Here is a 50,778-nt window from a genome sequence, read left to right as displayed (position 1 = left end):
CATCGCGTGCAACCGCCTGAAAGCCATACCCGGCGTCTCTGGGCCTCTGGACCTTACGACGGCCCGTCCAACCCATGCCAACAACGTAGGACCGCCTGATCGACTCGGTGGCCGGCCTCTGGAAGACATTCCGGAGGCCGGCTACCCGCATCGGAACGCCGATTCTCTTCAGGCGGGCACTGGCTCGGCCGGGTGACGGCGGGCACTCGGAGTGTGCGGGCACTCATCAAAGTGCTCAGCCACGCACAATGGCCGTTCGAAGGATGGTGACGATGTACGCCAAGACCCCGCCGCTCCCAGGGGCGGTGGCGACAGGCCCGGGCGCCGTGGGTGGTGATGCGGCTCGCCGGGCGATGTTGCGTGGCGGGATGGTGCGTGGCGGGATGTTGCGTCGTGGGATGTTGCGTCGTGGGATGTGCTCCCGGGGCGATGTGCTCACTGGCCGGCCCGGCACCGACCGGGCCCGGCCTGGTGGTGCCGGGCCGGGCCGGGAACGGGCGGATCGCGGTGTGGTGTCAGGGTCGTGGTTCGGTCAGGAGTCGGCGCAGGCGGCCGTGACGGCGCCGGCGGCGCTGGTGATCGCCCCGATGTCGGGCTGCTTGCCGTCGGAGACCTTGTCGATGGCATCGCCGACGGCCTTGGAGAGCTTGTCGGCGGCCGAATCGAGCTTGCTCCCGCCGTCCTGTCGGATCTTCTTGGCATCGTCGATGATCTTCTTCAAGGCGTCGACGGTGTGTTTGCGGCGCTCCTTGTCGGTGATCTGGCCGACGTTGATCGCGGAGTCCGCGAGGTCCTGGACATCGCCGGTGAGACTGATCGCCTTCTTTCCGCAGTCGATGGCCTGATCGGCGTTCTTGCACGCGGTGAACAACGGGGCCGCGATGAGCACCGCGAGTGCGGTGGCGGCCAGGCGGTACGGCTTCTTTGTCATGTCACTATCCCTCCCGTCATCGACAACGCCTCTACGGTGCAAGGTGGTTCCGGTGGGACGGATGAACGGCCGGCAAATTCCCTTCCGGTGGCCGAATCTGATGCTCCGTCAGGTCATCGTGATCGGCCGATCGCCGGCGTCCGGCCCGAGGAGATCGGTGCAGGTCTGCCATGCGGCGGGCGGCAACAGGCCGTTGACCCTGGCGAACAGGCCGTACAGGCCGGGCCGGTCCCGGGCGGGAATGCCTCGGCGGTCGGAAGGCGTCACCCCGCGAGTGCTACCCCGAGGTGACGCCCCGACAACCGCAGCCGGGACTGGTGGCCGGGAACCATCAAGCGGTCGGCGGAATTCGGGTCCGAGTCCGGGTCCGGTCCGGGTCCGACTACAGGTCAGGGGCCGAGAGCTCGCTCACCAGGCGGGCGAGGGTCGGGACGGCGACCCCGTGCGCGTCGGCGGCCCGCAGCACGGCGCCGCCGATCGCGTCGAGCTCGGTCGGGCGGCCGGCTTCCACGTCGCGCTGCATCGAGGACTTCGTCGTCCCGGGGATGTGGTCGAAGAGCGCGAGCAGGGTCTGCGCGTCGGCCGGTGCGCCGACCGCCCGGGTGACGGCGGTGATCTCGTCCAGGGCGGCAATGAGTTCGGGCCGGTGCTCGGTGCGCACGGTGCCGACCCCGCTCGCGTGGCGGGTGGTGAGCAGCGCGAACGGGGCGAGGAAGGAGAGCTTGCTCCACAGCATCGCGGTCTCGTCCTCGCACAGCGCGACGTCCAGCCCGGTGTGCCGCAGCCGCTCGGCGAACTCCTCGACAGGGGCGGCGAGTTCGATGGCGGCGAACGGGCTGGTGTGCTCGATCCGACCGGGTGCCGTCCGGGTGGCCTCGATCCGGATCGTGCCGGCCGTGACCCGGGCGGCCGGGTAACGCTCGCGCAGCAGTGCCATGTGGTCCAGGCCGTTCAGCAGCGGCACCACGATCGCGGTGCCGAGGGTCTGTGCGGGCAGCCGGTCGAGCGAGGCGGCCAGCGCCGTCTCCTTGACGGTCACGAAGACGGCGTCGACCGGTTCGCGCAGCTCGGTGGCGGCCTCGACCCGCGCGGTGAACTCGCCGAACTGCGCACTGCGGACCTGCAGTCCGTCCCGGGCGATGGCGGCGGCGGTCTCCTCGCCGGCCAGGCAGACGACGCGGTGGCCGTCCCGGGCGAGCAGTCCGGCGATCAGGCCGCCGACGCCGCCCGGCCCGAGGACGGCGACGGTCAGAGGGGCAGTGCTGCTCATGGTGACTCCCTTGGGGGTGAAGAGGGTTGCGGGTGGTTACGGGGTCGCCGGTCGTGCAGTCGGCGGCGGGCGGCGCGGGCGGCTTCGGCGGCGCCGGTGGCTACGGGACTTCCCAGTAGAAGCGGCCCTCCAGGCCGTCCGGGCTGAGGAAGCCGAACCCGTCGCCGTAGCCGAAATCGAGGAAGTACGGATCGCCCTCGTCCGGGGTGTCCGTGAGGGCGAAGAGGTACCGCCACGGCGCGGGGACCAGGGCCCGGCCGCTGGGGAAGGACGGGAGGCCGCCGACGTGGTCGTGCACGTGGGGGCCGGCCGGGAAACGGACCTCGGGGCCCTCGCCGCGCAAGTACCGCTGGAAGGCGGCTCGTTCGTCCATCGACCGGTCGACGTCCGCGGGGACGGGCAGCAGGTCCAGGTGGAACTCGACCGGGGTCTCGTCGCCGTCGGACTCGCGACGCCAGAGCGACCGGCCCCGGGTGCCGGGCGGGCCGATGGTGGCGAACGGCGCTATCCGCCCGCCCGGTTGGACGAGCAGCACGGCGTCACCCGCGTCCCGGTCGGGGCCGCCCCTGATGCAGCCCTCCGCCAGGAAGAGGTAGGCCAGGCAAAGCTCCTCGCCCGGGACGGCGAAGCCCGGGACGGCGAACTGGCCGATGAACACCAGCGGTTCACCGGTCGAGGGCGAGAGCGGCCAGGCGGGCTCGGCCAGCCAGCAGGGCTCGCCGCCGAGCTTGGGGACCGGGGCGGTGATCGGCTGCTCGGCCGGGCGCGGGGAGAGGCGCAGGCGGGGGAGGAACGCGGCGTCGTGCGGGCCGGTCGCGGTGCCGGTCGGGTGCGGGTGTAGCGGGGGCGGAGGGGTCGGCGGGGTCATTCGGTGGCCTCGGAGGGGTCGGAGGGTTCGGCTCGTTCGGAAGGGTCGGAGGGGTCGGCTCGTTCGGAAAGGAACACGACGTCGAAGGTGAACGGCCCTTCGTGGCGCGGTTTGCGGCCCGGGGCCGACGGTCGGCGCGGGGCCGGGTGACGGGAGAGGTACAGCGAGCCGAGGCGGAGGGTGCCGTGGGCGGGGTCGGGCACCGGTAGGCCCTCGGCGCGCAGGGCCTCGACCAGTTCGTTCGCCGGCCAGCCGAGCAGGTCGATCCCGTGGTAGCCCACCGGGCAGGCGGGCCGGTCGTCGTTCGGGTTCCGGCCGACGCCGACTCCCCGGAAACGGTCGCGGTCGTCCGAACAGAGGGTGACGCTCACCCCGGGCAGCTGGAAGGCCAGCGCCCAACGGCAGCCGCAGACGAAGGTGTTCCGCACACCGTCGGGCAGCAGTTCGCCGTGCGGAGCCAGCAACCCGCGCACCGCGGCCTCGGTGAGACCGAAGCGCAGTTCGGGCAGCGGGGCAGGCAGGCGGACACCGTGGCCGGGCAACAGGTCGATCGTCACCCGGTCATGATTCCTCGTGGGGCCGGCAGAAGGGAGGCCGGGTCGGAAAAGCGGTGGCCCGCCCGGGCCTGGCCGGGCTACGACTTGGAGCAAACGCAGCCGGCCAAGCATCGGCCCGAGTATCAGGGCCTCAGCAGTCCACCTACCCACCAGTCGTGCGGCTTGCCGTCGTTGGCGATGCCGCGACTGCGCAGTGTCCCTTCGACGGTGAAGCCGAGTTTCTCGGCGACGGCACGCGAGCCGGTGTTCCCGGCCATGGCCCACCACTCGATGCGGTGGACGTCGAGGGTGGCCCAGCCCCAGTCGCACAGGGCCCGAGCGGCCTCCACCGAGTACCCGCGTCCGCGCTGCTCCTTGACCGCCCAGTAACCGAGCTCCCAGACGCCGCGGCTGATGAGGGTCAGGCAGTACGAGCCGACCAGGGTGCCGGTGTCCTTGCGGAACGCGCCGAGGGTGTAGTCCCTGTCCTCGGCCCACTGAGCGGGCAGCTTCTCGCCGACGAGCTTCTCCGCGTCCGTACGCCGGTACGGCACCGGCACCGGGGTGTAGAACTGGATGTCCTCGTCCTGGCAGGCTTCGTACACCGCATCCACGTCTGCAGGTGTGAAGGCCCGCAGCACCAGACGGTCGGTCTCAAGCGTCACTGGATCCATCGCGGCAGTATGACCACCATCAACATGCGGCGACCAGCGAATATCCCGACCGAGCACCGCTCATCACAACACTCCGGGCTGGTCAACGGTCGTCGCAACACCCCAGATCAGCTACCGCCGAGACGGAACTACAGCCACCATCAATCGCGGACCGAGCCGTTGGGGTGCGCCGGTCCCGGCAGCGTCCGGGGCGAGGGCGGTGGGGGGAGAAGGGGAGCGGATGGCGGCGGACGACCGGTTGCGGACGGCGGTGGGGGCGCGGGACGTCGACGCGGTGTGGGCGGCGATCGGGGAGGGGGCGGGTCCCGACGCGCGCGGTAGAGGACGGGCGGCCGCTGCTGCGGGCCGCCGTGGAGGGCGCTCGGGGGCCACCCGCTCACCTCCGGCACCAGGGCCGCGCTGCTCGGCCTGGTCCGCGACGAGGCGGCCGGCCTCCGGCTCGCCGCCGGATCCGTCCTGGCCGCCTCCGCGGACCGCACGCCCGAGGTCGCCGACGCCCTGGCGGTGCTGCTGGACGAGGAGGACCAGCAGCTGCGGCTGGAGGGTGCCTACGGCCTCCTCCTGCGGGACGACCCCCGCACGGCGGCGGGCGTCGAGCGCCTCGGGCCGCTGCCCTGGGGCGAGTACCGGTACGACCACCGGGCGGACGCGGTGCGGCGGTGGAGCCACCGCACCGGGCACGAAGGGGCGTAGCCCCCGACCTACCACCACCTGCGGGGTTCGGTTTTCCGAACCATCGATTCGGGGGCCAGCACTATCGATCTCCCGGCTCCGGATGCCCACGATGGAGGGCATGAACGGGATGACGACAGCCGCGGCCCCGGCGGCTCAGATCGGGGCGACGGGTACGGCCCTGAGCGGGGACGGGCTGTACCGCGAGTACGGGCGCGGCACGGCGGCGGTCCGGGCGCTGCGCGGGGTGTCCGTGGCCTTCGCGCCGGGGACGTTCACGGCGGTGATGGGGCCCTCGGGGTCGGGCAAGACCACCCTGCTGCACTGCCTCGCCGGGATGGACCGGCCGACCAGGGGCACCGTCCGGTGGGGCGACACGGAGGTGTCCGGGCTGCCCGAGCGGCGGCTGGCGGAGCTGCGCCGCACCCGGATGGGGTTCGTGTTCCAGGCCTTCAACCTGATGCCGGCGATGACCGTCGCACAGAACGTCGAGCTGCCCGGTCGGCTGGCCGGGCACCCGCCGGAACGGGCCCGGGTACGGGAGGCACTGGCCCGGGTGGGGCTGGCCGGACGCGAGCGGCACCGGCCCGGGCAGCTCTCGGGCGGCCAGCAGCAGCGGGTGGCGATCGCGCGGGCGCTGGTCGCCCGGCCGGAGGTGCTGTTCGCCGACGAGCCGACCGGTGCGCTCGACCGCGCCACCGGGCACGACATCCTCGACCTGCTGCGTGCGGGCGTCGACGGCGACGGGCAGACCTGCGTGATGGTCACCCACGACCCGGTGGCCGCCGGCTACGCGGACCGGGTGCTGCTGCTCGCGGACGGGCTGCTGGTGGACGAGCTGGTCAGTCCGACCGCCGCACAGGTCGGTGCGCGGCTGAGCCGGATGGGCGGGTGAGCCAGGTGAGGACGATGAGCCCGATGAGCCAGGTGAGGAAGGTGAGCCCGATGAGCCTGATGAGCAGTCCTGTCCTGGCGCTGTCCGTGGGACAGCTCCGGCGCCGCCCGGCGGCCTTCGCCGGACTGGCCGCGGCGCTGCTCCTCGCGACGGCGACGGTGACGCTGTTCGGCTCGCTGGTCGCCGCCCAGGTGACGGCGCCCAGGGCGGTGACGCGGGCACCGGTGGCCGGGCCGGGTGTGCTGGTGATCGCCGGGGCGTTCGGCGAGATCGCCGTCCTGGTCGCGCTGTTCGTCGTGGTCAACGCGCTCGGCTTCACCCTCCGTCAGCAGCACCGCGACCTCGCCCTGTTGCGCACCGTCGCGGCGACGCCCCGTCAGGTGCGGCGGGTGGTGCGCGCCCAGGTCGTGGCGACCGTCCTCCTGGCGGCCGTCCCCGGCTGCGCGGCAGGCCTGCTCGCCGCCCGTGCCTTCCTCACCGCCCTGCAGCGGCGTGGGATGGCCGCGCCAGGCCTGCACATACCCGGGACGCCGGTGCCGATGCTGGTCGCGCTCGGGGTGGCGCTGCTGGTCGGCCTGGCGGCGGCCGCCGCCTCGGCCTGGCGGGTCACCCGGCCCGCACCGGCCGTCGCCCTGGCCGAAGGAACGGCCGAGGGCACGGGCGCGGCAACGGGCGGGTCGCGGGTCGCGGCCGTGCTGCGGCCGGTGGCCGGGGTCGCGGTACTGGCGGGCGGCGTGCTGCTGCTGCGGCTGGCCGCGACCAGGCCGCCCGGGGAGCTCGACAAGGCGGGGCAGGCGGCCCTGCTCGGCTCGATGGTGCTGCTGGTGGCGCTCGCGCTGCTCGGACCGTTGGCGGCACGGGCGCTGGCCGCCCTCCTCGGCGCCCCGGTCCGGGCACTCGTCCCCCGGGCCGGCTGGCTCGCGGACGCCAACCTGCGCGGCTACGCGGCCCGGCTCTCCTCGGCCGTGGTGCCGGTCGCGCTGCTGGTCGGGCTCTCCGGCACGATGCTGATCATGACCAGCACCGCCGAGCGGGTGGCCCGGGCGACCGGAGCCGCGACCAGCGTGACCAAGGCGAGCGACATCTGGCTGCGCCAGGCGGAACTCGGCCTGCTGGTCTGCTTCGCGGCGGTCTCCACCGTCAACACCCTGGTCGCGCTGACCGCCGACCGCCGCCGGGAGTTCGCCCTGCTGCGACTGGTCGGGTCGACGCGACGGCAGCTGCTGCGGATGCTCTCCATGGAGGCGGCCCTGACCACGGCGATCGGTGTGCTGCTGGGGGCGGCGGTGGCGGCGGCCTCCTCGGGGGCGTTCAGCTGGGCGGTGCGGGGGTCGGTGGTGCCGGTGGTGCCGGGCGCGGGGTGTGCGTGGGTGGTGCTCGGGGCGGCGCTCCTGACGGTGCCGGGGATCGTGGGCACGGGGGTGTGGGCGAGTGGCGGTTCGGCGGTGGCGTCGGTGAGCGGCGAGCGGGGGTGAGGGGGGTGAGCGGCGAGTGGGGGTGACCGGCGGGGCCGAGAGCGGCCCTCGGGCGGGGCTGCGGGGGTGGGAAGGGACTGCCGGATGCGGTGGTCCGGCAATCACTGGTGGATGCTGGGGGCCGGTCGGCGGGCGAGCGGTGAGTGGACGGGGTGCGGACGGTGGTTGAGCGGTGAGGCGGACGGCAGTCGAGCGGCGGCGGCTCCCGGCGGTGCGGAGAGGCGAGACGGCGTTCGCCGTCCTCGGGCTGCCGCTGGGGGTGCTCGGCGGGGTCTACGCCGTCGCTGTCCTCTATGCGGGGGTGCTGCTCTCGCTCACCGTGCTGGGCCTGCCGTTCCTGGTGGCAGCGCTGCTCGGGGCACGGCGGATCGGCGGGCTGCACCGGTGGCTGGTCGGCCGGCTGCTCGGCGAGGCGGTGCCCGCACCGCCGCCGCTGCCCCGCCCGTCGGGGGTGCTCGCCCGCGGCCGGGTGGTGCTGACCGACCCGGTGGCCTGGCGGGTCCTGCTCTACCTCGTCCTCCGGCTGCCCCTGGGGGCGGTCGGCTTCCTGGCCGCGGTCGGGCTGCCGCTCGGCGCCCTCTGGTTGGTGGGCTTCCCGCTCTGGCTACGGCTGATGGAACCGGGCCCGCGGCCGTTCGGCTGGCTGGACCTGGGCGCGATCCCGGTCGGCGTCCTGCTGCTGGCCGCCGTCCCCGCCGTGCTGCGGGCGCTGAGCCGGGCGAACCGTGCGCTCGCCCGGACCCTGCTCGGCCCGGTGCGTTCGCAGCAGCGGGTGCGCGAGCTGGAAAGCGCCCGGGCCACCCTGCTCGCCGAGAACACCGACCGGCTGCGGCGCCTGGAACGCGACCTGCACGACGGCACCCAGGCGCAGCTGGTCGCGCTCGCCATCACCCTCTCGCTGGCCGACGACGCGCTCCTCGACCCGGGCGCTCCCGACCTCGGGCGGCTGCGCACCCTGGTCGACCGGGCCCGGGGACAGACCGACGACACCATCGCGGGCCTGCGCCGGCTCACCCGGGGCATCCACCCGGTGGCACTGGACGGCGGGTTGGCGGAGGCGCTGCCCGGGCTCACCGCCACCTCGCCGGTGCCGGTCGCCGTTCGGCTGGACCTGAGGGAGCGGCCGGACGAAGTGATCGAGCGGGCCGTCTACTTCTGTGCGGCCGAGCTGCTGACCAATGTGGCCAAGCACAGCGACGCGCGGTCGGCGGAGCTGACCGCGCGCGCCGCCGACGGGAGGGTCCGGCTGACCGTGCGCGACGACGGGCGCGGCGGCGCCGCGATCGGCGCGGGCACCGGGCTGGCGGGCCTGGCCGAACGGCTCGCGGCGGTGGACGGAGTGCTGCGGGTGGACAGCCCGACGGGCGGGCCGACGGTGGTCAGCGCCGAACTTCCCTGCAGGTTGTGACGGGCGTTCCTGGCTGGGCATGAGGAAGGCTCATGGGGGAGCGTCATGAGGAACGCTCATGTCCGGGTCATGAGCGTCGCTCATGAAACGGGGGCGTCGGCGTCATGAGCAACGCTCATGGCCCGGTGCCATGAGTGCCGTTCTCCGCGAGGTAGGCCAGTACGGCCTTGACCCGACGGTTGTCGGCGTCGGTCGCGGGCAGGTCGAACTTGGTGAACACGGCGGCCACGTGCTTCTCCACCGCGCGCTCCGACACCGTGAGCAGGGTGGCGATCGAGCGGTTGGAATGGCCTTGCGCCATCAGCTCCAGCACCTCGCGCTCACGCGGGGTGAGCGCGTCCACCCGGTTGCGTCGGCGGCCCTGCATCAGTCCGTTGACGATCTCCGGGTCGAGTGCCGTGCCGCCTGCGGCGACCCGGTGCAGGGCGTCGACGAACGCGGAGGTGCGGGCCACCCGTTCCTTGAGCAGGTAGCCGATGCCGGCGGCGCCGCCGGCCAGCAGTCGGGCGGCCCAGGCGGTCTCCACGTGCTGGGAGAACACGAGGATCCCGGTCTCGGGCCGTGCGGCCCGGATCTCGACGGCCGCCCGGATCCCCTCGTCGGTGTGGGTGGGCGGCATCCGGATGTCCACCACGGCCACGTCGGGCCGGTGCTCGGTGACGGCGGCGATCAGCTCGGGTGCCGTCCCGGCGGTGGCGACCACCGCGCAGCCGCGCGCGGTGAGGAGCTCGACCATCCCGTCCCGGAGGATCACCGAGTCCTCGGCGAGGACGACGCGGAGCTGCTTGTCGGTCATGCCGCCATTATTCCGGGGGCGTAGCGGCGCCCGTACCCCGCCCCCGGGAAATTCATGCAGTCCAGACTGGACAGTTCAGACTGATGAAATTACCGTGGAATCGTGACCGAGAAGCGAACTGCCCCCGACTCCGTCGACTCCGGATCTCCCGCCGACTCCGGATCTCCCACCGATTCCGGACGCCCCGCCGACTCTGCCGTCCTCGCGGCCCGCGAGCTGCGGGCCGTCTTCAGCCGGCTGCGCCGCACCCTGCGGGAGGCGAGCGGAACCAGCGACCTCACGCCCTCCCAGGCCGCCGTGCTCAGTCGGCTGATCAACGACGGCCCGGCCTCCGCCAGTGCGCTGGCCGCGGCCGAGCGAGTCCGCCCGCAGTCCATGGCCGCCACCCTCGCCGCGCTCGAACAGGGCGGCCTGGTGGGGCGCCGCCCCGACCCCGAGGACGGGCGCCGTCAGCTGGTCAGTCTCACCGAGACCGGGCTGTCCCGGATCGCGGACAGCCGTCAGGCGCGGGAGGAATGGCTGACCCGGGCCCTGGCGGAGCACTTCACCGAGGCCGAACGCACCACCATGCTGGAGGCGTTGGCCCTGATGGACCGGCTGAGCCGGCTGTGAGCGGCCCGGTCGCCCTGCTGGCCCGGCTCCGGTCCGGTCGCCGACGGCCCTCCCCCGAGGAGGGGTTCAATCGTCGGCTGATCGCCCCGATGGTGCTCGGCTCGGTGCTCAACCCGATCAACTCGTCGATGATCGCCGTGGCGCTGGTGCCCGTGGGCGCGGCCTTCGGCGCGCCGCCCGCCGAGACCGCCTGGCTGGTCGCCGCGCTCTACCTCGCCACCGCCGTCGGCCAGCCGGTGATCGGGCAGCTGGTGGACACCTACGGGCCGCGCCGGCTGTACCTCGCCGGGACGGCCCTGGTCGGCATCGCCGGGCTGCTCGGCGCGCTCGCCCCGTCGCTCGGGCTGCTGATCACGGCCCGGGTGCTGCTCGGGCTGGGCACCTCGGCGGCTTACCCGGCCGCGATGCACCTGACCCGCAGTGAGGCCGAGCGGACCGGCAGGTCCAGCCCCACCGGGGTGCTGACCGTGCTGGCCGTCGCCAACCAGACCGTCGCCGTGGTCGGCCCCACCCTCGGCGGCCTGCTGATCGGCGTGGGCGGCTGGCGGACCGTCTTCGCCGTCAACGTTCCGCTCGCGCTGGCCTGTCTGGCCCTCGGGGCCGCCCGCCTGCCCACCACCGCACCGCGCCCCGCCGGGACCGCCCGCCCCGCCGGGACCGCCGGGCCCGACCACCGTGACGCCCGCCCTGACCGCCTCGACCACGTCGGGATCGCCCTGTTCGCGGTGCTGCTGCTCGCGCTGATGCTGTTCCTGATGAAGCCGAGCCCGGCGCTCTGGTACCTGCCGGTCCTGGCCGTCCTCGCCGCCACCGGCTTCGCCGTCCGCGAGTCGCGCGCCCGCACCGCCTTCATCGACCTGCGGGCGCTTTCCCGGAACCGTCCGCTGGTCGCCACCTATCTGCGTCAACTCCTCGGCTACACCGCGATCTACGCCTTCCTCTACGGCTACACGCAGTGGCTGGAGGAGGGGCGCGGCCTGTCGGCCGCCTCCGCCGGGCTGGTCCTGCTGCCGCTTTCGCTCACCGCCCTCGCGGTGTCCGGCCTCACCGGCCGCAGTCCGGCCGTGCGCGCCAAGCTGCTCGTCGGGTCCACCGTGCAGATCGCGGCTTGTGGGGCGCTGCTGCTGGTGGACGGAGGCAGCCCGGTCGTGCTGCTGATCGCGGTCGGTGTGCCGGCCGGAATCTCGCAGGGGCTGATCGGGCTCGGCACCCAGACCTCCCTGTACCACCAGGCGAATCCGGCCTCGATCGCCTCCGCGGCCGGGCTGCTGCGCACGTTCATGTACCTCGGCGCGATGGCGGCCTCCGCCGCGAACGCCGCGTTCTTCCCGCACGGTGCCACCACGGCCGGGCTGCACCACCTCGCGCTGTTCATGCTCGGCGGTGCGGCCCTGCTGTTCCTCCTCACCCTGCCGGACCGCACGCTCGTGCGGATGACCGACCAGTCGCAGAAGCGTAGTTGATGATACGTCAGATCATCTGGCGCGTGGACGGCACCTTGACGGTGGCCACGTCGGGCGGCAGGAACTGGATGTGCACCGGTTCGTACGTGGTCAAGCCGGTTCGCGTGCTGATCGGAGCGTGAGGTAGTCGCCGAGGCGGGCGGCGGCGGTGAGCATGGCGAGGCCCCGGTTGGTGAGGCGTTGGTGCCAGCCGTCCAGGGCGGCGGCCAGCTCGCCGGTGCCGCCGGCCGCGCGGATCTGCCGGACCACGGTGGCGATGTGGTCCAGCAGGTAGCCGCCCCGCCGCAACAGGTGCGCGAGTTCGGCGTCGCGGACGTCGGCCGGGTGGTAGACGCGGTGGCTGGTGGCACTGTCGCGGACGGGGGTGAGGATGCCCGCGGCCTCCCAGGCGCGCAGGGTCGCGGGGGTGACGTCGAGCCGGTGCGCGATCTCGCCGATGCTGAGAGGGGCCGGTGGCCCGGTGGGCCCGGTGGGTGCGGCAAGCCCGCCGGGCGCGGCGGTGAGGTGGTCGACGGCCTCGCGGACGGAGGCCAAGGTCTCCCGGTCACGCAGCAGTTGGGCGTGACCGCGGTCGAGGGTGGTCAGTGCCTCGTCGAGTCGCCCGGCGTGGACGGTGGTCATCACCGCGCCGGCGGTCGCGTGCCCGTACGCCGGGACGAGGGCGAGGAAGGCGCGCAGTGCGGCCGCGTGCAGCTCGGTGTAGATCCGGTAGCCGGCCGGGGTGCGCGCGGCGGGCGGGAGGCAGCCGTCGCGTTCGTAGTTGCGCACCGCCTGGGTCGAGATGCCGTGTTCGCGCGCGAGGTCGGAGGGGCGCATGGGTGGTCGGTCTCCGTTCGGGCCTGTTTGAGACTTCTGGCAGCCATGGACGGTTATGGACGGGCTGGCTGGGAAAAAGTCTCAACTGTTCTTTCAAGGATACGCTTGAGGTTCATGAGCCAGGACCTTCATGACTTCGTGACCCCCTCGTGTGAGCTGCTGGGGCTCGGCGAGCCGACGCACCAGGAGCCGGCCTTCGGGTGGGTGCGCAACCGACTGTTCGCCCGGCTGGTCGACCGGGGCTTCCGGTCGATCGCGCTCGAAACGGACCGGGTGGCCGCGCTCGCCGTGGACGCCTACGTCCGGGAGGGCGTGGGCACGCTGGACGCGGCGATGGGCGAGGGCTTCTCGCACGGCTTCGGGGAACACGAAGCCAACCGCGAACTCGTCGCCTGGATGCGCGAGTTCAACCGCAACCGCCCGGCCGGGGAGCGGCTGGCCTGCCACGGTTTCGACATCCCGACCGAGAACTACAGTGCCCCGAGCCCGCGCCGCTACCTCGAACACGCCCGCGACCACCTGCGGATCGACCTCGACATCGCCGGCCCGGCGGGCGAGGACGAGCGCTGGAGCCGGGCGGAGGCGGTGCTGGACCCGGCACAGTCGCCCGGCGCCACCGCGGAGGCGACGAGGCTGCGCTGCCTCGCCGACGACCTGCTGGTCCGGCTCCACGCCCGCGCGGCGGAGTCGATCGACGCGAGCTCGCTCGCCGCGTGGCAGGAGGCCCGGACACGGCTGACCGCCGGCATCGGCCTGCTGCGCTACCACGCGCAGTCGGCGGTCCTGGGTCTGGATCCGAGCACCCGGCTGAGCGGCCTGCTCGGCATCCGGGACGCGCTCATGGCGCAGAACCTGCTCGACATCCGCGACCTGGAGGCCCGGCGCGGGCCGACGCTGGTCTTCTCGCACAACCAGCACCTGCGGCGGAGCCCGAGCGCCTGGTCACAGGGGGAGCTGGACTGCGGGTGGAGCGGTGCGGGGCGCATCGTCGGAGCCCTGTTGGGCGAGCGGTACGCCTTCGTCGCGGGGAGCCTCGGACGCAGCGCGGCGATCGGGCTGGCCGAACCCGCGCCGGACACCTACGAGGCGGCCCTGCAACGGCGCGGCTCGGTCTGGGAGTTGACCGGCGCAGTGCTGCCGGCCGGCAGCCGTACCCGCACCGACACCACGCCGCGGCAAGGCTACTTCCCGCTCGACCGGGAGGTCCTCGACGGCGCGGCCGCGCTGCTGCACATCGCCGACGGCGCGGCCGCGACCGTGGCGGCGGCCGGGTCGAAAGCCGCAGCCGGGCCGAAAGCCGCAGCTGGTTCGGCAGTGACAGCAGCCGACGCGGCGACGGGGGGCTGAGGGGCGGCCGGGCCCGGGTAGGCCGTCCGCAGGTGGGACACCAGGGCGGCGGTCGGCGGCGAGGCGGGCCGTCCGGCCGGCCAGGCCAGAGCGATCCGTACCATCGGGACGGGGTCGGCCAGCGGGCGGATCCGGAGCCCGGGGACGACGCCGGGGTCCGGCAGGACGGCCACGCCCAGTCCGTGCGCGGCGAGTTCGGCCAACTGCGGCGGCGCGGCCGCCTCGACGCCGATGGCCGGGTGCGCCCCGGCCTCGGCGAGGGCGCGCTCCAGCGCGGTGCGCATGCCGGTGCCGCGCGGGGTGCTCACCAGGGCGTGCCCGTCCAGCGCGGCGACCGGGAGGGCGGTAGCCGGGAGGCCGCGCCCGTCCAGAACGGCGACCGGGAGCGCCGCGACCGGGAGTGCGGCAATCGAGGCTGTGTCACCCGGCGCAGGGCCGCTCGGGTCCGCGCCGCCGGGGGCGGCCGCGAGCGGGTGCCGTTCGGGGCAGGCCGCGACCAGCGGGACCTCCAGCACGGTGTGCACGGTGAGTCCGGCCAGCGTCGTCCAGCCGTTGTCGTCCTCGCGTCCGCTCGCCTCGGTGGGCAGGCCGATCACCGCGAGGTCCAGGTGTCCGTCGCGCAGGGCCGCGAGCATCCGGGCGGTGGTGTCCTCGGTCAGGGAGAAGTCGATGCCGGGGTGTTCCTGTCGGAACGCGGCGAGCGTGGTGGCGAGCCCGGGGAAGGTGCCCAGTTCGGACGGCGGGGTCAGTGCCGCACCGGCGACCATGCCCAGCCGCACGTGCCCGCGCTGCAGCCCGCCGAACTCCTGGGCCGTCCTGCGGGCCGCCTCGGCGGAGGCGAGTGCGGCCCGGGCGTGCGGCAGGACGGCTTCTCCGGCCGGGGTCAGCCGCACGGTTCGGCCGGAGCGGTCGAGCAGTTGGTGCCCCAGCTCCCGTTCCAGCTGCCGGATCTGGGAGCTCACCCCGGGTTGGGTCAGGTGCAGCAGCTGGGCGGCCCGGGTGAAGCTGCCGTGCTGGGCGACGGTGGCGAAGTACTGGAGCTGCCGCAGTTCCATAACTGTCGATTATAGGCGGCAGAAATTCCCGGTCTTGGACGGGTGAACGGTTCCGGCGGCAGGCTGGAGACATGGAAACCGTGTCAGAGAAGCAGGACACCGGGCAGGTCGGCTGGATTCGCGAACAGATCGCGGCCGAGCGTCGCGAACTCGCCGAGGTGTTCTCCGCGTTCACCCCGGAGCAGTGGAACTCACCGACGCTGTGCGAGGGTTGGCGGGTGCGGGAGGTGGCGGCTCACATGGGCAGCGGGTTCCGGCGTTCCACGGCGGCCATGGTGCTCGAACTCGCCCGCTCGGGCGGCCACGTCCACCGGATGGCCGACCGGCTCGCCCGCCGCGATGCCGCCGCCCTCACCGAGCGTGAACTCGCCGCGGCCCTCGCCGACCACGCCGACCACCCGTGGCGACCGCCGGTCGGCGGCCGGATCGCCGCCCTCGCCCACGACGTGGTCCACGGCCTCGACATCACCGTCCCGCTCGGTCTGCCCCTGCGGCTGCCGACCGCCCGGACCGCGGCCCTGCTGGCCGGCGTGTCCGCCCCCACGCTGCGGTTCTTCGGGGCGCGGATCGACGGCGTCCGCCTGCGGGCGACCGACACCGCGTGGTCGTACGGGAAGGGCCCGCTCCTCGTCGAGGGCCGGGCGGAGCACCTGCTGCTGGTCGCCTACGGCCGCCGGGTGCCCGCCGGACTGCTGGCGGGGCCGGGCGCGGAGCGCTTCACCCTGGGCGGGTAGCGGGTAGCGGGTAGCGGGTAGCGGGTAGCGGGTAGCGGGTTGCGGGTTGCGGGTTGCGGGTTGCGGGTAGCGGGACGCGGGAGGAAGCAGGAACAGGGGAAGGGGCGGTGCTCCGCACGGAACACCGCCCCTCCTCACGCCCCAGGGTGGGTCACTTCGTCTCGTAGAAGCCGAGCAGGTCGACCATGAGGTCGATGTCCTGCCAGCCCTGGTTCCAGAGGTCGACGATGCCGCCCTTGCCGCCGGAGGCCTGCGCGACGTTCGGGACGGTGGCGCCCGCCGTCCAGTTCAGCGTCGAGGAGACCGGCCGCTGCGGCGTGCCCGCGGTGCCGTTCTTGTAGGCGGACCAGAGGTTCGGGTCCGGGTCGACCGACAGGAAGCCCGGCCCGCTGGTGTTGGTGACGGTGGTGTTCAGCACCCAGCCGTCGACCTCCGGGGTGGTGACGTCGCCTTCGAGGCTCAGCGCGAGGAAGCCGCGGGCCGGGATCGGGCCAGCCTTGCGGCCCCAGCTGTCCTTGCGGCTGTCGATGATCCGGAACGGCACCCGGGCCGTCACGAGGGCGGATCGGCTGTCGGGGGTGTAGTAGCCGACGACGTCGACGATCACGTCCGTCGGACGCCAACTCCCGTTGCGCACGGTGATCTTGCCGTCCGGGCCGACCGGCACGATCACCGCGTTGGCGACCGTCTGGCCGGCGGTGAAGTTCAGGTTGGACGTGGTCGGCGCCGCCTGCCCGCTGGGGTAGGCGGTCAGGTGGCCGTCCTGCTGCGGGTTGGTGGCCGTCAGGTTGAGCGCCACGGCGGTGATGCCCTGCGGCACCCGGTTGGTGCCGGCGATCTGGACGTCGAAGCTCGCCTGCCCGTCGAGCTGGCCCTGGGGAACCCCGAGGCCCTCGCGGGTGTCGACGGCACGCCTCTGGGGCAGCGTCTGGTAGCCGCTCGCGGGCGAGGGCGTGAAGTAGCCGGTGACGTCCGCGATCAAATCGACCGGCTGCCAGCCCGCGTTGTTCAGGTACACGTACCCGTCGGCGCCGACCGCGGCGACCACCAGGTTCGGGACGGTCTGGCCGGCCACGTAGTTGAGGTTCGAGGTCTCGGCGGTCTCGGCCAGCTGCTTCTCGGGCTGCACGGAGACGTGGCCGGCGTCCGTGGTGTTGGTGACGGTGACGTTCAGGACCACCGCGGAGGCCCCGGCGGGGACCTGGGCGGCACCCGCGACCTTCAGGGCCACCGTGCCGCGCCCGGCGACCTGGCCCTGGGCGGCGCCGATGCCCGCGCGGGTGTCCAGCAGCCGGGTGGGCGCGTGCGGGGTGAACTCGCCGCCCTCGGTGACGACCTTGACCTGGTTCACGGCCTCGACGGCGTTCGCGGCGTCCTTCGCCGTGACCTTGACGTCGTAGGAGCCGAGCGCGGCGTAGGTGTGCTTGGTGTTGCGCAGGTCGGAGGCGAAGCCGTTGAGGGTGGCGGAGAACGTGTCCGTGGTCCCGTCGCCCCAGGAGATGGTGACGTCGAGCGTGGAGTTGATGCTGGGGATGACGATGGTCTGCAGGTCGACCGCGTGCGCGGTGACCGTCGTGGCGGTCAGGCCGATCGTGATCGAGTTGGCAGCGCTCGGCGCAGCCTGGGCCTCCTGCGCACCCTGGGCGCTCTGCGCACCCTGGGCCGGCGCCGCCAGAGCGGTGCGCTCGCCGGACTTCGGCGCGAGCACCGTACGGTCGGCGGGGCTCGTGAAGGTCTTGCCCGGAAGCTTTCGGGCCGCGTCCGTCCCGGCCGCGGTCCCGGCCACCCCCTGGCCGGCGGGCGCCGCGGGCGCCGGGGCCGGACCGGCCGCCTGGGCCAGCCCGGGCGTGAGAACAACACCGGCCGCCACGAGGGCAGCAGGAATCACAAGTCGGCGATTACGCACCGATCCCCCCACTTTTCTGTCAAAGGTCGAACAGGTTCCACACAGTTCGAATGCTGGAGCAGCGTACATGGTCGTGCAAGGAGAGGTTGTGGATTATTTGTGGGCCGTGTGGTGCGCGGGTGTCGCGGAATCCGTGGCCGATCCCTGAGCGGTCCTGGGTTGCTTTTGGGTGGCCTGTGGGCGGCTCCTGGATGGCTGCCACATGCGGGTTGCTCGTGCCCGTGGCTACGATCGGAGGAAGCCCTTCCGGATGCGTCGCGAGACGGAAGCCAGGTCGCCGATGGCCCCGAGGTCCGTGCAGTGGCCGCCGTACGTGCGGGCCGCGCCGTGGTTGCTGATCGTCGCCGGGCTGGTGTGGAACTCGCTGGATCCGACCGACTACTGGGGCGATCCGCTGCTGGCGGCCGCCGCCGTACTGGCCGGGGCACTGCTGCGACTGCGGGACACCGTCGCCGTGGGGGCGGCCAATGTGAGCGGGATCCTGGTGCTGTCCGCCCGGGACGGGTCGATCGGGACCGGCGACGGCTACCTGGAACTGGTCAACACGGCGTTCGCGGCGCTGCTCGGGGTCGGGGTGAACCGGGTGGTGACCCGGCACGGGCGGCGGTTGGAGCGGGTGCGGTCGGTGGCGGAGGCGGCGCAGCGCGCGGTGCTGCCGGAGCCGCCGGGGCGGGTGGGGAGGCTGTCGGTCGCAGCCTGCTACCGGGCCGCCCAGGACGAGGCGCTGATCGGCGGGGACGCGTACGCGCTGCAGATCACCCCGTACGGCGTGCGCGGGCTGATCGCGGACGTGCGGGGCAAGGGGCTGCAGGCGGTGGGGGCGGTCTCGGTGCTGCTGGGGGCCTTCCGGGAGGCCTCCCACCGGGCTCCGGACCTGGTCGCGCTCGCGGACGGGCTGGAGGCCTCGCTGCTCCGGGAGGTCGACCGGCTGAGCGAGGAGCTGCGGCTGGAGGGGTTCATCACCGCGCTGCTGGTGGAGTTCCCGCCGGGGGAGGAGGCGGTGCGCACGCTGGACTGCGGGCACCCCGGCCCGTACCTGCTGAGCGGCAGCGGACCGCAGGTGCGACGGCTGGACGCGGCGGACCCGGGGCTGCCGCTCGGGATGGGGGTGCTGGGGGTGGCGCGGCCCGTGCCGGAGAGCCGGCCGTTCCCGCCCGGGTCCACGCTGCTGCTGGTGACCGACGGGGTGACCGAGGCCCGGGACGCCGCGGGGGAGTTCTACGACCCGGTGCCGGGGCTGGCCCCGCTGGGCCCGTTCGGCGGGCCGCAGCAGGTGGTGGACGCGTTGGTGGCGGACGTCGAGCGGTGGACGGGAGGGCCGCGGGACGACGACATGGCGGTGCTGGCGATCACTCGTAGGGCGGGCGATTGAAGGTGAGGGCGCGTGGGGGCGTGCGATTGAGGGGGTGGCGCGGGCCGTCGAGGTCCTATTCGACGGTTGCCGTCGGTCGCGGCGGTATCACGACAGGGTGACGGCCCGGCGGCGCTTCACGGTATCCGGCCAAGTTGAGTGCCGTCGTCCGGTGGCCGGAAAGGCGGCGTCCGGATATCGGACGGCGAAATGGACGGACCGCTCCGGCGGCGCCCCGGGGGCCCGCCCGGCCGCGCCGCCTCGGCCGACGGGTCGTGCGGGTGCCGCGAGCGGCCCATAAGGGGCCGTAAGAGACGCGCAAGAGCCGGTCGGGGGAGTGGCGGGATCCGGCCGACCGACGGTTCGTCCGGAAACGGACCCGGTGCTTGCCCCGTGTCGAAGAGGTGACCGAGAGTCGCACCGATGAACGAATCGCCTCTCCCTCCTCAGGCCCGTCTGCTCGGCCACCGCGACTTCCGGCTCCTGCTGACCGGCGCCGCGGCGGCCCAGACGGGCAGTCAGATCACCTTGGTCGCACTGCCATTGGTGGCCGTGCTGGTACTGGACGCCACGCCGTTCGAGGTCGGTCTGCTGACCGCCGCCGAGACCGCCGCCTTCCTGCTGGTCGGCCTGCCGGCCGGCGCCTGGCTGGACCGGATGCGCAAGCTGCCGGTGCTGATCCGCGCCGACGTGGTGCGCTGCCTGGCCGTCGGGTCGATCCCCCCGGCGGCGGCGCTCGGAGTGCTGACCATGCCGCAGCTCTACCTGGTGGCGCTGGTCACCGGGGTGGCGACGGTGTTCTTCGACGTCGCCCACCAGTCCTTCCTGCCCGCCGTCCTGCCGCGCGAGCAACTGGTCGGCGGCAACGGGGCGCTGGAGACGGTCCGCTCCTCCGCGCAGATCGCCGGCCCTGGCCTCGGCGGCGGGCTGGTCCAGTTGCTCGGGGCGCCGCTCGCCATCGTGGCCGACGCCTGCGGGTACCTGGCGTCCGCGCTGCTGCTCGCCCGGATCCGGGTCGAGGAGCCGCGACCGGAACCGGAGCCCGGGCGCTCGCTGCGCGCCGAGGTGGGGGCGGGCGTGCGCTTCGTCCTGGGGCACCCGCTGCTGCGGGCGATCGCGACGGCCACCGCCGTCTCCAACCTGTTCGCCGCCGTCCTGATGGCCGTGCAGACGGTGTTCTGGGTCCGGGTCCTCGACCTGGCGCCGGGCGCCATCGGCGTGCTGCTGTCGGCGTCCGCCGTCGGAGGGCTGGCCGGCGCGCTGTGCGCCGGGTACCTGGCGCGGTGGGTCGGGCAGGCCCGGCTGATCTGGCTCTCCACGGTGGTGACGGCGCCGTTTGCGGTGCTGTGGCCGCTGTCCGGCGGCGGCGCGGGCGTGGTGCTGTTCGGCGTCGCCTCCGGGGTGGTGCTGTTCGGCGCGGTGGCCTACAACGTCGCCCAGGTGAGCTTCCGGCAGAGCGTCTGCCCGCCGGAGCTGCTCGGCCGGATGAACGCCACCATGCGCTTCCTGGTGTGGGGCACCATGCCGCTCGGCGCGCTGGGCGGCGGGCTCGTCGCCGACGCCGCCGGGCCGCGCGCCGCGCTCTGGCTCTGCGCGGCCGGGTTCCTGCTGGTACCGGTACCGCTGCTGCTGTCGCCGCTGCGACGGATGCGCGACCTGCCGCTCGGTGACCTGCCGCTCGGCGGTACGCCGGGCAGCGGTACGCAGGGCGGCGGCACGCCGGATGCCGGGGACGCCGTCGCGGAGGAGGGAGCCGCCAGCACCGAGCCCGCCGCGAGCCCCATCACGCCCTGACCGACCCGCCCCTGACCGACCCGCCCCTCACCGATCCAGACCTCACCGACCCACACCTGCCGAGCTGCGACCGGAAACCGGAGACCGTTCCCGTGCACGCCAGCATCACCGCCGCCTACCTCACCCGGTACCGCTCCGCCGCCGCCGACTCCCCGGTGGAGCTGCTCCCGCTCACCGGCGCCCAGCGGCGCTTCCTGATCACCCGCCGGCTCACGCCGCAGAGCCGCTCCGACGTCGTCCCGCTGCTGTTCGCCTTCCCGCGCGGCACCCTCGAACCGGACCGGCTGGCCCGCGCCGCGGCCACCGTCGCCGCCCGCCACCCGGCGCTGTGCGGGGGCTTCGCGACCGTACGCGGCACACCGGTCCTGCGGGTCGGCGGCCCCTCAGCCGAGGCCGCCCGGATCGCCGTAGCCCCCGGCGGCACGGCCCGCGAGGCGCTGCGCGAAGCCCTGCTCGACTGGCCCCTCGACGGGCCCGCGTTACGCCTGCTGGTGGCCCAGGACCCGGACGGCGACGAGGAGTTGCTCGCCGTCGCGCTGGACCACGCGGCCTGCGACGAGCAGTCGATCGGGGTGCTCACCGCCGAACTGAGCGAGGCGTACCGGAAGGACGAGACGCCACCGTCGGCGGCCGGGCCCGATCCGCAGGCCCTGGCCGACTACCGGCAGGCCGTCGAACTCCAGCTCGCCGCCGAGGACGCCGCCGGCGGACCCGCCGCGCAGGCCCACTGGGGGCGCCGGCTCGGCGGACTGACCGGGGCGGGCGGCGGCGCGGCCGCGTCCACCGGAATGCTCGCCGAGCGGCTGCCGGCCGTCGGGTCCGCCGCTCGCAACGCCGTCTTCCCGGCCCTGCTGGACGCCGTCGGAGCCGCCGCGCACCGGCTGTACCGGGCATCGGCGTTCCCCGGGCCCGAGGCCGGGGGAGGGGCGCTTGCACTCGGCTACCCGTGGGGCGGCCGCCCGCCCGGGGCACCCGCCGCGCTCGGCTGCTTCCTCAACACCCTGGTCCACCCCGCCGTTTCGACCACCGCCACCGACCTGGACGCCCTCGCCGACGCCTGGTGGGACGACCTCGACCAGGCCGGCACGCCGTTCGACGAGGTCGTCCGGGCCGCCCGCACCGCCGGGGCGCCGTGGACGGGCGCCCTGGACGCCATGCTCACCCTGGAGGACCTGCACCGCCGCCCGCCACTGGTGCTCGGCGGCGTCCCCGGCGGGGAGACCCACCTGGCCGGGCGGCCGCTCGCCGCACCCGTCGCCGTCTCCGCCTCGCACGGCGACGACCTGCTGGTCCGGCTCGCCTGGGACAGCGACCGCTTCCCCGAGGCGGACGCCCGCGCGGCCTTCGGTGACCTCCTCGCCGTACTGCGGCACCACCTGGACAGCGGGCCGCGGCCGGACGCCCACGCCTGAACACGCCTGCCCTGACCGGGGTTTGCGGCGCCTGAGTGCCCGCGCCTGAGCGCCTGCGCCTGTGCGCCCGAACCCTCCTGCGCCTGAACGCCCACACCGGACCCGCCCTTCCGGGTCCAGCACACCGGACCCGCCCTTCCGGGTCCACCTGCCCGACCGCACGTGCCCGACGGGCGCGCCCGGCCGGGTGCCCGGATTCCGGGCCGCACCCTCACCCCGGGTGCGGTCCGGCCCACCGGACGGAGCGGGACCACCCCACGCCCGCCGCCGGCCACCGCAGTGCTGACAAGCCCACCACACAAGGGAGCCGTCCATGTTCGCACTCTCTCCGTCGCAGGAGATCGTCTGGCTGCACGAACAGATGCTGCCGGGCAGCCGCGCCTACAACTTCACCGCCGTCCTCGACCTGTGGGGCACCCTCGACCGCGCGGCGCTGCACGCCGGACTGGCCGCCGTCCTGGGCCACCACCCGGGCCTGCGACTGGAGTTGGTGCCCAACGCGGAGGGGCTGCCCGGTCAGCGGGTCGTCGAGGGCTGTCAACCGGAGCTGCGCCACAGCGACTTCGGCGCCGAGGCCGACCCGGAGGCCGCCTTCCGCCGGCTGCTGGCCGCCGAGGCCGAGGAGCCGGTGGACACCGAGCGGGCGCCGCTGCTGCGCTGGCACCTGGTCCGGATCGCCGAGGACCACCACCGGTTGATCCACGTCGAGCACCACCTCGTCCACGACGGCCACTCCTTCGCGATCCTGCTGCGCGACCTCTTCACCGTCTACCGCGCCCACGTCCTCGGCGAGTCGTACGCGCTGCCCGCCGCCCCCTCGTACGAGGAGCACGCGCGCGCCGCCGCCGACGCCCCCCGGGACCGCGGACTCGACTTCTGGACCGAGCAGTTGGCCGACGCGCCGCGTGAAGTCACGCTGCCCGGGCTGGCCCGGCCCGGCACCGAGCGCCGCCACCGGGGCGGGCAGCTGCGCCAGGCGATCGGCGCCGACCTGGCCGCACGGCTGCGCGAACGCAGCACCGCGGACGGCCACACCCCGTTCAGCACGCTGCTCGCCCTGCTCGCCGAACTGCTGCGCCGGCACAGCGGGCACCGCGAGCTGGTGATCGGCACCGCCGTCGGCAACCGCCCGGAGGGCTTCGAAGGCACCGTCGGCATGTTCGTGAACACCGTGCCGCTGCGCCTGCGGCTCGACCCGGCGGCCCCCGGGACCGAGGCCGTGGACGAGGCGACCGACGTCCTGCTGAGCGCGCTGCCGTACCAGGACCTGCCCGTGCAGGAGCTGACCCGCTGCCTGGGACTGCACACCAGCGGCGCCGACAACCCGCTGTTCAACGTCATGTTCAGCGCGCACGACGCGGCCCTGCCGGACGTCCAGGCGCCCGGGCTGGAGGTCTCGCTGTACGAGGGCTTCAACACGGGCACCACCCGTTTCGACCTCGACCTGGTGCTGCTGCCCGACGACCGCCGGGTGGTCGGCGAGAAGCACGGCGCGGCCGGGATGACCCTGGTCTGGGACTACGACGCCGACCTCTTCCGCGAGTCCGAGGCGGTGCTGCTGTCCGAGCGGCTGCTGGAGCTGCTGCGCTGCTATCTGGACCGCCCGCAGGCGCCGATCGCCGAGCTGGCCCCCGCGCCCGAGGAACCGCCGGCGGTCACCGGGGCGCCCGCTGCCGACACGCCCGGCACCATACTGTCGGCCACCGCGAGGCCCGGCACCGCGACGCCCGGCACCGCGAGGCCCGGCACCGCGAGGCCCGGCACCGCGAGGCCCGGCACCGCGACGCCCGCCACCGCGACGCCCGCCCTGCTCGACCCGGCCGCCGCCCACGACCCCACCGCGCTCGCCCTGCTGACCGGCACCGAGCGGATCAGCTACGGCGAACTCGACCGCCGCGTCACCGAGTTGGCCGAACGCCTGCGCGCCGCCGGGGTCGCGCCCGGCCAGCCGGTGGCCACCCTGCTGCCGCGCGGCGCGGACAGCGTGGTCGCCCTGCTCGCCTGCCTGCGCCACGGCGCCGTCCACGCACCGCTGTCCACCGAGGACCCGGCCGCCCGGCTCGGACTGCTGCTGGAGCGCCTGAGCCCGGCCCTGGTGCTGGCCACCCGGCAGAGCGCCCTCGCACTGCCCGCCGAGGGCGTCACCCCGGCGCTGCTGGACGGCCCCGCCTTCCCGAAGGCCGCGCCCGCCGCCACCCTGGACGGCGCCGCCTACCTGATCCACACCTCCGGCTCCACCGGCGTGCCCAAGCCCGTCCTGGTCGGCCGCCAGGCCCTCGCCGGGTACGTCGCCGCGATCGCCGCCCGCTACGGACTCACCCCCGCCGACCGGGTGCTGCTGTTCGCCCGGCCCTCCTTCGACGTGGCGCTGGAGGAGGTGCTGCCCGCCCTCGCCGCCGGTGCCTCCCTCGTCGTCCCGCAGCGCGAAGTGCCCACCGGGCCCGAGCTGGTGGCCGTCCTGGCCGCCCGCGGCGTCACCGTCGCCAACCTGCCGACCAGCTACCTGCTTGCTGTCCGCGAAGACCTGCGCGAGGCGCTGCGCGACGGCCGCTGGACGCCCCGGCTGCTCGTCCTCGGCGGCGAGCGCCTGCCCGCCCGGGCGCTCGCCGGGCTGGCCGAGGCCACCACCGTGCTGAACGCCTACGGCGTCACCGAGGCCACCGTCACCTCCACCGTGTACGAGGTGACCGCCACCGACGTCGCCGAGGACGGCGAGATCCCGCTCGGCACCGAACTGGACGGCGTGCGCATGCACGTCCTCGACGAGACGCTGCGCCTGCTCCCGGCCGGCTGCGTCGGCGAACTCGTCGTCGGCGGAACGATGCTGGCCGAGGGCTACCTCGGCCTGCCGGACCCGACCGCCACCCGCTTCGTCACCGTTCCCGCCCTCGGCGGCGCCCGCGTCTACCGCACCGGCGACCGCGGCTACCGCGACCTGCGCGGGCGGCTGCGCTTCCTCGGCCGCGCCGACAACCAGGTCAAACTGCGCGGCCACCGGATCGAGCTGGAGGAGATCGAGGCCGCGGCCTCCGCCGAACTCGGCGGCCGCTCCTGCGCCGTGGTGCTGCACACCGACCCGCGGACCGGCCCGCGCCTGCTCGGCTTCCTGGAGGGCGCCGAGCGCCCCGACCAGGCCGCCCTGCACAAGGCGCTCGCCCGCCGGCTGCCCGGCGGACTCGTCCCGGCGAGCTGGACGGCCGTCGCGGCGATGCCCACCCTGCCCGGCGGCAAGCCCGACCGTGCCGCGCTCACCCGACTGGCGGACGAGGCCGCCGAGGAGGCCGCCGAGGAGGCCGCCGAGGAGGCCGCCGAGGAGCCAAGCGCACCGAGCACCTTCACGGACCCCGCCCAGGAACTGCTCGCCACCGCCTGGCGCGAGGTGCTCGGCCACGACCGCTTCACCGCGGACTCGCACTTCTTCGAGGTCGGCGGCCACTCACTGCTCGCCGCCCAGCTCGCCGCCCTCCTGGAGCCGCACCTCGGCAGCCGCCCGCCGCTGCGCACCCTGTTCCGCCACGCCGTGCTGGCCGACCAGGCCCGCGCCCTGATCGGAGGCGCGCGGTAGCTGACCGCGCCCTCCGCCGTCCTGGGGGACGGTCACCGCGAAGCCGCCAAGGCCTGTTCCACGGCGATGAACTGACGGTACGTCACAACTTTTTGGAGACCATGATGGAAAACCGGAGCACGGATGTCCGGAGCACGGATGTCCGGAGCGTCGGGTACGGCCGTCCGCACCAGGACGGCGCGGTCCTCGACCTCTTCACCACCTGGGTGCACCGCACCCCCGACGCCCCCGCCCTGATCGACGGCGAGCGCGTCCACAGCTACGCCGAGCTCGACCGCCTCGCCGACAGAGTCGCCGGGGCCCTGCGCGGGAAGGTCGGCCCCGGCGACCTGCTCGGCGTCTGCCTCGGCCACTCGGTGTCACTGGTGGCCGTCACCCTGGCCGCCGCCAAGCTCGGCGCCGTCCACCTGCCGCTCGGCCCGCGCCCCGGCGAACGCCGACTGCGGGCCGTCGCCGAGCAGCTGCGCCCGGCCTGCCTGGTCGGCGAGCCGGACCTGCTGCCGCCCGGCGGCGAGCGGCTGCCGCTGGACCTGCCCACCGAGGGCGTGGTGGCCGCCCTGACCCCGGGCGAGCAGGTGCGCGTCCCGGTCGGCACCCACTACGCGGTGCTCACCTCCGGCTCCACCGGCACCCCGAAGGCCGTCGCCGTCACCGAACCCGCGCTCGGCGCGCTGCTGCACTGGTACCGCGAGCTGACCGGCCTCGGCCCCGGCGGGCGGCACAGCCTGCTGATCGGGGTCGCCTTCGACCCGCACCTCCAGGAGCTGTGGGCCGGCCTCACCTCCGGCGCCGCCCTGGTCGTCGCCCCCGAGGCCGTCCGCTGGGACTCCGGCGCGCTCACCGACTGGTGGCGCGAGGCCGGCATCACCGTCTCCGTGCTGCCCACCCCGCTGGCCGAGCCCGTCCTGGGCAGGCCCTGGCCGACCGGGCTGGCACTGCGCCACCTCACGATCGGCGGCGACCGGCTGCGCCGCGCCCCCGGGCCGGATGTCACCGCGACCGTCCACAACGCCTACGGCCCCGCCGAGGCCACCGTCGCCACCACCGTGCACACCATGGCCCCCGGAGGCGACCACGGCGCCGGTGCCCCGCCGATCGGGCTGCCCATCCCGGGCGCGGTCGTGCTGGTCACCGACGAGGACGGCCGGCCGGTGCGGCGCGGTGTCGCCGGCGAGCTGCGGATCGGCGGCCGGGGCCTGGCCGCCGGGTACCTCGACCCCGAGCTGACCGCCCGCCGCTTCGTCGGCGCGCCCGAGGGCGTCGACGGCACCGACCGGGTCTACCGCACCGGCGACCGGGTCGTCATGCGCGCCGACGGGGTGCTGGAGTTCCACGGCCGCCTGGACGACCAGGTCAAGGTCAGCGGCGTGCGGATCGAACCCGCCGAGGTCGAGGCCGCGTTCGAGCGCGACCCGCGGGTGCGCCGGGCGGTGGTCGCCGCCGAGCAGGCGCCGACGGGTGGCGTCCGGCTGCTCGCCTTCGTCCAGCTGGAGACCGCTGCCGGGACGGGCGCGGAGGCCGGTGGCGGGGCCGGCGCGGAGTCCGGTGCCGGGATCGCGGTCAGGGAGGGCGTCGGCACCGGTGCCGACCCGGCGCGGCTGCTCGACGCCGTCCGGCCCTGGCTGCCCGAGCAGGCGGTGCCCTCGGCCGTCCGGCTGGTGGACCGCTACCCGCTGGACGCCAACGGCAAGGTGGACCGCGCCGCACTGCTGGCCGCCGAGCCCGCGCAACCCCTGGGGGAGGAGGGCGACACCCCGGCCGAGCGCACCGTACTCAAGCTCTGCCGCGAGCTGATCGGCCGCGCCGACCTCGGCCTGGCGGACAACTTCCTGGCCTCGGGCGGAAATTCGCTCGCCGCCGCACGGCTGCTGGAAGCACTGCAGAGCGAGTACGGGATCCGGCTGCGCGCGCCCCTCGTGCTGCGCCAGCCGGACCTGCGGGCCGTCGCCCGACTGGTCGAGGAGCGGGTGACCGCCCTGACCGCGACCGCCTGACCCAGCCCGAACCTCCTCAACAGGGCGCCCCGGCCGTACCGCCGGGGCGCCCGGAAGGGAACGCCATGACCTCCGCGACCCTGCCCGTCGCGCCCCAGCCCGCCACGACCCTGCCCGCGCTGATCGCCCGGCAGGCCGAACGGCAGCCCGACGCACTCGCCGTGACCGACGGTTCCACCGCCCTTACCTACCGCGAACTCGTTGACGCCGCCGGCCGGTTGGCCGCCGTCCTGACCGCCCGGGGGATCGGCCCCGGCAGCGCCGTCGGCCTGCTCTGCGCCCGCTCCACCCGCCTGGTCGTCGCCCAGCTCGCGATCTGGCGGGCCGGCGGCCACCTCCTCCCGCTGGACCCGGCCTACCCGCGCCCGCGCATCGCCGAGATGACCTCGGACGCCGGAGCCCGGCTCGTCCTCGGCGACAAGGCGCTGCTCGCCGAGGCCGGACTGGCCGAGGACCAGACCCTCGTCCTGACCGAACACGGCACCGACGGGACCGGCCCGGTGGCACCCGACGCCGCCGACCCGGCCGCGACCGCCGTGCTCTTCTACACCTCCGGCTCCACCGGCCGGGCCAAGGGCGTGCTCGTCCCGCACCGCGCCGTCACCGACCTGGTCACCGCCCCGGACGCCATCGCGGTCGGCCCGCGCGACCGGGTGCTGTTCCACTCCGCCGTCACCTTCGACGCCTCCACCTTCGAGCTGTGGGCCCCGCTGGCCCGCGGCGCCGCCGTCGCCGTCTCCCCGGCCGACCGGCCCACCGCCGAGGAACTCGGCCGCGACGTCGAGCGGTTCGGCGTCACCACCCTGCTGCTCACCAGTGCCCTCTTCCACCACCTGGCCGCCAGGCAGTCCCGGATCTTCGGGGTGCTGCGCACCGTGGCCGTCGGCGGCGAGGTGCTCGCGCCCGAGCACGCGGGCGCGGTTCTGCGGGCCTTCCCCTGGCTCGAACTGGTCAACGTCTACGGGCCGACCGAGGCCGCCACCTTCACCACCCTGCACCGGGTCACCCAGGCCGACTGCGCCGGCCCGATCCCGATCGGCCGGCCCTTCGGCGGCGCCCGCGTCCTGGTCCTGGACGAGCAGCTCGCGCCGGTGCCGGCGGGCACGGTCGGCGAGCTGTGGATCGGCGGCGACCGCCTCGCCCAGGGCTACCTCAACCGGCCGGAACTGACCGCCGAACGCTTCCGCGAGCTGCCGGGCATCGGCCGGGCCTACCGCAGCGGCGACCTGGTCCGCCAACTGCCGGACGGCACGCTGGAGTTCCACGGACGCACGGACGAGCAGGTCAAACTGCGCGGCTTCCGGATCGAACCGGGCGAGGTCGAGCACGCGCTGCTGCGGCTCCCCGAGGTCGCCGAGGCGGCGGTCGTGGTCCGTCGGGCCGGGCAGGCCGACGCCGCCCTCACCGCCTGCCTCGTCCTCGCCGAGGGCGCCGCCCCGGCCGTCGAGACGCTGCGCGCCCGGCTCGCCGAGCGGCTGCCCGCCCACCTGGTGCCCACCGCCTGGACAATCCTCGACGCGCTGCCGCTGACCGCCAGCGGCAAGGCGGACCGACGGGCACTGGCCGCAGGCGACGCGCCCGCCCGGCGCCCCTCCGCGGCCGGCACGCTCAGCCCGATCCAGCAGGCCGTCGCCGAGGCCTGGAGCCGGGCCCTGGAACGCCCGATCACCGACCCGGCCGCCGACTTCCTCGCCGAGGGCGGGCATTCGCTGCTCGCCATGTGGGTCGTCGACGACCTGCGCGAGGACCTCGGAGTCGAGCTGTCGCTCGCCGACTTCCTCGCCCACCCGACCGTCGCCGGGCAGGCCGAGCTGCTGGAACGGGCCCTGCGTGACGCCGACGGTCCGGATGGTACGGGTGATCCGGGTAGCCCCGGCAGTCCGGACGGTTCCGAAGGTTCGGACGGTTCCGAGGCCCCGGGAGGCGCCCGATGACCGCCGTCGACCAGGCCGACCTGCTGCGCCGCGCCCGCAGCCGTCGGGGCGCCGCCGTCACCGCGCCCGAGCGCGCGACCGTACCCGACGGCCCGGCCCCGCTCTCGCACGCCCAGCAGCGGATGTGGCTGATGGACCACCTCGGCCAGGGCGGCGCCCTCTACAACGTCCCGATCGCCACCCGGCTGCGCGGCCCGCTCGACCGGGTCGCCCTCGCGGTCGCGATCACCGCGCTCACCGAGCGGCACGCCGTCCTGCGCACCCGCTACCCGCGCTGCGGCGGACAGCCGTACCAGCACACCGCCCCGGCCGCCCCGGTACCGCTGCCGGTCGTGGACGCCAAGACGGCTTCGGCGGCCTCCGAACAGCTCGCCGCCGAAGCCGCCCGCCCGTTCGACCTCGCCGCCGGGCCGGTGCTGCGCGCCCTGCTGCTGCGGCACGGGCCGGAGGACCACACGCTGGTACTGACGATCCATCACATTGCCGTCGACGGCGGCTCACTGCCCGTCCTGGCCGCCGACCTCGCCGCGCTCTACGCCGCCGCGCGCGACGGCGTGGCGCCGGAACTCCCGCCGCCCGGGCCGCCGTACACCGAGTACGCCCGCCAGGAACGCGCCCGCGACACCGAACTCACGGCCGCCGCCGACACCCTCGCCGCCCGGCTGGCCGGCGCCCGCCCGCCGGCGCTGCTGCGCCCCGTCCCGCCCGGCCCCCGCGAACGCCGGGCAGCGCTGCACGCCGCCCCGCTGGACCGGGCCGTCGTGGACGGCCTGCGCAGGCTCGGCGCCCGGCACGGCGCCACGCTGTTCACCGTCGTCCTGGCCGCCGCGTTCGCCACCCTGCGGACGGCCTGCGGGCAGGGCGACCTCGTCCTCGGCTGTGCCAGCGGCCACCGGGCCCGGCCGGAGCTGCGGCGTACCGTCGGCCTCGCCGTCAACACCCTCGCGGTACGGGTCGATCAGGCCGGGGACGCGTCGTTCGCCGAGCTGCTGACGGCCGTGCGCGGCAGGCTGCTCGACGCGCAGCAGCACCACGAGGTGCCGTTCGACCTGGTGGTCGAGCGGCTCGGCGCGGCCGCACGCGGCGCGGACGGCACCCCGCTGCTGTCGGTCACCTGTGACCTCGTCCGGCCCGTCGCGCCGCTGACGCTGCCCGGCCTCGACTCCGAGGACGTGGAACTCGACCTGGGGCTGGCCAAGTTCGGGCTCGCACTGCTCCTGGAGGACGGGCCGGCGCCGCGCTGCCTGGTCCAGCACGACCGGGACGCGCTGGACGAGGCCACCGCCGGGCAGCTGCTCGACGCCTTCGCCGCCCTGCTCACGGCGGTGGCCCGCAACGCGGAGCAGCGCCTCTCGGAGCTGCCCGGCAGCCTGCTGGTCGCCGCCGAACACCCGGTGGTGGAAGGCCTGTCGGCCGATCCGGGCGTGGTCGAAGCGGCTGTGGTCGAGACCGTCGACGGCCCGCCGCTCGCCTACGCGGTGGTGCACGGGCCCGTCGCCCCGAACGGCGCCCAGCTGCGGGCCGCTCTGCGCCGCCGCCTCCCGGCCGCCGAACTCCCGCTCGCGGTCACGTTGTTGGACCGGATCCCGCGCCACCCCGACGGCACCCCCGACCGCGGCCGACTGCCGGGCGCTGCCGAGCCTCTCCACACGAGCCCGCACCCGGACGGGCCGGTGGATACCGTTCGGGAGGCTTTCGGCGAACTGCTGGGCGCCACACCGCCCGCCGACGGCGACTTCTTCGCCCTCGGCGGCCACTCCCTGATCGCCGTCCAGCTCGCCGAACGCCTGCGCACCCGCACCAAACTGCCGCTCACCGGCCTCGACATCCTGGAGCGGCGCACCCCGCGCGGCCTCGCCGCCCTGCTCGCCACCCGCGAGCACGAGCGCCGCGCCGCCCTCGCCCAGACCGCCGCCCTCGCCCGCACCGCCGACCGCCCGCGCACCCGCGCCCACACCGGCACCGTGCTGCTCACCGGAGCCACCGGCGGAGTCGGCGCGGCCGTGCTGCAGGAGCTGATGGCCCAGGGCCGGCCCGTCCGCGTCCTGGTCCGGCCCGAGTCGGCGCACCTGCCGGCCCTGAACGGCGCCGAGGTGGCGGAGGGCGACCTCGCCGACGCGGACAGCCTGCGGCGCGCCGTCGAGGGCGTGGACGCCGTCATCCACTCCGCCTGCACCTTCACCGACCACGCCACCGACCTCGCCGCGATGCGCGTCCTGCTGGACGGCTGGCGGGGCGGGCCGTTCGTCTTCGTCAGCAGCATCGACGCGTACGGCCGCCCGGCGGGCACCGCGGTCCCCGAGGGCAGCCGGAGCGGTGCGGCCGTCACCCCGTACGGGCAGGCCAAGCTGGACTGCGAGCGGATGCTGTTCGAGGCCGCGGGCCCCGGCCGAGGGCCGGTCACCGCCGTCCGCGCCCCGATCGTCTGGGGCCCGCACCACCGGCTGCGCGACCAGCTCCGCTGGGGCGCCACCGGTGACCTCTACCAGGCCGCGCTGGCCGGGCGACCGATCGGCCTGCCGGAGGTCTCCGACGGATCCTGGTACGGCGCCTCCTGGGTCCATGCCGCGGCCCTGGCCCGCGCGCTCGCGGCCTGCGCCGCACCGGACCACCCGGCGGCCGGCCGGGTCGTCAACGCGGTGAGCGGGCACGTCTCCTGGGCGGACTTCACCGCCGAACTCGTCCGGTTGCTCGGCTCCGCCAGCCCGCTCACCGTCGGCCCCGACGCCGACGAGGAACTGCGCCGCCCCTGGCACTACCGGGCCGAGATCCTGGCCGGCCCGCTCGCCCCCGAACCGGGCGAGGACTGGCGCACCGTACTGGCGGCCATGGTCGGCTGAACCGACCCGGGACGGGCGGAAGGGGTCCGTCGGGCACCGGCCCCCTCCGCCCGGCTACCACTGCTGCGGCAGCTTACGTAGCTACCGCAGCTGCGGCGGGTTCCGCAGCTGCCGCAGCCGGTCCGCGGCGATGTTGCGGATGCGCCGGGTGCGCCCGCCCTCGGCCAGGACGGCCAGTGCGCTCCGGGCCGACGACGTCTCGGCGGCCCGGAGCTGCAGCCGGCTCGACGCCCCGAGCAACTGCCCGGCCTCCCAGGGCTCGTCCAGCTCCACCGTCCGCAGCAGCGCCCAGTCACCGAGGCGCCGCACGGCGAACCCGTCCGTTGCCACGGCGGCGGCCATCTCCCGGTACCACGACGGAAAGCCCGGCCCCGCCAGCAGCTCCGCCGCCCGCCGGTCCAGGTACTCGCACACCGCGCTGCCCGCCATCGCCGGATCGGGATCGGCCAGCACCCGCCGCACGAGCCCGACCGCACCCTCCGGAGCCACCTCGGCGAACGCCCGCCGGTAGCGCGCGAACCGTACGTGCTCGTCCGGGTCGGCATCAGGGGCGACGGACGCCACCCTCCCGCCCGGGGAATCGGCCGCTCCCACTCCCGCTCCAGCGGTCATTCGACCCCCTCCGCCGGCACCCACCCCGGTCGCGCTCGGATCCCTGTGGAACGCCGACGCATCACGCCCGACCGGCCGGTGGCGAGCCCGCCCCGGCGACGACCCGGATCTCGTGGACGGCGTTCCGGTCGCCGGTGAGCGGCTGGACGCGCCCGGCGGAGTCGGTGGCCCGGCAGCGGATGCGGTGGGGGCCCGGGGCGAGGTCGTACCGGAGGCGGAAGCGCTGCCAGGCCGGGTCCGGGCCGCGCCGGTCCAGCGCGGCGGGCTGCCAGTCGGCGTCGTCCACGGCGATCTCGACGGACGTCACCTCGGTCGAACTCCAGGCGTAGCCGGCCAGTGCGCAGCTCCCGGCCGGGACGGAGCTCCCGTCGCCCGGGGTGAGCAGCTTGCTGCTGACGTCCTTCTCGCGGACCGGCACGGCCTCGCGCCCGCCGGGTGGGACGCGGGTGTAGAGGCGGGTGGTGAAGAGGTGGTCGGGGCGGTCGGCGGCCAGCACGATCCGGCTCAGCCACTTGACCGAGTTGGTGCCGAACATCAGGGGCGCCACGGCCCGCAGCGGGTAGCCGTGGTCGGGGCGCAGCGGTTCGCCGTTCATGGTGTGCGCCAGGACGACCTCGGCGCTCGCCTGGTCGAGTGGCAGGTCCTTGAGGTAGCTCAGGCCGCTCTCGCCCGCGAAGTCGCCCGTGTCGGCGCCCTCCAGCCAGACGTGCCGGGCCTCCGGCCGTGGGCCGGCGAGCTCCAGTACGGCGGCGAGCGGGACGCCGGCCCACTCCAGGTTGGTCACGGCGCGGGTCGGCACATCGGGGCGCAGCGGGTTGCCGAAGCACTCGTGGACGGCGGTGAGGCGGGTCTGCGGCAGGCCCTGGATGTCCGGGAAATCCAGCCGGAGCGGCCGCTCCACCAGGCCCTCGACGGTCAGCGACCAGGTCGCGCGGTCGAGCCGTGGCAGCGGTCCGAGGTGGTTGCGGATGAAGACCTCGTCGACCGGGGTGATGAAGAGGTCGGGTGTCTCCGGATCGGTCCTGAACATGTGTCACGCCCCCGTGTCGAACTCGTCGTTCTTTTCGCTCTTGCTGCTTCTGCTGCTCTTGCTGATGTTGCCGCTCATGCCGTTCACACTGCTCACGCCGTCACGTGCGATCGACAGTACAAGGAGGGACTGACAACGCCCGGAGGAGGGCCCTGGACGGGAAGTCCCCGCTCACCCGATGGTGACCACCCGGGCCCACTCCGGCGGCGTCTCCGGCTGGTAGTCCGGGTCGTCCTCGTCGTAGCCGCTGGGGCGGGGGAAGAGGCCGACGACCGTGCGGCAGGGCGGCGGGGCGGACGGCCACGGGGTCTGGCCGTCGGTCAGGACCACCACGACGTCGGGCCGGGGGGTGGAGCGCAGGGCGGCGCGGAAGCCCGTGCGCAGGTCCGTTCCGCCGCCGCCGAGCAGGGGGATGCCCTCCGTCCGGCACAGGGAGTGGACGGTCCGGGCGGCCGCGTCGCAGGGGACCACGCTGACCTGGTCCCGGCGGCCGCCGACCGCCCGGGCGATGGCCGCGACCTCCAGCAGCGCGCTGCCCAGCTCGTCGTCCGAGACCGACGCGGACGTGTCGATCACCACCGCGACCCGGGGCGGCCGCCGGCGCAGGCTCGGCAGCAGCACGCCGGGGACTCCGGCCGAGCGGCGGGCGGGCCGGCCGTAGGAGTAGTCCTCGCCCGCGCCGGGGCCGGAGACCGCCGAGCGCATCGCGGCACCCAGCAACTGCCGCCAGGGCTGCGGCGGGTGGAACGCCTCCTCCGCCCACCGCCGCCAGCCCGCCGGGGTGCTGCCGGGACGGCCCCGGATCCCCTCGGCGACCCGGAAGCGGACGGCGTCGCGCTCCTGCGCGGTCAGCCCGTGGGCGCCGTCGGGGCCCAGCTCCCAGGGGCGGTCCCCGTCGTCGGCGCCGCTGCCGCAGTCCAGCCAGGCCGCGTCGAGGTGGCGCGGATGGAACCGGTACTCGCGCAGGTACTCCTCCATCAACAGCCCCTCCGGGAGCAGGAGATGGGCCGGGCGGATGGCACCCTCCGGGCGGACCAGCCCGTCGCCGTAGATGTCGTCGTTGATCTCGCAGTCGGCGGCGATGTTCGTCCGCAGCTGCGCGGCCGGGCCCTCCAGGCCGAGTTCGCGGGCGATCCGGTTGCTGCGCCCGTGGTGGTCGCGCAGCAGGTGCGAGACCTCGTGGACCCAGACGCCGGCGAGCTCCTCCACCGGGGTACGGTCGACGAAGACCGGCGAGGCGTAGCAGCGCCAGTACCGGTCCACCGCCATGGTCGGCACCTGCCGCGACTCCACCACATGGAGGGCGAACAGGGCGGTCGCCAGGTACGGCCGGGCGCGGGCGGCCTGCAGCCGGGCGGCGTACAGCTTCTCGACGTCCAGCTTCTCGACGTTCAGCTTCTCGGCTTCCGGCTTCTCGACGTCCGACGCGGCAGCGGTGCTCATCGGGCTCGGCCCGGCTGCGGGTGCCCCGCCTTCTCCGCCACCCGGGCGGCGGCGCGGTCGGCACGGCGGGAGAGGGCGAGCGCCGGGGCGAGCCGTTCGATCGACTCCGGGACGATCCAGTCGTCCCGGCGCAGCGAGGCCAGCGTGGTGGCCGGGACGACCAGCAGATCCGGGGCGCCGGTCTCCAGCGCCCGGGCCAGCAACGCCCAGGCCGATTCCCAGCGTTGACGGTCCGGCCGGTTGCGCACCGCCGCGACCACCCCGTCCAGTACCGCCTGCCGCAGGTCCCCGCGTTCGGGCAGCTCCGCGCCCGCGGGGTCGGCGAGCAGGGCCTCCGGGTCGGGCAGGTCCATCCGGTCCATGCTCGCCATCAGTTCCAGCCCCGGGCCGTCCCCGACGGTGCCGCGGACCAGCAGCGACAGCACCTCCCGGGCGGAGCCGGCGGCGGTCGCGAAGGCGACCAGCCGCAGCGTCATGTCCCAGCTGCGCGGGGACGGCCAGGCGCCGCCGCGCCGGGTCTCGGTGGTGGGCAGCCGGTGGACCAGCTCCGGGCGGGCGGACAACAGCCCGCACACCGCCCGCCGGGCCAGCGCCACGGCCTCCGGCAGCGCCTGCGGATCGAGCCGGGGCAGGGTGGCCACCGGCCAGACGCCGCCGAGGCCGCGCACCACCACCTCGTGGTCGTGCACCCACTGGAGGTGGACGAAGCGGTTGGCCAGTGGCGGGCTCAGCTCCCAGCCGTCGGCGGCCGAGGAGCGCGGATTGGCGGCGGCCACGATCCGTACCCCGGGCGGCAGTTGCAGGGTGCCGATACGGCGTTCCAGGACCAGCCGGAGCAGCGCGGCCTGGACGGCGGGCGGCGCGGTGGACAGCTCGTCCAGGAAGAGCAGCCCGCGCCCGGCGCGCACCAGCCGCACCGCCCAGTCCGGCGGCGCCATCGGGACGCCCTGCTGCGCCGGGTCGTCGCCGACGATGGGCAGTCCGGAGAAGTCGGAGGGCTCGTGGACGCTGGCGATCACCGTGGTCAGCGGCAGTTCCAGGGCCTCGGCGAGCTGGTTGAGCGCGGCGGTCTTGCCGATCCCGGGCTCGCCCCAGAGCAGGACGGGCAGGTCGGCGGCGACGGCCAGGGTGAGGGCCTCCAGCTGGGTGTCGACGCGGGGCTCGGTCCTGGTGTCGCCGAGCAGGTCGAGCAGCCGGCGGGCGACGTCGAGTCGGGCGGCTTCGGGGACGCGGCCGGTTTCGGGGACGCGCGTGGCTTCGGGTCCGCGGGTGGTTCCGGGTCCGCGGGTGGTTTCGGGTCCGCGCGTGGTTTCGGGAACAGGGGCGGTCATGGGCATGGAAACAGGCATGGGTGATCACCTCAAGGAGTCTGGTACGGACGGGATTTCAGCGCTCGGTGGCCGGTATCCGTCGCGGCATCAGTGGTGGACGACGCGGTGGGCGCGCGCGTACGGCGTGCGGGGGAGCTTGCGGAACGGGTGGCCGGGCGTGCGGGGGCCGGTCAGGCCGGCCCGGTAGAGGCCGTACGCGATCCGCCGCTGCGCAGCCGCCGCCAGCTCGTCCCGCAGCGGGCCGTCGCGCAGCACCGCCTCAGGGCCGAGCAGGCTCTCGACCACGGCCAGCGCCCCGGCGGTGTCGCCGTGGTCCAACCGCTCGCGGACACCGGCCAGTTCGTGCGGACGGCGGTGCGCCTGGTCGACGGCCCGCAGGCAGGGCAGCGGGGTGCCGGAGAGGGCGGCCAGCAGCTCCTCGCGGCGCAGTTCGGCCGGATCGTGGTCGAGCGGGGTGAGCACCCCGTCGACCAGGCCGATCCGGTGGCGCGACCCTCGGCAGTCCACCAGCCGTTGGGTCGACAGCCGCACGGGCGGGCCCGCGGACGGCCGCGCCCGCCTGCCGGGCGCCAATGCGGCGGCCACCAGCGGGTGCAGCCGGTCCGGCTCGATCGCGCCACTGCGCAGCAGGTCGAGGTCGGGTGGTGCCCAGGTCGCGGCGTCGGGCAGCAGGGGGAGCGCCGAGGTGTCCCCGGTCGTCTCCTGCGTCGACCCGTCCGGCGCGAGGAGCAGCCGCCGTCGACGCCCGAGCCGCACGACGACGGGCCCCTCGGGGCGCCCGTCGGCACGCAGCAGCAGCGCGGCCTCGGCGGCCCACCGGTCGACGGCGCGGCGCCGCACGGGATCACCGACGTCCGTGTCGCCGACGTCCGTATCGCCGATATCCGTGTCGCCAACGTCCCGGTCGGACAAGGCGTTCGGCGTGCCGGCCCCGGCGCGTACGGCCAGCTCCCCGCTGCGCCCGGCGTCCCAGAGGTGCCGGTGCAGGTCGTAGCGGAACCGCCGGCTCGGGCGCGGATGCGGGTGCGGCGAGCGATCGTCGTTCCCGGGCCCGTCCCAGAGCGCCAGGGAGATCCGCTGCCCGTACTCCGCCCAGGCGGGCGGCGTGCGGACCACCAGGAACACCGGCCGGTCGCCCGGGTGCCAGGCGATCGGGTACCGGGCCAGGGCCATGGTGAGCCCGGGCCGCAGCAGCCCGTCGGGCGCGGATCGCGGCAGGTGCCAGCGGAGCAAGTCCGGCGCGAGGCGCCGGAGATCGGCGCGCAGCCGGTCGGCGAGACCCCGGCCGTGGGTGCGGGCGACGTCCCCGAGGCGGAACTCCACCTCGACGTTGGCGGCGGCGCAGGCCCCGGCCCAGTCGCCGGCGAGGCGGCGGGCGGTGGCGGTCTCGATCATGGAGGGCGGCACGGCGTACTCGCGTACGCGCCGCCAGAGGAGAAGGCGGGAGTCGTTCCCGTTCGCGGTGGAAGTGAGCATCAGCACTCACTCTTCGCGGACGGGACCCCCAATCTGTGAACAGCGTGAGTGGTCATCGCCGGGGAGCATAGCCTGCGTCAGCGCCTGCCCGCCACACCGTTTCCGCCCCGCCGTGGGGGACTCGGCGACAAGCACCCGACGCCCGGAGCCGCCGCCGCTACGTGATGTCCGTCAACCCGCCGGGTGGCTGGCCGATTCGGCCCGCCTCCGCCTCCCGGTGGGTCGCGGGCGGGCATGCCATCGGAGCAGACTGGCCGGTGCACCGCAGTCCAGACCCGCGAGGGGGCAGGCATGTCCGTACGAACCGGCAGGCGCAGCGCAGTTGGAGGACTCCGGACGACGATCGGCGCGCTCGCCGTCGCCCTGGCGGCGGGCGCGGCGGTCTCGCTGCCCGCGGCACCGGCGGAGGCGGCCGGCGGGGCGGGTGGAAAGGTCGTCTACCTCACCTTCGACGACGGCCCGAGTCCCGCCTACACGCCCAGGATCCTTGCGACGCTCGCCCGTTACGGGGTGCGCGCGACCTTCTTCGAGATCGGGCAGAACGTCGACGCCCATCCCGCGCTCACCACGCAGGTCGCCCAGCAGGGCCACAGCGTGCAGAACCACTCCTGGTCGCACCCCGACCTGCGCAAGCTCTCCGGCTCCGCCCTGGACGCCGAGGTGGTGAACACGGACCGGGCGATCCGCGCCCGCACCGGCCGTACCCCGAGCTGCCTGCGCCCGCCGTACGGCGCGGTCAACGGCACGGTGCGCTCGCACGCGGCGGCGCTCGGCAAGCAGGTGGTGCTCTGGTCGGTGGATCCGGCGGACTGGTCCCGGCCGGGAACGGCGGCCATCCGGTCACGGGTGCTGAACACCGTCCGTCCGGGGTCCGTGATCCTGCTGCACGACGGCGGTGGCGACCGCAGCCAGACGGTGGCGGCGCTGCCGTCGATCATCTCCACCCTCAAGGCGCGCGGGTACGGCTTCGCCACCCTGTGCCGCTGAGGCCGCTTCGGCGGCTGAGGCCGCTGATCTCGGCGGGCTGAGCCTGAGGGGTGAAGTCTTACCCGTGTAGTGCTTTCCCGTTTGCCTAAACCATTTAGGTAATCCCATACTGGCTGTAGTGCACCGCCGCACCGGCGCGGCAGCACGGTGCGACAGCATGGGAGGAAGCACATGGCACGGGCAGGTCTGACCGTCGAACGCGTGGTCGTCGCGGGCGCCGAGCTCGCCGACGAGGTCGGATTCGAGCAGGTCACCGCCGCCGCACTGGCCCGGCGCCTCGGCGTCCAGACCGCCAGCCTCTACTCCCACGTCAAGAGCTCCCCGGACCTCAGGACCCGGATCGCCCTGTACGCCCTGGAGGAACTGGCCGACCTCGTCGCCGACGCCCTCGCCGGACGCGCCGGCCGCGACGCGCTCGGCGCCTTCGCGGACGCTTACCGCGACTACGCGGCCCGCCACCCCGGCCGCTACGACGCCACCCGCCTGCGCCTCGACGCCGAGACCGCCGCCGCCAGCGCGGGCGTCCGGCACGCCCAGATGACCAGGGCGATCCTGCGCGGCTACGACCTCACCGAACCCGAACAGACCCACGCGGTCCGCATGCTCGGCAGCGTCTTCCACGGCTACATCAGCCTGGAAGCGGCTGGCGGGTTCAGCCACACCGCCGTCGACCCGCGGCAGTCCTGGGACTGGATCATCGACTCCCTGGACACCCTGCTGCGCGCGGGCGGAGCCCGCACCGCCACCTGAACTCCCGTACGGTCCCGGCGAATCCGCGACCCTGGCCCCGTGCGACGACCCTGACCCCGTACGACGACCCGAAGAAGCGCCATGACCACGATCACCACCCCCGTCACCGAAGACCTCCTGTACGGCCACCTCGACATCGAGCGCACCCGCCGCTGCCTGCTGCCGCACCGCCTGCCCGCCCGCGCCCGCCGCCGGATACCCGACGACCAGCTCGCGATGGCCGAGTCCCAGCCCTCCGGCGTCCGCCTGGCCTTCCGCACCCGCGCCACCGCGATCACCCTGCACGCCGTCCCCACCAAGCGCGCCTATCCCGGCGTCCCGAACGTGCCCGACGGGGTCTACGACCTCCTCGTGGACGGCGTCCTCACCGCACAGGCCACCGTCCCCGGCGGCAACCTGCGCACCGTCGACCTGACCACCGGCCGCTTCGAACTGACCGAAGGGCCCGCTGGCAGCGCAGAGTTCACCGGCCTGCCCGACCGGGACAAGACCGTCGAGATCTGGCTCCCGCACACCGAGACGACCGAACTGATCGCCCTCGACACCGACGCGCCGTTGCACGCCCTCCCGCCGCACGCCCTCCCGCCGCACGTCGCCCCGCCGCACGCCGTCCCGGCCGGGCCGCGCAAACGCTGGGTGCACCACGGCAGTTCGATCAGCCACGGCTCCAACGCCGACCACCCCACCGGCACTTGGCCCGCACTCGTGGCCATCGGAGCGGGACTCGACCTGGTCAACCTCGGCTTCGGCGGCAGCGCCCTGCTCGACCCCTTCACCGCGCGCACGATCCGCGACACCCCCGCGGACCTGATCAGCCTGAAACTCGGCATCAACCTCGTCAACACCGACGCGATGCGGCTGCGCGCCTTCACCCCCGCCGTCCACGGCTTCCTCGACACCATCCGCGACGGCCACCCGGCCACCCCGCTGCTCGTCGTCTCCCCGCTGCTCTGCCCCATGCAGGAGGACACCCCCGGCCCGCTCGCCCCCGACTTCAGCAACGGCACCCTCCGCTTCCGGGCCACCGGCGATCCGGCCGAACGCGCCGCCGGCCGCCTCACCCTCACCCTCATCCGGGAGGAACTCGCCCGCATCGTCGCCGAACGCCGGGCCGACGGCGACCAGGCCCTCCACCACCTGGACGGACTCGCCCTCTACGGCGAGCCCGAACACGGCACCCACCCACTCCCCGACGGCCTCCACCCCTCCCCGGAAGCCCACCGCCTCATCGCCGAACGCTTCACCCGACTCGCCCTCACCCCCTGCGGCCCACTGCCGTCCTGACCCGCCGCGGGCAGGCCGCGAGGCCGAACACCGCCGCATGGGCAGGTGACGTAGGGTCTGCGCATGCTCTTGTGGATCAACGGGCCGTTCGGCGGTGGCAAGACCCAGACCGCGCACGAGATCCAGCGGCGGCTTCGCCGGGCCTGGACATGTGCCAGGCACATCCGTTTCGACTGAGCCTCGGCCGCGTGCTCCGTTTCCCGCTTCCCGTTTCCCGCTGGGTGGGTGTCCAGCGGGTGGTCACCCGGTGGGTGCTGTGGGTGGGGGCAGTAGGATCGGCGGCGTTGCATTCCCGTAGTACCACCGCCGGTAGGAGGCTTTTCATGGCTCAGGTCACGCTGAAGGGGAACCCGGTCCAGGTCGGCGGGGCGCTGCCCGCCGCCGGGGCGCAGGCTCCCGGGTTCACGCTGGTCGGCGCCGGACTCGCGGACACCTCGCTGCAGGACTTCGCCGGCCGGCGCAAGGTCCTCAACATCTTCCCCAGCATCGACACCCCCACCTGCGCGACCTCGGTGCGCACCTTCAACGCCCAGGCCGGCGCCCTGGACAACACCGTCGTGCTGTGCATCTCCGCCGACCTGCCCTTCGCCCAGGCCCGCTTCTGCGGCGCCGAAGGCCTGGACAACGTCAAGACCCTCTCCACCCTGCGCGGCCGTGACTTCCACGACACCTACGGCGTCGCCATCAACGACGGGCCCCTCGCCGGCCTGACCGCCCGCGCCGTCATCGTCCTCGACGAGAACGACACCGTCCTGCACACCGAACTCGTCTCCGAGATCGCCGACGAGCCCGACTACCAGGCCGCCCTCGACGCCCTCAACTGACCCACCCCGGACGCACTTACGGCGGCCCGCCCCCTCCGCCCCTCGGCCTGAACCGCTGAGGTGGGAGGGGGTGGGCCGCCGCCTCGTTTCACCGTCCCGCAGGCGGACGTTCGTGCCTGCGGCCTGCCGTGTGAGGGGCGTCTAGTTGAGGACGAGGATGTCCGTGCGCATCGCGAGGGGGCTTCCCCAGCCGATGTTGATCTTGAAGGTCACCACGCCGTCGCCGGGGGCGATGCTCGACACCTGGAAGGCGGCTGAGCCGACGAACCGGTGTCCGTTGGCGTCGATCTCGGAGGCCGTGATGACGACCGTGGAGTCCGTCCCGATGACGTTCCAGGGGATCTGGAGGTTGAAGGTCCCGTTGGCGGGGGTCCACGTCGACCATCCGCGCCACACGGCTCCGACGTTGCCGCCGATCGCCGCGGGGCTCTCCGCGCGGTCGGCGGACGGTGAGCTGCTCACGATCTGCGGTACTGCGGAGGCGGAGGATTCGGTTGCGGCCATGACGGGCTCCTCTCGTGCCGGGAGGGCTCCTTCGAGCCATGCGGATACGTTGAGTGTCCGTATGTGTGCAGAGGGTGACAATCACTCGTACGAGTGAACCTCGGCGTGGCCGGTCGGCCCGACTTCCGGTGCGGAAAGGGCGTGGGTCAGGTGTGCTGGTCGAGGAGGGCTTGGACGTAGTCCTCAAGGCGGGTGGTGAGGAGGGCTGGGGTGAGGTCGGTGCGGCCGAGTTCGCGCCAGGGGGTGGCGACTTTGGGTGCGTCGGGGGCGAAGGCGAGGGTGTCGAGCAGTCGCCAGTAGAGGTGGTCGCGGTCGTTGCCGAGGAGGGCGCCGGTGCTGCGGTAGTGGTCGGTGAAGGCCAGGGCGGCGGCGGGGCCGTGGAGCAGGGCCAGGGTGGTGGCGCAGTGGGCGACGTCGAGGTCGCGCGGGCCCCAGGAGGTTTCGACCCAGTCGAGGACGCCGGTGACGGTCAGGGTGGGGCCGGTGCCGGTGAACAGGACGTTGCCGGGGTGGAAGTCGCGGTGGAGGAAGGTCGGGCGGTGCGGGGGTGCCTCGCGACGGATCTCGTCTATCGCCCGCCTCCAGAGTTCGGGGCGGGTGGTGTGCTGGGGGGTGTGGACTTGGTCGGGGGTGGTCCATGCCTGCCAGGCGCGCGGGCGTTCGCTCTCGTCGACGTCCAGGGCGTGGATGGCGGCCAGTTGGGTGGCGAGCAGGCGGGTGCGTTGTGCGACGTCGTCGTCCTCGGCCACCCGTACGGTGCCGGGCAGGTGGGTCATCGCCAGCGACGGGTGGTCACACCGGGCGCCGTCTGCGTCGAGGGCGACCAGGTGCGGGGCCGGGACGCGGCTGTGCTCCAGCAGGCGCAGCACGCCGGCCTCGCGGGCCAGCATGGCCGGGGCGTGGCGGCGGTAGAACGGCTTGACGAAGGAGCGCAGCACCAGGGCGTACAGCGGTGCGCCGTCGGGGCGTTCGATGTCCAGGCGGCGCATCCGCGAGGTCCATCCGCCCTTGAGCGCCGTCGTCCGCGCGATCCGCTCGCCGGGTGCGAGTGCCTCCTCGGCCCAGCGCCGGGTGGCGGCCCACCCCGCGCCGTCGCCATCGCCATCGCCATCGCCCTCGCCGTCGATGCCGCCGTCGCCGTGGTTGTCGATCACGGGCGGACAGCCTACGCCCCGCCCCGCGCACGGCTCCCGGTCGGGGGCCCGCCGAAGGCCCGTACGCCCCCGGCCTGAGCTGGTCGCACGCCCCCGGCCCCGGGTGCCCACATGGTCCCGCGCTCCCCTCCAACGGGCGCGCATGGCCGTTTATTCCGATGGTTGTCGAAGTTTGACAGGATGGGCCGGGCGGGGTTGTCTGGTGCTGCGATCGCACGTCACCAGCCCGTCTCTGTAGGGGAGTTGACCCATGCCCAGGATAGTTGTCGTCGAGAGCACCGGGGGGCCGGAGGTGCTGACCGTACGGGAGCGTGCGTTGCCCGAGCCCGGGCCGGGGGAGCTGCGGATCCGTGTCGCGGCGATCGGTCTCAACCGGGCGGAGGCCCTGTTCCGGTCCGGTGCCTACATCGAGGAGCCCCGGCTTCCCGCGACCCCGGGCTACGAGGCCGTCGGCACGGTGGACGCCCTCGGGGAGGGCGTGGACGGGTTCACGGTCGGGGAGGTGGTCGCCACCGTGCCCGCTTTCTCCCAGAACGACTACGGCGTCTATGCGACCCATGCGGTCGTGCCCGCGCGGGCCGTCGTCCGTCATCCCGTAAACCTGACCGCCGTCCAGGGTGCGGCGGTGTGGATGCCGTACCTGACCGCCTACGGCGCCCTGGTGGAGGACGGGCACCTGCGTCCCGGTGACCACGTGCTGCTGACCGCCGCGGCCTCCAGTGTCGGTCTGGCCGCGATCCGCACCGCCCGCCGTCTGGGCGCGGTCCCCATCGCCACCACCCGTACCCGGGCGAAGGTTCGGGCGCTGCTGGACGCCGGGGCCGCCGAGGTCGTGGTGGCCGGCGAGGACGACCTGGCCGCGCGCGTGGCGGCGGTCACCGGCGGGCACGGGGTGCGTACGGTCTTCGACCCCGTCGCCGGGCCGGGTGTGCGCGCCCTGGCCGAGAACATCGCCCCCGGTGGACGCCTGATCGTCTACGGCCGCCTGGACCCGCGCGACACCCCGATGCCCGGCCAGGACACCTTCGCCCCGGTCAGCAGCCGCTTCTACACCCTGCACGAGGTGACCCGCGACGACGAACGCCTGCGCCGGGCGCACGCGTTCGTCACCGCGGGTCTGACCGACGGTTCCCTCGCTCCCGTGGTCGACCGTGTCTTCGAGGGTCTGGACGCGATGGTCGAGGCCCACCGCTACCTGGAGGCCGGCACCCAGGTCGGCAAGATCGTCCTCACCGTGGGCGACTGACCGTGAGGACGCCCATGACCGGTTTCCCGGGCGGGGCCGACCCGGCGGCCGGCCGGGTTCGCCCGGGAGCCGCTCGTGGGCGTCCTTCGGCTGTCGGGAATGTGACTGATCGTCATGTCGGTGTGGGGTGTTGGTGGGCTTCGGCGTCTGCGGCGGCTATGACCGCGGTGAGGAGGCCGGGGAAGCGGTGTTCGAGTTCGGTGGTGCGCAGGGCGTTCATCTTGGTGGTGCCGATGTAGTACTGGCGTAGGAGTCCTGCTTCGCGCAGGACGCTGAAGTGGTGGCTGGAGGTGGATCGTCCTACGGGTAGGTCGAAGGAGCCGCAGCTGAGGTCGGTTCCTGAGTGGGCGAGTGTGCGTACCACTGACCTGCGGGCCGGATCGGCGAGTGCCTCCAGTACTTGTTGGACGCTTACGTCCTCCAGGCCAGGGTGCACGATCACCCGTGCTGCCACGCGTGCCCGTCCCACACCCACCACCCCTTCCCAACGTCGGCCCCCGTCTGTCTGGTGATCAAAGACCGCGCGGTGTGCGCGACTTCACGCACCGACGCTACTACGCCCGGGCGGTCAGCCACGCCTGCCGCAACACGCCGGCCGGTCCTTCGGAGGCACCCGTGGGGTTTACCAGGGGATGGTGTGGCCGTTGCGGCTGCCCCTCACCCCCGAGGACGAGAGGCTGCTCCGCGCGCTCGCCGCCGACGGCCGTGCCAGCCTCGTCGACCTCACCGGCGCGGCCGGCCTCACTCCCGGACGCGTTTCCCGGCGCCTGGATGCCCTGTAGCGCAGCCGTCCCTTGCCCTGCCTACTGTCCTGGTTGCCCGAGTCGGCGTTCGAGCTCGTGAAGTTGTGTGACGGTGTATTCCCACATGCGTGTCTGGTAGGTGGGTGCGTCGGAAGGGATGCGGGTGGCTGCTGCGCGGGCTTCGTCCAGTAGCGCTGTCCGTGCTTCGGGTTGGTGCGCTACCTGCGGGCTCTCGGCTTGCTCTCGCAGGACGAGGGCGAGTTTGTAGGCGTGGGCGTGTGGGGTGGCTGCGAACAGTGTCCGGTATACCCATAGGCCTTCCTGCCCGTGCAGGATCCGCTCGTTGTGGCTGAGCAGCCGTACCCGTGCCCTGAGCACCAGGTCTTCGTGCACGTTCATCCGCGTGTCCCCCTTCGTGTTGCTTCGTTCGTCCACCCGTCCTCCCTGCGCGGCCCGTGGGCGTGATGGCCTGCGGGCGTGACGGTGCCGTGCGCCCGGCCGCCGGTGTCGGCGGGGGGCGGCGTGCTGGGCCGTGAGGGGGAGGGGGTGTTGCATGAGTTTGCGGGGTGTGTCTGGTGTGCGGCAAGGCGGAAGAGGGGTGTGCTGTGTCCTGCCGCAACCGTTGTGTGAGCTGGCAGGATTGGGGTCGGCACCCTCGCGGGGCGGGTGGAGTCGGGTTCGGGTGCGGGGGTTCCGTGTCCGGGTCTTCGCGAGCGGGTCTAGCGTGGGCGTATGTTCGTTTTGGAGTTGACGTACACCGCCTCGATGGAGCGGATCGATGCGGTCTTGCCGCGGCACATCGAGTGGCTGGAGGCGCATTACGCGGCGGGGACGTTCCTTGCCTCGGGGCGTAAGGTGCCGCGTGACGGCGGGGTGATCCTGGCGGTGGGGCGGGACCGGGCCGTGATCGAGGCGCTGGTGGCCACCGACCCGTTCGTGCGGGCGGGGCTGACCGAGTACCGGGTGACGGAGTTCCTGGCCACCACCACCGCCCCCGCCCTGGATGCCCACCGCCAGCAGCTGCCCTCCTGAACCGGCGGCGGCCCTGCCGGCCGGCCCTTCCTGAACGGGCGGGTCCCTGCCCGACCGTCGGCGTCTCCCGAGTGGGTGGGTTCCGTCCGAACCTTCGGCCCCGTCGGTCTGTCCTGAGCGGGCGGCGCCCCGTCCGACCCGTCGGCCTGGTCCGGGTTGCCGGTCGTTCTTGAGTGGGTGGGTTCCTTGTGGGTCTGTCGGCCTCTGTTGAGCCTTCGGCGTTTCCTGGCCTGTCGGTCCTGTCTGTCCCGCTGGTTTCTGTCGTCCCGTTCGGCCAGGCCAAGCCCGCCTCCGGGATCTTCCGGGTCGGCTGTGAACGTCTGGGCCTGGCTCCGTGCGAGGTCGCCTATGTGGGGGACAGGTACGACCTGGACGCGCTGGGCGACGGGTAGGGGGTGTTGCGCCGGTTGCGTTTCGCCCGCAGCGTGCCGATCAGGTCGGGCTGTTCCCGTTCGGCGAGCGGCCGGTGGGTGGTGGGCGGTGGGTCCCGGTAGTCGAGGGCCTCGTCCGGCGGCGGTACTGCGTTCGTGCAGTAGCGATTGCGGTCCGGCGGTGATGGCAGAGGGCCGGCCTCCGCCACGGCAGGGGCGTGTCGGTCCTGGAGGCGTCGGGGGTCGAGCTGGTGGGGTCGCCGGCTGTGCGGATGGGCTCACGCGCCGGTTCCCTGGCGCCGGTTCCCTGGCGTCAGCTCCTGGTGTCAGTTCCTGGCGTCAGGGAATCGGTGCGGCCTGAGGTGGGGGCGTTGCGGGTGGTTGCCGCAGACGTATCGGTGTCGGTGCGTCAGGCTGTGTTCTGGGGCATGGAGGTCGTGGTGCGGGTGGAGTTGATGCCGGAGGCCGGCCAGGCTGCCGGGCTCCGGGTGACCCTGCGCACGGTATCGATTCGGCGAGCCGGGTGTCGGCGGTGGCGTTCGAGCGCGGTGTGCCGCGTGAGTACGAGTTGCGCAGGCACACCTGTGTCGAGTTGAAGGGCGCGCGGGCTGGTCGTGCAGGCTGCCCGGCACGCCATCAGGAAGGTCCGCGACGCGTGCACCGCGCTGAAGGCCGGCATCCGTGCCGGGAACCTCGGCAGGCCGGGCTCCGAGCGGCGGGCCCCGGCGGGGTCCGAGCCGATCGCGTTGCGGCCGCAGGCCGTGCGGCCGTGTGACGGCCGGTGCCTGTCCTGGCAGTTGGACGCCGGGACGGTGTCGGTCCGGACGATGGCCGGACGGCTCGATGGGGGTGCGCTTCGTCTGCTCTGCCAACGCGCTCATGATGCTCCGTGAGCGCCGCAAGGGGCGAGTGCGATCGTGTCGGGCGGGGCGGCGGGTTCTTCCTGATCGCCGCCTGTGAGGTGCCCGGGGCGCCGCTCGACCGGGAGCCGGTCTCCTTCGCCGGCGTGGACCTCGGCATCGCCGACATCGCCACCACCTCCACCACCTCCGTCGGCTACCGGCCGGCGGGCGCGGTCTGAACCGGCACCGCAGGCGGCAGGTGGGCCTTCGCAGGAGGCTTCAGGCCGAGGGCGCCGAGTCTGCCGAGCGGCTGCTCAAGAAGCGCTCCCGCGCAGAAGCCCGGCACACCGCCACCATCGACCACACCGTCTCCAAGCGCATCGTCTCCAAGCGCATCGTCTCTAAGCACACCGTCTCCAAGCGCATCGTCTCCAAGGGCATCGTCACCACCGCATGGGGGCACCTCCCGGGCGAAGGCCGGGGGAGCACCGGCCGCGCAGTTGCCCTGGCCGACCTCACGGGTATCCGCGGCCGGGTGCGGCACCGCAAGGACCAGCGGACCCGGCTGCGCGCGGGGGGCTTCCACCAGCTCGGCCGGTACGTCGCCGACAAGGAGAAGCGGGCCGGGGTGCCTCTGGTGTACGTCGACGGTGTACGTCGACCCGGCGTACACCGGCCAACCGTGCTCGCGGTGCCGTCACATCGACCGGAACTACCGTGTCGATCAGGCGACATTGGCGTGCCGGTCCTGCGGGACCGTCCTGCACGCGGACCACAACGCGTCCCGCACCATCGTCCGCACGGGCGAGACCGTGTGGGCGGCGGGGTGTGAGTCACGCGTCCCGGCCACCCCGTAGGCGGCTCAGGCGTGGGGGCACGCGCAGCCGGCCGCGCCCTGCCCGCAAACCCGGTTCTGCACGGCCGGGTCGAGTTGACGACCGGTCCGTGGGTGCCGGGGACCTTCGCGCTGATCTCGATGGACGGGGTGCGGGCGGCCACCGCCGCAAGGCCGGCGCGGATGCGTTCCTGCTCGTCGCCGCGGCTGCCCGGGGACGTCCCCGAGGCGACCGCGTAGCGCGTGGGGGCGGCGATGGCGTCCGGTACGGGGCCCAGGTCGCGTGTCCGGGCGAGGCTGGCGAGCTCGATGGTGCACGGCGCCGGCTCCTCGGCGTTCGTCCGCGGGGTCGGGGCGGTGGGGCGCAGCAGCGGCAGGAACCGGCTCCACTGCCGGAACTGCGTGCGGATGCGTTGCTCCATGGCGTCGTCGAGCCAGTCGTAGGGCTGGGCGCCGTCGACCAGGACGGTGCCCAGGGCGGAACGCCCCGTAGGACCAGCCGGCCACCAGGGCCCGCTGCACGCCGCGGGCGGCGAGGACGGCGTCGGCGTCGCGCACGCAGGCTTCGAAGGAGTAGTCCGCCGAGCGTGCGGACCTGCGTCCGCGGGCGCGTTCGTCGTAGGTGAGGTGGCGGTAGCCGTCGCCGAGTTCGGCGGTGACGTGCCGCCAGTAGCCCTGGGTGGCGAACCGGCCGTTGGGGTGGACCGCGGGGGTGCCGGGGCCGCCGGTGTCGGTGACGGCCCCTGGAAACCGCCGTCGTCGACCGGGACCATGCCGGTCCACGCCGGGGTCGGGGCCGGGGCGGTCGGGGCGGCCGTGGCCGGTGGCGGCGTCGAGGGCGGCGGAGGTGGCGGTGGCGGCGGCGACGGTGAACCGGACGCTGCCGGCCGCGACGTCCAGGACGGCGGTGATCGGGGCGGGGGTGGCGAACTTCTGCATCGTGCTCTCCTGTGGGTGCTGCGCACCGCGCGCCGTGGTCTGTGCGCGGGTGCTGCGCCTGTGTGCTGTGCCTGTGTGCTGCGCGGTCGTTGTTTCTGACATTGGAAACGCTACGTTGCTTTCATGGACTCGGCAACGCTCTCGTTGCGTCAAACTGTCGTCTTTGCAGGTGGATAGCGGGAAACTGTTGCAACGGCTCTGTCGATAACGCAACAACGACTGCCACGATCATTGCAATGGGTGAGAGGTGAACGCTATGGTGGGGATCAAGGACCACAGGAGTGTCGAGGACCACCGAGGAGACCGTGATGCCGGGAGGCAGACTCACCCAGCAGGAACGCCGGCAGATCGCGCTGGGACTGGCCGACAGCCTCCCCTACGCCGAGATCGCCCGACGCCTGGAGCGCCCCACCTCGACCGTCACCCGCGAGGTGATGCGCAACGGCGGCCCCGCCGCCTACCGCGCCGACCTGGCCCACCGCGCCACCGAACGCCGCGCCCACCGGCGCCGGCCCGTGCCCGCCCAGGGGCCGCAGGCCGGCGCCCGGGCGCACGGGCGCGACGGTGAGGCCGTGGCCGAGTACGGGGAGACGCTGACCACCGTCCTCATGGGCTCGGGCCTGTCCAAGATGACGGCCCGGGTGCTGACCTGCCTGTTCACCACCGACGCGGGCAGCCTGACCGCCTCCCAGCTCGCCCAGCGCCTCCAGGTCAGCCCGGCCTCCATCTCCAAGGCGATCGCCTTCCTGGAGAGCCAGAGCCTGGTGCGCCGCGAACGCGACGAGCGCCGCCGCGACCGCTACATCGTCGACGACGAACTCTTCTTCCAGGCGACCATCGCCAGCGCCCGCGCCAACGACCAGCTCGTCGCCACCGCACGCCAGGGCGTCGCCGTCCTCGGCGCCGGCACCCCCGCCGCCCACCGCCTGGAGAACGTCGCCCGCTTCCTCGACTTCATCAGCGAGAGCATCGTGCGCGCCGCCGAACAGGCCCGCGAAGTCCTCCACACCAAGCCCGCCCCCGCCCC

General features: G+C 74.3%; 44 protein-coding genes and 2 pseudogenes. 27 read left to right on the top strand and 19 right to left on the bottom strand.

Annotated elements, in window-relative coordinates; all coding sequences use genetic code 11:
* Positions 1-532: 532 nt before the first annotated feature.
* From OP86_RS20290 to OP86_RS20270, 6 genes are all read right to left on the bottom strand, one after another.
* Positions 533-931 carry a hypothetical protein gene (locus OP86_RS20290; protein ID WP_030062167.1) on the bottom strand — a complete coding sequence of 133 codons (399 nt, stop codon included), beginning with the start codon at positions 929-931 and terminating at the stop codon, positions 533-535.
* 108 nt (positions 932-1,039) lie between these two features.
* The gene (locus OP86_RS36715) at positions 1,040-1,198 is read right to left on the bottom strand and encodes a hypothetical protein (RefSeq protein ID WP_157849791.1); all 159 of its coding nucleotides are present in this window, start codon (positions 1,196-1,198) and stop codon (positions 1,040-1,042) included.
* A 115-nt stretch (positions 1,199-1,313) separates the two neighbouring features.
* A complete protein-coding gene (locus OP86_RS20285; protein ID WP_030062166.1) occupies positions 1,314-2,201 on the bottom strand; it encodes a ketopantoate reductase family protein in 888 nt (295 codons plus the stop codon).
* A gap of 100 nt (positions 2,202-2,301) precedes the next feature.
* Positions 2,302-3,069, bottom strand: a complete 768-nt coding sequence (locus tag OP86_RS20280; RefSeq protein WP_051830316.1) for a hypothetical protein — start codon at positions 3,067-3,069, stop codon at positions 2,302-2,304.
* The gene (locus tag OP86_RS20275) at positions 3,066-3,626 is read right to left on the bottom strand and encodes a hypothetical protein (protein WP_030062164.1); all 561 of its coding nucleotides are present in this window, start codon (positions 3,624-3,626) and stop codon (positions 3,066-3,068) included. The genes OP86_RS20280 and OP86_RS20275 overlap by 4 nt, the downstream gene beginning before the upstream one ends.
* Before the next feature lie 122 nt (positions 3,627-3,748).
* A complete protein-coding gene (locus OP86_RS20270) occupies positions 3,749-4,279 on the bottom strand; it encodes a GNAT family N-acetyltransferase (protein WP_030062163.1) in 531 nt (176 codons plus the stop codon).
* Between the two features lie 504 nt (positions 4,280-4,783).
* On the opposite strand from OP86_RS20270, the gene OP86_RS20265 reads away from it, so the two are divergent.
* The 4 genes from OP86_RS20265 to OP86_RS20250 all read left to right on the top strand — a co-directional run bounded on the left by OP86_RS20265 (position 4,784) and on the right by OP86_RS20250 (position 8,729).
* Positions 4,784-4,972, top strand: a complete 189-nt coding sequence (locus OP86_RS20265) for a hypothetical protein (RefSeq protein WP_030062162.1) — start codon at positions 4,784-4,786, stop codon at positions 4,970-4,972.
* A gap of 109 nt (positions 4,973-5,081) precedes the next feature.
* Positions 5,082-5,846 (top strand): ABC transporter ATP-binding protein, encoded by a 765-nt coding sequence (locus OP86_RS20260; RefSeq protein ID WP_051830318.1) that lies wholly within the window; start codon positions 5,082-5,084, stop codon positions 5,844-5,846.
* A 23-nt stretch (positions 5,847-5,869) separates the two neighbouring features.
* Positions 5,870-7,321, top strand: coding sequence for an FtsX-like permease family protein (locus OP86_RS20255; RefSeq protein ID WP_245231806.1), 1,452 nt, complete (start codon positions 5,870-5,872; stop codon positions 7,319-7,321).
* Between the two features lie 172 nt (positions 7,322-7,493).
* Positions 7,494-8,729 (top strand): sensor histidine kinase, encoded by a 1,236-nt coding sequence (locus tag OP86_RS20250; RefSeq protein ID WP_033332650.1) that lies wholly within the window; start codon positions 7,494-7,496, stop codon positions 8,727-8,729.
* 115 nt (positions 8,730-8,844) lie between these two features.
* Here the strand turns inward: OP86_RS20250 and OP86_RS20245 are convergent, their stop codons facing one another.
* On the bottom strand, positions 8,845-9,525 hold the full coding sequence (locus OP86_RS20245) for a response regulator (protein WP_033332647.1): 681 nt from the start codon (positions 9,523-9,525) through the stop codon (positions 8,845-8,847).
* Positions 9,526-9,741: 216 nt separating this feature from the next.
* Between OP86_RS20245 and OP86_RS20240 the strand changes: the two genes are divergently transcribed.
* Together OP86_RS20240 and OP86_RS20235 are read left to right on the top strand one after the other, a co-directional pair.
* On the top strand, positions 9,742-10,137 hold the full coding sequence (locus tag OP86_RS20240; protein WP_033332667.1) for a MarR family winged helix-turn-helix transcriptional regulator: 396 nt from the start codon (positions 9,742-9,744) through the stop codon (positions 10,135-10,137).
* A 14-nt stretch (positions 10,138-10,151) separates the two neighbouring features.
* Entirely contained in the window at positions 10,152-11,600 is a 1,449-nt protein-coding gene (locus OP86_RS20235) for an MFS transporter (RefSeq protein WP_030062155.1), read from the top strand.
* Between the two features lie 90 nt (positions 11,601-11,690).
* Here OP86_RS20235 and OP86_RS20230 read toward each other — a convergent pair whose 3' ends face one another.
* A complete protein-coding gene (locus OP86_RS20230; protein ID WP_030062154.1) occupies positions 11,691-12,416 on the bottom strand; it encodes a TioE family transcriptional regulator in 726 nt (241 codons plus the stop codon).
* A gap of 114 nt (positions 12,417-12,530) precedes the next feature.
* Between OP86_RS20230 and OP86_RS20225 the strand changes: the two genes are divergently transcribed.
* Positions 12,531-13,763: an erythromycin esterase family protein gene (locus tag OP86_RS20225; RefSeq protein WP_063832418.1), complete on the top strand. Its 1,233-nt coding sequence runs from the start codon at positions 12,531-12,533 to the stop codon at positions 13,761-13,763.
* A 32-nt stretch (positions 13,764-13,795) separates the two neighbouring features.
* Here the strand turns inward: OP86_RS20225 and OP86_RS34975 are convergent.
* Positions 13,796-14,818: pseudogene (locus OP86_RS34975) on the bottom strand (LysR family transcriptional regulator); the annotation flags it as partial.
* A gap of 71 nt (positions 14,819-14,889) precedes the next feature.
* On the opposite strand from OP86_RS34975, the gene OP86_RS20210 reads away from it, so the two are divergent.
* Entirely contained in the window at positions 14,890-15,552 is a 663-nt protein-coding gene (locus OP86_RS20210) for a maleylpyruvate isomerase family mycothiol-dependent enzyme (RefSeq protein ID WP_051830314.1), read from the top strand.
* A 151-nt stretch (positions 15,553-15,703) separates the two neighbouring features.
* Here the strand turns inward: OP86_RS20210 and OP86_RS20205 are convergent, their stop codons facing one another.
* Entirely contained in the window at positions 15,704-17,422 is a 1,719-nt protein-coding gene (locus OP86_RS20205) for a PKD domain-containing protein (RefSeq protein ID WP_030062149.1), read from the bottom strand.
* A gap of 286 nt (positions 17,423-17,708) precedes the next feature.
* Between OP86_RS20205 and OP86_RS20200 the strand changes: the two genes are divergently transcribed.
* From OP86_RS20200 to OP86_RS20170, 7 genes are all read left to right on the top strand, one after another.
* On the top strand, positions 17,709-18,830 hold the full coding sequence (locus OP86_RS20200) for a PP2C family protein-serine/threonine phosphatase (RefSeq protein WP_245231805.1): 1,122 nt from the start codon (positions 17,709-17,711) through the stop codon (positions 18,828-18,830).
* 402 nt (positions 18,831-19,232) lie between these two features.
* Positions 19,233-20,603, top strand: a complete 1,371-nt coding sequence (locus tag OP86_RS20195) for an MFS transporter (RefSeq protein WP_030062147.1) — start codon at positions 19,233-19,235, stop codon at positions 20,601-20,603.
* Positions 20,604-20,695: 92 nt separating this feature from the next.
* Positions 20,696-22,015 carry a hypothetical protein gene (locus tag OP86_RS20190; protein ID WP_051830313.1) on the top strand — a complete coding sequence of 440 codons (1,320 nt, stop codon included), beginning with the start codon at positions 20,696-20,698 and terminating at the stop codon, positions 22,013-22,015.
* Positions 22,016-22,328: 313 nt separating this feature from the next.
* On the top strand, positions 22,329-25,580 hold the full coding sequence (locus tag OP86_RS20185; RefSeq protein WP_033332636.1) for a non-ribosomal peptide synthetase: 3,252 nt from the start codon (positions 22,329-22,331) through the stop codon (positions 25,578-25,580).
* 101 nt (positions 25,581-25,681) lie between these two features.
* The gene (locus OP86_RS20180; protein WP_033332634.1) at positions 25,682-27,574 is read left to right on the top strand and encodes an amino acid adenylation domain-containing protein; all 1,893 of its coding nucleotides are present in this window, start codon (positions 25,682-25,684) and stop codon (positions 27,572-27,574) included.
* Between the two features lie 65 nt (positions 27,575-27,639).
* The gene (locus OP86_RS20175; RefSeq protein ID WP_063832417.1) at positions 27,640-29,508 is read left to right on the top strand and encodes a non-ribosomal peptide synthetase; all 1,869 of its coding nucleotides are present in this window, start codon (positions 27,640-27,642) and stop codon (positions 29,506-29,508) included.
* Positions 29,505-32,348 (top strand): condensation domain-containing protein, encoded by a 2,844-nt coding sequence (locus OP86_RS20170; RefSeq protein WP_030062138.1) that lies wholly within the window; start codon positions 29,505-29,507, stop codon positions 32,346-32,348. The genes OP86_RS20175 and OP86_RS20170 overlap by 4 nt, the downstream gene beginning before the upstream one ends.
* An 81-nt stretch (positions 32,349-32,429) precedes the next feature.
* Here OP86_RS20170 and OP86_RS20165 read toward each other — a convergent pair whose 3' ends face one another.
* From OP86_RS20165 to OP86_RS20145, 5 genes are all read right to left on the bottom strand, one after another.
* The gene (locus OP86_RS20165) at positions 32,430-32,960 is read right to left on the bottom strand and encodes a hypothetical protein (protein WP_167344220.1); all 531 of its coding nucleotides are present in this window, start codon (positions 32,958-32,960) and stop codon (positions 32,430-32,432) included.
* Between the two features lie 61 nt (positions 32,961-33,021).
* The gene (locus OP86_RS20160; RefSeq protein ID WP_051830311.1) at positions 33,022-33,990 is read right to left on the bottom strand and encodes a molybdopterin-dependent oxidoreductase; all 969 of its coding nucleotides are present in this window, start codon (positions 33,988-33,990) and stop codon (positions 33,022-33,024) included.
* 171 nt (positions 33,991-34,161) lie between these two features.
* Complete coding sequence (locus OP86_RS20155) at positions 34,162-35,433, bottom strand: vWA domain-containing protein (protein ID WP_078653625.1); 1,272 nt, start codon at positions 35,431-35,433, stop codon at positions 34,162-34,164.
* Entirely contained in the window at positions 35,430-36,782 is a 1,353-nt protein-coding gene (locus OP86_RS20150) for an AAA family ATPase (RefSeq protein WP_209440356.1), read from the bottom strand. Before OP86_RS20150 ends, OP86_RS20155 begins: the two co-directional genes overlap by 4 nt.
* 69 nt (positions 36,783-36,851) lie before the next feature.
* A complete protein-coding gene (locus OP86_RS20145; RefSeq protein ID WP_033332654.1) occupies positions 36,852-38,240 on the bottom strand; it encodes a hypothetical protein in 1,389 nt (462 codons plus the stop codon).
* Between the two features lie 291 nt (positions 38,241-38,531).
* Here OP86_RS20145 and OP86_RS20140 point away from each other — a divergent pair, with 291 nt between their 5' ends.
* From OP86_RS20140 to tpx, 5 genes and pseudogenes are all read left to right on the top strand, one after another.
* Positions 38,532-39,227, top strand: coding sequence for a polysaccharide deacetylase family protein (locus OP86_RS20140; RefSeq protein WP_051830310.1), 696 nt, complete (start codon positions 38,532-38,534; stop codon positions 39,225-39,227).
* A gap of 171 nt (positions 39,228-39,398) precedes the next feature.
* On the top strand, positions 39,399-39,977 hold the full coding sequence (locus OP86_RS20135; RefSeq protein ID WP_030062129.1) for a TetR/AcrR family transcriptional regulator: 579 nt from the start codon (positions 39,399-39,401) through the stop codon (positions 39,975-39,977).
* An 81-nt stretch (positions 39,978-40,058) separates the two neighbouring features.
* Complete coding sequence (locus OP86_RS20130) at positions 40,059-41,261, top strand: SGNH/GDSL hydrolase family protein (RefSeq protein ID WP_030062128.1); 1,203 nt, start codon at positions 40,059-40,061, stop codon at positions 41,259-41,261.
* Positions 41,262-41,324: 63 nt separating this feature from the next.
* Positions 41,325-41,414, top strand: a pseudogene (locus OP86_RS36710) (ATP-binding protein); the annotation flags it as partial.
* A gap of 170 nt (positions 41,415-41,584) precedes the next feature.
* Positions 41,585-42,085 carry a thiol peroxidase gene (gene tpx, locus OP86_RS20125; protein ID WP_030062127.1) on the top strand — a complete coding sequence of 167 codons (501 nt, stop codon included), beginning with the start codon at positions 41,585-41,587 and terminating at the stop codon, positions 42,083-42,085.
* A gap of 141 nt (positions 42,086-42,226) precedes the next feature.
* Here the strand turns inward: tpx and OP86_RS20120 are convergent, their stop codons facing one another.
* Entirely contained in the window at positions 42,227-42,589 is a 363-nt protein-coding gene (locus OP86_RS20120; RefSeq protein WP_030062126.1) for a hypothetical protein, read from the bottom strand.
* 146 nt (positions 42,590-42,735) lie between these two features.
* Entirely contained in the window at positions 42,736-43,743 is a 1,008-nt protein-coding gene (locus tag OP86_RS20115) for a phosphotransferase family protein (protein WP_033332631.1), read from the bottom strand.
* Between the two features lie 250 nt (positions 43,744-43,993).
* On the opposite strand from OP86_RS20115, the gene OP86_RS20110 reads away from it, so the two are divergent.
* Complete coding sequence (locus OP86_RS20110) at positions 43,994-44,989, top strand: zinc-dependent alcohol dehydrogenase family protein (RefSeq protein ID WP_030062124.1); 996 nt, start codon at positions 43,994-43,996, stop codon at positions 44,987-44,989.
* Positions 44,990-45,101: 112 nt separating this feature from the next.
* On the opposite strand, the gene OP86_RS34970 is transcribed toward OP86_RS20110, so the two are convergent.
* The gene (locus OP86_RS34970; RefSeq protein ID WP_245231804.1) at positions 45,102-45,443 is read right to left on the bottom strand and encodes an ArsR/SmtB family transcription factor; all 342 of its coding nucleotides are present in this window, start codon (positions 45,441-45,443) and stop codon (positions 45,102-45,104) included.
* 190 nt (positions 45,444-45,633) lie between these two features.
* On the opposite strand from OP86_RS34970, the gene OP86_RS34965 reads away from it, so the two are divergent.
* Positions 45,634-45,771 (top strand): Lrp/AsnC family transcriptional regulator, encoded by a 138-nt coding sequence (locus OP86_RS34965; RefSeq protein ID WP_245231803.1) that lies wholly within the window; start codon positions 45,634-45,636, stop codon positions 45,769-45,771.
* 21 nt (positions 45,772-45,792) lie between these two features.
* Here the strand turns inward: OP86_RS34965 and OP86_RS36705 are convergent, their stop codons facing one another.
* Positions 45,793-46,167, bottom strand: a complete 375-nt coding sequence (locus OP86_RS36705) for a hypothetical protein (protein WP_157849790.1) — start codon at positions 46,165-46,167, stop codon at positions 45,793-45,795.
* Between the two features lie 297 nt (positions 46,168-46,464).
* Here OP86_RS36705 and OP86_RS20105 point away from each other — a divergent pair, with 297 nt between their 5' ends.
* The 5 genes from OP86_RS20105 to OP86_RS39205 all read left to right on the top strand — a co-directional run.
* A complete protein-coding gene (locus OP86_RS20105) occupies positions 46,465-46,764 on the top strand; it encodes a YciI family protein (protein ID WP_030062123.1) in 300 nt (99 codons plus the stop codon).
* Positions 46,765-48,024: 1,260 nt separating this feature from the next.
* On the top strand, positions 48,025-48,216 hold the full coding sequence (locus OP86_RS38225; RefSeq protein WP_051864091.1) for a transposase: 192 nt from the start codon (positions 48,025-48,027) through the stop codon (positions 48,214-48,216).
* Positions 48,217-48,627: 411 nt separating this feature from the next.
* On the top strand, positions 48,628-48,834 hold the full coding sequence (locus tag OP86_RS38220) for a zinc ribbon domain-containing protein (RefSeq protein WP_051864090.1): 207 nt from the start codon (positions 48,628-48,630) through the stop codon (positions 48,832-48,834).
* Between the two features lie 11 nt (positions 48,835-48,845).
* Positions 48,846-49,052, top strand: coding sequence for a hypothetical protein (locus tag OP86_RS36700; protein WP_157849789.1), 207 nt, complete (start codon positions 48,846-48,848; stop codon positions 49,050-49,052).
* Positions 49,053-50,059: 1,007 nt separating this feature from the next.
* A partial coding sequence (locus tag OP86_RS39205) for a helix-turn-helix domain-containing protein (RefSeq protein ID WP_033332652.1) occupies positions 50,060-50,778 on the top strand: 719 nt, incomplete at its 3' end.

The sequence above is a fragment of the Streptomyces novaecaesareae genome, assembly GCF_000716875.1.
Classification (GTDB): Bacteria; Actinomycetota; Actinomycetes; order Streptomycetales; family Streptomycetaceae; genus Kitasatospora; species Kitasatospora novaecaesareae.
Note: the sequence above shows the minus strand (reverse complement) of the source record. Positions and strands in the feature narration are given on the sequence as shown.

Excerpts from the sequence above, each read along its gene's own strand:
- OP86_RS20180 (WP_033332634.1), top strand. The coding sequence starts at position 25,682 with ATGATGGAAAACCGGAGCACGGATGTCCGGAGCACGGATGTCCGGAGC.
- OP86_RS20145 (WP_033332654.1), bottom strand. The coding sequence starts at position 38,240 with ATGCTCACTTCCACCGCGAACGGGAACGACTCCCGCCTTCTCCTCTGG.
- OP86_RS20120 (WP_030062126.1), bottom strand. The coding sequence starts at position 42,589 with ATGGCCGCAACCGAATCCTCCGCCTCCGCAGTACCGCAGATCGTGAGC.
- OP86_RS20135 (WP_030062129.1), top strand. The coding sequence starts at position 39,399 with ATGGCACGGGCAGGTCTGACCGTCGAACGCGTGGTCGTCGCGGGCGCC.
- OP86_RS20210 (WP_051830314.1), top strand. The coding sequence starts at position 14,890 with ATGGAAACCGTGTCAGAGAAGCAGGACACCGGGCAGGTCGGCTGGATT.
- OP86_RS20280 (WP_051830316.1), bottom strand. The coding sequence starts at position 3,069 with ATGACCCCGCCGACCCCTCCGCCCCCGCTACACCCGCACCCGACCGGC.
- OP86_RS20150 (WP_209440356.1), bottom strand. The coding sequence starts at position 36,782 with ATGCCTGTTTCCATGCCCATGACCGCCCCTGTTCCCGAAACCACGCGC.
- OP86_RS20270 (WP_030062163.1), bottom strand. The coding sequence starts at position 4,279 with ATGGATCCAGTGACGCTTGAGACCGACCGTCTGGTGCTGCGGGCCTTC.
- OP86_RS20165 (WP_167344220.1), bottom strand. The coding sequence starts at position 32,960 with ATGACCGCTGGAGCGGGAGTGGGAGCGGCCGATTCCCCGGGCGGGAGG.
- OP86_RS20195 (WP_030062147.1), top strand. The coding sequence starts at position 19,233 with ATGAACGAATCGCCTCTCCCTCCTCAGGCCCGTCTGCTCGGCCACCGC.
- OP86_RS20175 (WP_063832417.1), top strand. The coding sequence starts at position 27,640 with ATGACCTCCGCGACCCTGCCCGTCGCGCCCCAGCCCGCCACGACCCTG.
- OP86_RS20230 (WP_030062154.1), bottom strand. The coding sequence starts at position 12,416 with ATGCGCCCCTCCGACCTCGCGCGCGAACACGGCATCTCGACCCAGGCG.
- OP86_RS20170 (WP_030062138.1), top strand. The coding sequence starts at position 29,505 with ATGACCGCCGTCGACCAGGCCGACCTGCTGCGCCGCGCCCGCAGCCGT.
- OP86_RS20245 (WP_033332647.1), bottom strand. The coding sequence starts at position 9,525 with ATGACCGACAAGCAGCTCCGCGTCGTCCTCGCCGAGGACTCGGTGATC.
- OP86_RS20140 (WP_051830310.1), top strand. The coding sequence starts at position 38,532 with ATGTCCGTACGAACCGGCAGGCGCAGCGCAGTTGGAGGACTCCGGACG.
- OP86_RS20260 (WP_051830318.1), top strand. The coding sequence starts at position 5,082 with ATGACGACAGCCGCGGCCCCGGCGGCTCAGATCGGGGCGACGGGTACG.
- OP86_RS20155 (WP_078653625.1), bottom strand. The coding sequence starts at position 35,433 with ATGAGCACCGCTGCCGCGTCGGACGTCGAGAAGCCGGAAGCCGAGAAG.
- OP86_RS20255 (WP_245231806.1), top strand. The coding sequence starts at position 5,870 with ATGAGCCAGGTGAGGAAGGTGAGCCCGATGAGCCTGATGAGCAGTCCT.
- OP86_RS20290 (WP_030062167.1), bottom strand. The coding sequence starts at position 931 with ATGACAAAGAAGCCGTACCGCCTGGCCGCCACCGCACTCGCGGTGCTC.
- OP86_RS20130 (WP_030062128.1), top strand. The coding sequence starts at position 40,059 with ATGACCACGATCACCACCCCCGTCACCGAAGACCTCCTGTACGGCCAC.
- OP86_RS20110 (WP_030062124.1), top strand. The coding sequence starts at position 43,994 with ATGCCCAGGATAGTTGTCGTCGAGAGCACCGGGGGGCCGGAGGTGCTG.
- OP86_RS20285 (WP_030062166.1), bottom strand. The coding sequence starts at position 2,201 with ATGAGCAGCACTGCCCCTCTGACCGTCGCCGTCCTCGGGCCGGGCGGC.
- OP86_RS20160 (WP_051830311.1), bottom strand. The coding sequence starts at position 33,990 with ATGTTCAGGACCGATCCGGAGACACCCGACCTCTTCATCACCCCGGTC.
- tpx (WP_030062127.1), top strand. The coding sequence starts at position 41,585 with ATGGCTCAGGTCACGCTGAAGGGGAACCCGGTCCAGGTCGGCGGGGCG.
- OP86_RS20225 (WP_063832418.1), top strand. The coding sequence starts at position 12,531 with ATGAGCCAGGACCTTCATGACTTCGTGACCCCCTCGTGTGAGCTGCTG.
- OP86_RS20105 (WP_030062123.1), top strand. The coding sequence starts at position 46,465 with ATGTTCGTTTTGGAGTTGACGTACACCGCCTCGATGGAGCGGATCGAT.
- OP86_RS20185 (WP_033332636.1), top strand. The coding sequence starts at position 22,329 with ATGTTCGCACTCTCTCCGTCGCAGGAGATCGTCTGGCTGCACGAACAG.
- OP86_RS20200 (WP_245231805.1), top strand. The coding sequence starts at position 17,709 with ATGCGTCGCGAGACGGAAGCCAGGTCGCCGATGGCCCCGAGGTCCGTG.